The sequence below is a fragment of the Labrys sp. ALF-8 genome (assembly GCF_059699065.1).
The window spans coordinates 1,292,404-1,346,251 of the sequence record NZ_AP048538.1 but is presented as its reverse complement, the minus strand read 5'-3'; the positions used below and the strand labels follow the sequence as shown (position 1 = coordinate 1,346,251).

Sequence of the window (53,848 nt, the reverse complement as noted above, 5' to 3'; positions counted from 1 at the left end):
CGCCAGTCAGGATCTCCCCGGCCAGTTTGAGCATATAGGTACGTCGGGTCTTGCTCTCAGCGCCATTTCGCCCTGACGCCATAACGGTATCGAACTCAGAGGCCGTAGGAATGCCCATGCGGGCCCGCAGCCATTCTTCCGTTCCCTGCTCGCAGCGGATGACCTCAACCATGTTGGCCATCCTTCGCCTTGGCCTTCTCACTCCGCGCCTTGATGATGCTCATCACAGCGTCGAACTTGTCGGCGAAAATCCCCTCAAGTTGAGGCAGGTTGAGATGCTCCAGCAGTTTCTCTTCGCTGGCGCCACTGGCCTTAAGAGCCGAGCGAATGGCAGTGAGTTGAAGTTCGCTCAGGAATTCGCGATCCGTCCGTCCAGCAGCGTTGCCATCATCGTCATCGCGCTTGGTGGCGATGTCGAAGATCATAAGTTTGAGATACCGGCGCCCGTAGCTGATTGTTGAACCGAAAGCATGGGTTGCCGTCTTATTGGCGTTACCCTTCATGCCGGTGCCGTCGATCGGGATATCGGCGTGATACGTCTTCGCGAAGCCCGCCTCGTGAGACAACTCAGCGACGATGCGATAATGGCCGGCGATTGGGCAATCAGCCGTGTCGTAAGTCAGGCCAAAGCCGTACTTGGTCTGGATGGGCGTGATTGCATCTGCGATGGCCTCAAGCGTCGCGTACTTCGACTTCGTTTGATCATTGTCGGCGGTGCGCGCCACCGGCTTCATTTCGGCCTGTGCGGCAGAGAGGGCAGCGAAGAAGGCCTTCTTAGCGGATGCCGCCTCGATCCGCTCGCGCATCTCCAGAAGCTGCATCAGCTTCGTGATGTCAGCGTTGGGATTGAGCGCAACGCGCTCGATCATTTGGATGACGGCGGCGCTTTCCGATGCGGCCGGCGCCAACTGGACGGCGGTCTCTTCCTTGGTAGCGATTGCATTGCTCATCGAACTTCCTCCACGCGAAGATCGCGCTGCTTGCGCCGGCTGGCGGCGACTTCTGATTTGAGTTTGGTGATGACTGCCTCCTGGAGACGGCGCTCCCAAAAGGCGGGGTTCTGGTGACGGGACTTCTTCCAGGCCACCATGTCTTTGAGGTCGGAGATGGTAATCTTGCGCGTCATCAAACGCCCCTTTCCGCATCGCAGACGGGTCGGATCACGGCCTGGCACTCGCCTTCGACGCGATGGTCGCGGATGGCGTGGACGGCCCATGCAAGGCTATCGTCCTCAATGACCGCGTGCTTCGTCAGTAGGTCGGATACACCCTTGAGGCGGTTATCGACGTCGCCACGGATCTTGGCGGGTAGGTAGACGAAAAGCTCGTACCAGCCCTCGATGGAAGCCGGGCGCTGCCGGTTGAGATGCAGTCCAGCCTCTTCAAGCCAAGCCGCATAGCGGGGCGTCGTAACGCGGCGCCGGCCGGCATTGGCGAACAGGTTGTTCAGGGAAGGCGGTATCGGCAGATTGATGACGATGCTGTTCATATCGTCGCCTCCTGCTGGAGACCGGCATAGAACTCAGCGTAGGTGACCTGCTTCGATGTGCCATCTGTCAGACGGATGTGCATCTTGTGGTCTGGCGGGAAACTGTCCGCCTTCAGACCGGTGCCGAATTTCTTAACCATGCCGGCGGCTATCGCCACATTCTCGGCATGGGCTTCTGGAGTGATCATGCCGAGTGCAGCCAGTTCAGCGGACTGCTCAACGTGCTCTGCCATGCTATCGTCCATGCGCTCTTGGCGGGTTGTGCGCCGACGCTCCGGACTGGCATGATCATTGCTACGCGTGGCGCGCGGCGCGCGATCGGAAATTTCCACGAAGATCTCAGCAACGAGTGCATCGTGCTCTTCAATCTCAGTGCCCTTGCCGTCCGCATACTTCTGACGGAGTTTGATCGCAGCCTGCGCAGCCTTGCATTCGGCTTTTCCGTTGGCTTCGCGGTACGCGCTGAACAGTTCGCGCTTGTCGCCCTGCAGTTCTTCAATCTGCCGGTCGATATCGTCTATGGCGGAGGCAAGCTGCTTGCGGTTCATTTCGTACGCTCCTGGAGAAGGCTCTTCATTCTCTCGATTTGCTGCGCCAACGCCGCCATTTCGCCGTCACCAACTCGACGAGTGCTTTCATCAACCAGCGCAAGGGTTGCCTCCAATCGGCCAATCTCGGCTCGCAGTTCATTCGCGACTGCGTTATTCAACCGTGCCCAAAGATCGACCGGGATCGACTTCAGGCGCCCGCGTTTAAGGTTCTGCAGCGTGCCTGTCGTGATGCGCAGTTTGCGCGCGATCACTCCTTCACTGTTTTGGCGGGCCAGCACCTTGATTAGGTCCTGACTCTGCTCGACGTATGCAGCACTCATCATTTTCTCGTGTGGCTGATTTAGCCGGGAAGACTGTATGATCTGTCGGTCCATCTCGTGCTTTCCTTCAGTGAGGAAAGGGGATGGACATGAAGCCGATAGGAGCGCTTGCCTGGAAGATCTTGCAGGACGTCCGGCGAGCGCGAAAAGAATTCGAAGGGGCCGAGCGGCGCGAACCGCCCGGCCAAGTTGCGAGCCCCGGCCTTGTCAAAGGGCAGAGGGTCAAAGTTTCCCGGGAGGGAAAGGAAGGCCGTCATTCAGGCCACCGATAGAGGTGTTCCGTCACCTCGTTCTCGGTTGCGCGGATGAAACGGCAGACTGCGAGCGCGACCAGGCCACTTACGAAATACGTCGCGACAATGCCCAGTAGGATGCCTGCGTAGAAGTGTGGGTCGCTGAACATGCTAGTATCCTCGATCGGAAATCGGCGGGTTCCCTGCAGTCGGCTTGACCGGCACGAAGAACACCGCCGCGAACCAGACGAGGCCGAACAAGATCAGGATGGAGAGGGCGTATTCGGTGAGGGGGCTCATGCGGCGCTCCTGTTGGCGTGGGCCAGAAGTTCACGGGGGCTGATTGAGCCTCCGGACCAATCCACGATCTCGGCGATGATCTCCGGCGACGGCGTGACTATCCGGCGGCGGTACCTACCGATGAGCGTCTGATCGCGCTTGAGCCGGGCTGCGGCTTCAGCGTCTGTGATCTTCTGAGCGGAGAGGAATTCATCGAATGTCATGCTCAGCAATCTGCATGTGATGCATATGCATGTCAAGCAGATTATGCATGAGATGGCATGGACGACTCTTTACCGTGGGGCATGATTGCTGCATGCCTCCTGTTCCCAAACCAAAGCGCCATCGTCAGCCAATCTTCGTGAAAGAGTGGCGGCAGTACCGTGGCAAAACTCAAGCGCAGGTAGCCGAATTCATCGGTATCGACACAACAACCTACGGTCGTACCGAAAACGGGAAGTTGCCCTATGGCCAGGATTTCCTTGAATTGGCCGCTGAATATCTCATGTGCGATCCGGTCGATCTCTTAATCCGCAAGCCGGGATCGGAGTCACCGTGGTCGATTGTCGATAGCTTGAAGAAAGCTCCTCCGCGCAAGCAGGAAGAGATAAAGGCCGTCGTAGAAACGATGCTGAAAACCGGCACGGGTGATTGATGCCCCGCATAACCTACTTCGTCGTCCTTCCCTTCATCCGCACCGAAGACGGCGAGCTGGTGCCGCTCGAGGCGGAGGAAGCGCCATCCCGAAACGTGGCAGAGGTGCGCGCCCAGATGAAAGTCGGGCGAGTGAGGGATGATGAGACGATCGTCGGCGCCATAGCCTTTTCCAGGACCGGCGATCCGCAGTTTGGGGACTTTGACGATGCTGTGGTGCTTGCGAGGTTCGGGGAGACGCCGGAGGGGGTGGAATAAAAAGGGGCAGCCGAAGCCGCCCCTCTCTAAATCAGGCCTTAGCCATAGCCTCTGCTTCCGGGAACTTGTGGCGCTTGACCACTTCGTTCACGCGGCCTGGGTTGACATCCAACAGAGCCGCAATGCGGTTCTGAAACATGCCATCCATGAAGAGCTTCCATATAAGAATGGCGTCAGCCAGGGTGAGCCTGCGGCTCGGGGTACGGCCAATTTTCATGGCGTTGGTTTCCTATAAAAGGGCCCAAGCCAGGGTTGACACCGAGAGCGAATAAGATGATGGTCACCAAGTGATCACACTCCAATTCTGACCCGGTGCCTTCCAAGCTGTGGGTCTGGTTGATAATGGCCCGGGTTGCGTCTCACCGCTTCCCGGGTTTCCTTTGTCGCCACGAATCATTTCGCGCCGACAGCGTTGATCTTGCTGATTCTGTAGAGCTGGAGTCAATTGCGAGGGCGGCTTTCTCTACAGCCGTCAACTCCCCGCTAACAAATATCCAAAGTCATTTTTAACCCGCCCCACCAGGCGGGTTTTTTGTTGCGTGAAAATCAATATGCATGAGATGCAGATAATGCTTGACATGCAATATGCATGTGATGCAGATTGATCCCATCACCACCGGGCAGCGCCCTAACAGGAGATGGAAGATGGCCGCAATCCAGTACGCAGCATACGGCGAGATCGACGCCATGGTCGCTGAAGTCGGCGCACACGTCATGCCCCGCGAATGGCTGGATGAATACGGCTTCAAATATTGCTGCATGCCAGTTGGCGACGAGCCGTACGACACCGAGTTTTTCACAAGCCTTAGCGACGCTCAGCAGTGCGCTTTCGATATCGCGGAGCATTCAGAATGCCCCGTGTCTCGCGTTCGCTGAACCCACACCCTGCGCATTGCGGTGCGCAGCAGTGAGTTCACGCAACCACCGGGCAGCGCCCGAAAATGGATGGGACAGATGGCTACCCCCAAGATCAAGACTTCCGGATTTGCCAGCATCGACGTGACTGCCGGCCGCAAGGCTTTGGCAAAGGTGTTGAAGGGGAAGAACACCTCCGGACCTGCAACAGAAGGCTTCCCGATCCGGATCATTGGCTACGTCACCAGCACGAATAGCCGTGACGATGGCGTCTCAATCGAATTCGGCATCGACATCATCGACTTCAAAATTTCACCGCTTCAGCAAATTCCCTGAAGGAGAGCGTGATGGCCGACCTTACCCAAGCTTTCAGTGATCTTCCCATCATCCATATCGGCGGCATGACAACTGCAACGGTCGACGGCGCTGCGTATATCGACATGCGCTCGTCTCCCCGCGATTGGGAAGTAGTGGAGATCAAGCTAAACACGTGGGTACCGGGTGTGTGCAAGAGCCACTTCGTTACCCTGAAGCCGGATGACCTGTGGTTCTTCGAGATTGCCAACGCGATTGCGATCAATCTCCCTCTTGGCCACGCCATCGAGACCGGCCTTGCCGCCTACTACGGCCGCCCTTCCGCCTACGACGCCGGCCGGCAGCGGCAGGAGGCGGCGTGATGCTTTCTTCCGCCGATATCGATCGTATCACCCTGGCGGTTTACCGCGCTCGTCTGGACGCTCATTGCGCTGGCGACGCAGACAAACAGATCGAGAATGACAAAGACACCGGCCAGAAGCAGGCGCGACGGTCCCTGTCATACCGCCCGGTCGTGATCGAAACGCTGGTCCAGGCAGGCGTCTATGAGCGGCCGGTACAGCTTAATCCGCACGAGCGTAAGAAGCTGAAGGAACTAAGCGCATGACATGCCCCACGACACCAACGGAGCTACCCATGAGCGCTGAGCGGATGACGAAACGGGAAGACGGGTTTTACTGGGTCTGTGTCGACTCCCAAACTTGGGAGACCGCCGAGTTTCGAGACGGCGAATGGGCTGTGTTGAATATCCGTCGACCCGTCACTGACGGTGAACTTTTCGAAATCGGAGATCGGCTTATTCCGCCAGCCTTCCCCGACCGTCAGCAGCTCGACCTCTCCAAAGAAGAGGAGCGCGGCAATGACTGAGACGAAGCGGACGCCAATGCAGCGCCTTCTCTACGCTGCTGGATGGGATGCGGGAAGTATCCGCCACAAGCAGCTTCAGGGTGCTTTAGACGGAACGCAGCTGCAGATCGTTGAGAACCATTCTGAACGCGCAGGATGCGACCCATTTGAAGGAGGCCCAGATCTCTCTGATGACGTTAAGCTTCATCGTGAGCGCATTAAAGATCTCATGAACCAACTCGCCGCGAAGGATGCGGAGATCGAGCGGCTAAGAGTGTCCTTGCTCGATGAAACCATGATGCGCTTGGACGCTGAGGCCCAACTCGCCGCTGCAACCAAGCTGCTGAAACGCTTTGGTGCTGTCGCGGAGTGGGTCGAAGGTGAGGGAGACAGCGTGTTTGTAAGTTGCGCGTCCGGCGGCAAGTTTATGATTGGAGAGAAACCGTTTTCGGAAGTAACCGCCTTCCTCGCCTCCAACCCCACACCGGAGGACGCGGGATGAGCGAATTGTCAGCGTGCAAATGTCATGGCGAAGCTCTCAAATATGAAAGCCACATTAGGATTGATCGCCCAGAATATAGGGTTGGATGTAGTCTGGCCCCTCGATGCCCCGCCTCCACCGCCTGGTACCCCGCGCAAGCCGAGGCCGCAGCGGCGTGGGAGAGGCTACAGGGGACAGGCGGCGAAGCTGACACGGCGGGCCTTGCCGACAGCTTGAATGACATATCGTACAAGGATTTCATGCCGTACGCCTATCGGGGCATCTTGCGTGCGTCGGCCAAGGCTCTCTCTTCCCGCCCCGCAGATGGGGCGCAAGCGCGGATCGCTGAGCTTGAGGCTGAAATTGCGAAGCTGAAGCAAGTAGTCCGCGACGGGCGCTCCGCCGTTTCGAAGCCTCCAACCCGCGATGCGTACTTAATTGAACAGCGGGAATTGCGCATCGCTGCTTGGGCAGACGTGGCCCGCTCTGCCCTGTCCGCCGCCAGCGCCGGGAAGGGGGAGTGATGGCTCGCATTGATGATGGTGGATACGCTTTCCCAGGCCAGGGCAGCGACAAGAATGGCTGGGACCCCACTTATGGCATGAGCCTGCGTGACTGGTTCGCGGGGCAGGCTCTGGCGGGGCTGCTAGCGGCGAACGCAACGTACTCTGGCAGGACAGATAACAGAGAGGCTATGGCGACAGACGCCTTCGCGCACGCCGACGCCATGCTGAAGGCTAGCGCCGCCCAGAAGGAGCAAGCCCGTGAAGATTGATGAGAAGGCGCTGGCTGAACGCCTAGCTGCAGAAATTCCAGTGGCTGAGAAGGTAGTACCCGATGGAGGGCGCATACTTGTGCCAATTTCTATCGACGAGCTTCGGATGTGCATCGCCTGCCTCGAAGCCGCCAAGCCCCAGCCAGCCGCGCCGGAGGTGGTGGCGTGGGAATGGCGCTGGCGCGACATACTCGACCGCGCACCATGGCTCCCCGTCAAAGAAGGGGAAACGCAGCGCATCGAGTTTCGCCGCTCCCGCGCCGCACTCTCAGGAGCCACCCATGACCACTGAGACCGAGCCGAGACGCCAAATGACAGTGCGAGAAAGGGCATGGTGGAAGGAATTGCGGTCCGTGCTTCGCCGCATGCCAAAGAACGTCGAGGTACAGGCCAGGATTGGTGAGATCGGTATTGCGCCAGTTGGATCGCGAGAGAAGTGCTTCGATCGTGATGGCGAGACTGACAACTTAGACCAGTACGAGTGGGACAGTTTTTCTGTTGCTCGTTTCGATGGAAGGGACAACCATCTATGAGCGCCGCTGAGACCGAGAAGGCGAAGATACCGGCTGAGATTGTGGCGGAAGGAGAGTGGTGCGAACTCGACGACTGCCCCGAGGGGTTGTTTGTGACTGAGCGAGGATACTACGGCTTTATGACGGAGTATTCGACTGTGGTGCGCAACGGCACCTTCATGCAGCGAGACGCCTACGTTGTCGAAAGCGGGGAGTATTTCTGGGGAGGCACAAGCGATCCTCTGGAGCGTGCAAAACTGAGAGTGCGACCTGTAGCCATCGCCCAAGCCCTATCCGCCCCGCCCGCCAGACCGTCGCAGATAGACCCTGACTGGCGCAAGCGCTGCAAGGAACTCTGGCAGAAATTGAGCCGAGACCAGATGATGCGGCAGAACGACCCTGTCGAGACGATCATGGAGTTCTACGACACCGTTTGGATGGAAGGATGGCAGGAAGGAGACCGCACACCGGTCCCGACGATGGCAGAGTTGCACCCGGAAGACGCCCCGCCCGCCGCCAGCGTGGGGGAGGTCGAGAAGGCGGTAGAGGCGGTGCAAGCGCTAGATGAGTGTTTAGATGACTACAAAAACGACATACCGCCAAGGCTGTTGTCAGCGCTTACGAATAAGGCCAAAGACATTCGCGCCAGGCTCGCCGCCATGCTCCGCGCCTACGCTGGGAGGGGTGAATGATGGACTGGGCAGAACAACAGGCCCGTGAAGTGGCTCATTCCATGCCGCTTAGCGATATCGGTTCAACGCTTGCGATAAAGGCCGTCGCTGACCTGCTCCGTCATGCCCACGCCACCGGCCACCGCGAGGGGCAAGAGCGCATGCGGGTAGCACTGGAGGCAATGCGCGAAAGCTTGGACGAATGCTATCCGAAAGCACGTGATCATCTGCGTGCTCTGTACGGCGATGAGAAACCGTTTGGTGAGTATCGGCGCTACAACGCAGCAATGGAGGCTTACCGCGCCGCCCTCACGCCGGAAGAACCTGACACGGAGCGGAAGGGATGACAGCGCTTGAGGAGATAGAAGAAGCGTACGAATTGTATCGCGAAAACACAAACTCCCCCGTCTCGAAGAAGACATTCGTTCAGATCATAGAAGCGTGGCTCACAGTAAGTGGTGACTCATACTACGAAGAGTGGAAAAAACAACACTTCGCGTCAGCCCCGGAAGACCCTGACGGGCGGGGAGGTGGAGATTGACCCGGCGCGCTCGCTTTACAAAGTCGGAGATGGATCGACTGTTCAGCGCTGCCAAGCGCAACGGCGTCCATGTGCGGATCGTGCCGACGAAGGACAGTTTCATTGCGGAGATGATTGAGCCAGACCATAGGATAGCGGGCAAAAACCGGGACGAGCCAATTGTCAAGGATGAGGAAATCATTCTTTGATAGACGACATGCCCAGGCCGCGACCGCCATATCTTCAGAAGCATCTTCGTGCAGACGGTTCGACTGTCTGGTACGTACGTCGTGGGAAGGGACCGCGCATTCGCATCCATGGCGCTTATGGCTCTCCGGAATTCACCGCGGAGTACCACGCTGCTGTCGCCGGCCATGAAGCCCCCAAAAAGGGGGTAGCGCCATCTGGAACTCTTTCCTGGCTCGTGAAGCGCTATCATGATTCAGGCGCGTGGGCTTCACTGTCGCTGGCTACTAGGCGCAAGTACGAGCTTATCCTTAAGCAGGTGACGGACAAATCCGGCGACAAGCCCTATGTCGCGATCAATCGCAAGCACATCGTTGAAGGACGAGAACGCCGAAAGGCCACGCCATTCCAAGCTAACAATTTCCTGAAAGCCATGCGCGGTCTGTTCAAGTGGGCCGTTGATGCCGATCTGGTGAAGGCCGATCCGACACAGGGCGTTTCAAGCCTTCGCGTCAAGACCGAGGGTTTCCATGCATGGACTGAGTATGAGGTAGAAAAGTACGAGGCCAAGTGGAAGATCGGGACGCGCGAACGTCTCGCCTTCGATATCCTAATCTATACCGGCCTTCGCCGCGGAGATGCTGTGCGCCTTGGCCGGCAGCATATCCGCAACGGCGTCTTTTCGATCAAGAGCGAGAAGACAGGTGAATGGATCATTGCGCCAGTTCTAGCGAGCCTTCAGGCCAGTATCGATGCCGGCCCAACGGGTGAGCTAACATTTATCGTTGGCGAGCACGGCCGACCGATGACGAAGGCAGGCTTCGGCAACTGGTTCAGCAAGGTCTGCGACGATACAGGCGTGCTTGGTTCTGCCCACGGCCTACGAAAGGCAGGCGCGACAAGGGCCGCGAACAACGGTGCCACAGTCGCCCAGCTCGAAGCCATATTTGGTTGGAAGGGCGGCGGCATGGCGTCGTTGTATACCCGGAAAGCTAACCGGGAAAAGCTTGCCAGGGAAGCCATGTCGAAGCTTGAGAGCGAACAGGAAGTGAACCGCTATGCCCCACAAGGGGAACCGGATGCCCACAAAGCCGAAAAATGATAGGAAAATCAAATGCGAATTGTTTCGATGGTGGGCGCACTAGGGCTCGAACCTAGGACCCGCTGATTAAGAGTCAGCTGCTCTACCAACTGAGCTATGCGCCCATCGAAACAATCAGAGCGCGGAAGGTTGCCGCGCTCGACGGGGGGCGATGTAGCAAAGCTCTTTCCGCGTGTCTAGCGTGTGACGACAATTTTCTTTGGGTTTTTTGAAATCCTGTGGGAGCGTGCTATTCGACAGACATATTCCAACCCCGATGCTTCCAACCAAATCATTGCCGGAGGACGTTGATGCCGCCCACTAAATTTGGCGTAGGTCAGGCTGTGCGCCGCAAGGAGGACCACGCCTTCATCACCGGTACCGGACGCTATGTCGACGACGAATCCCGCGATGGCGTGCTGCGGGCCTACGTCCTGCGCTCGCCTCACGCCCATGCCCGCTTCAGCATCGGCGATCTCACCGACGCCAGGTCCATGCCCGGCGTGAAGTTGATTCTCACGGCGAGCGACATCGAAAAGCTGGGCGACCTGCCATGCCAGGCACTCATGAAGAATTCGGACGGCAAGAATCAGAAGCCGCTGCCCTATCCGCTGCTGGCGCGCGACGTGGTGCGCCATGTCGGCGATGCAGTGGCCTTCGTCGTGGCCGATTCGCTGACAGAAGCCCGCGATGCGGCCGAGGCGATCCCCGTGGACTACGAGCCGCTGGAGGCCATCGTCGGTTCGATCGCCGCTCTCGAATCCGGAGCGCCTCTGGTCTGGCCGGAGCACGGCTCGAACCTTGCGTATGATGCTCAGATCGGAAACCAGAAGAAGGTCGCCAGGGCATTCGAGAAGGCGTCGCGGGTCGTCTCCCTCGAGGTGGTGAACAACCGCCTCGTGGCGAACTACATGGAACCCAGAGGCTGTCTCGCCGAATGGGACGGCAGCCGCTTCACGCTCACCGTGGGCAGCCAGGGCGTGCACAGCATGCGGGATACGCTGGCCAAATCCATCTTCAAGGTGAAGCCGGATCGTGTCCACGTGAAGACCGGCGATGTCGGCGGCGGTTTCGGCACCAAGGCCTTCATGTACCGCGAATATCCCCTGTCGCTTGAGGCCGCTCGCAGGCTCGGCAGGCCGGTGAAGTGGTTCGCCGACCGTGGCGAGCATTTTCTCGCCGATACGCAGGGCCGCGACAATGTCAGCCGCATCGAGGCGGCGCTCGACAGGCGCTCGAAAATCCTCGCGGTCAAGATCGACATCATCGGCGATCTCGGCGCCTATCTGTCGCAATATGCGCCCTTCATTCCCTGGCTCGGCGCCCTGATGGCAACCGGCGCCTATGCCATCGGCGCCATGGACGTGCGCGTGCGCGGCGTCCTCACCAACACACTCCCGGTGGACGCCTATCGCGGCGCAGGTCGTCCGGAAGCCGCCTATCTGATCGAGCGGCTGATGGACGCGATCGCGTTCGAGACCGGGCTTTCCGTCGATACCGTCCGTGCACGCAACTTCGTCACGCCCGGGCAGATGCCTTTCAAGGCGCCGACCGGGCGTACCTATGATTCGGGTGAGTTCGAAGGCCACATGCGCAAGGCCATGGAAGTTGCCGGCTGGGGCAGCTTCAAGGCGCGCTGGCAGGCCTCAAGGAAGGCCGGCAAGTTCCTCGGCATAGGTATGTCGACCTATATCGAGGCCTGCGCCGACGGACCCAAGGAAGCGGCCAGCGTGAAGCTGGAGAAGGACGGCACGGCTACCGTGCTGATCGGGACGCAGACCAACGGGCAGGGCCACCTCACGGCCTATGCCCAGTTCGTGTCGCAGTATCTCGACCTGCCGCTCGACAGGATAAACGTCATTCAGGGCGACTCCGACCTTATCAAGACGGGCGGCGGCACGGGGGGCTCCCGCTCAATCCCGGTGGGCGGCGCTTCGGTCGCGCGCGCCAGCCAGACGCTGGCTGACAGGCTCAAGCAACTCGCCTCCGAGGAACTCGAGGCGGGCATCGCCGATCTCGAGATCGTGGACGGCCGCATCCGGGTGGTAGGCACCGACAAGGCGATCGATTTCGCTTCGATCGCCCGCCTGCCGAAGGCGACGCCGGATCTTCTCACCGCGGAGAATGATTATCAGCCGGGCGAGGCGACCTATCCGAACGGCACGCATGTCTGCGAGGTCGAAGTCGACCCGCTGACCGGCGTCACGGACATCCTCGCTTATACCATCGTGGACGACTTCGGCATGGTGGTGAACCCGCTGCTCCTCGAAGGCCAGGTCCACGGCGGTGTGGTGCAGGGAATCGGCCAGGCACTTCTGGAGCGCACCGTCTACAGCGACGACGGCCAACTCCTGACCGCCTCGCTCACGGACTATGCGTTGCCGCGCGCCGATGACCTGCCCTTCATCCACTTCGAGACGCGCAACGTGCCGTGCAAGAACAATCCGCTTGGCGTCAAGGGAGCAGGGGAAGCCGGCACGATCGGCGCCGCCCCAGCGGTGATGAACGCACTGATCGACGCACTCCGGCGCGGCGTCGGCGTTACCAGGCTCGATATGCCTGCGACGCCCGAAGTCGTCTGGCGGACGATCCAGGAGGCCTCCAGCCGGAAGCAGGCCGCCGAATGATGCCATGGTGTGCGGCAGATTGCCGAATTCGAGGCGGCGGTGAAGCTCGCTCCTCGGATTCGGCAATCTGCCGCATGCCCGGATGATCCCTCTCGCAACGTAAAAACACTTTCCTCGTTTGTGGTTCCGCCGTATTGTCCGGTGGAACAAACGATTGTTCGTCATAACAAACGAAGGCAAGTATGAGCGGACTGGACAAGCGGAGCGAACTCGATGCCGGCGCCGTGGCGCTGTCGGGCCAGCTCGGCAAGACGGTTCAGCGCCTGCGCAAGGCCTACAATCTGTCCCTGTCGGAATTGGCGGAGCAGTCTGGCGTCGCCAAGTCGATCATCAGCCAGATCGAACGCAACGAAACCAATCCGACTCTCGCCACCATCTGGCGCCTGTCGCAGGCGCTCGACGTCTCGATCGAGCGTGTGCTCGGCAGCGTCGAGGACGAACCGTTCATCGAGAAGACGACACGTGTCGATACGCCCGTCATCATTTCGGACGACGGCAAGTGCCGTCTGGCCGTGGTTGGCTGGCTGAAGACCGTCGAATGGCTGCAGTGGTATGATTTCCAGGCCGAACCGGGCGGTGTGCTGGAGAGCGACGCCCATCAGCGGGGATCGGTGGAATGCCTGTCGATCCTCACCGGCGAGGTCGAGGTGGAAGTGGCCGGCGCGATCGAAACGGCAGGCCCCGGCGAAACGTTGCGCTATCGCTGCGACCGGCACCACGCCATTCGCGTGCTCGGCGACAAGGCCGTGCATGCAACGATGGTCTGCTTCATGAAGGCGGCGCTGATGGAGTAGGGGGACGCTACCGAAGGGCGCTCCTCGCGAATCTCCGCTGATGAGAACGAGCGCTTGCTATTCAGTCTCCAGACCCAGTTCGAGTTGCTGATCGTCCGCGCTCTGGCCGCTCTCGAAGCCAGACATCGTCACGCCCAGCAGCCTGATGCCCTTGGCCGGCGGCAAGACGCTGCGCACCAGTTCGATACTGATGGACCCCAGGAGTTGGTGTGAATGCACCGGCACCGAGAGCGTGCGGCTGCGCGTCGCCTGCTGGAAATCGGCATATTTGATCTTCACCGTCACGGTCCGGCCGAAAGCCCGGGCTTTCTCGCACCAGGCCCAGACCTCGTCTGCCATCGCCAGGACGCCGGCCTCGATGTCGGCCGGTTCGGTAAGGTCTTCCGAGAAGGTGGTTTCCGATCCGGACGATTTGCGGGGACGATCCGGCTGTACCGCTCGGTCATCCTCGCCGCGGGCGATGGCGTGGTACCAGGCGCCGGCCTTGCCGAAGTGCCGTCGCAGGAACTCGGGGGATTGGTCCCGCAGATCGGCGCCCGTGAAGATGCCGAGCTGGTTCATCTTCGCTGCCGTCACGGGCCCGATGCCATGAAACCGGCCTACCGGCAGCCGTTCCACGAAGGCGGCGCCCATGGCGGGCGTGATCGTGTATTGCCCATTGGGCTTGTGGTGGTCGGAAGCAAGCTTGGCGAGGAATTTGTTGTAGGAGATTCCCGCAGATGCCGTCAGGCCCGTTTCCTCGAAGATCCGGGAGCGGATCTTGCCTGCCGTTCCGGAAGCCGTGGCGAGGCCCCGCAGGTTCTCGGTAACGTCGAGATAGGCCTCGTCGAGCGAGAGCGGCTCGATCAGCGTAGTGAACTCGGCGAAGATCGCATGGATCTGGCGTGATACTGCGCGATACATCTCGAATCGGGGCGGCACGAAGATCAATTCCGGGCATTGGCGCAAGGCGGTCGAAGACGGCATGGCCGACCTCACCCCGAATGCTCGCGCTTCGTAGCTCGCCGCCGCCACGACACCGCGCTTGGCGGCATATCCCACCGCAACCGGCCTGCCGCGCAAAGCAGAATCGTCGCGCTGTTCGACGGACGCGTAGAAGGCATCCATGTCGATATGGATGATTTTGCGGATGGGCGGAGAGGACATGGCGTTGCGATTGTAGCAGGCGTCAATGCCCAATGGTGTCAGCTGACTCGATGACACCAATGAAATCTTCGGCGGCCGGATCCGCGATCGAGAAATCTCGGACGGCGCCGGTAGCCACGCTTGCGTGCTGTTGGGAGACGGCCGTCGTGCCTTCCTGACGCTGGTGTCCAGAGTGGCGCCGCCAGCCGCTCGGTCGAGGGACGGGGGGCGGCCATTTCGGCACTCCCTCCGCCCCAATGGATCGGCAGGCCTCCCCGGTGCGTGCGAACTCCTGTTTGGCACGTAGCAAAAATCGAGCTTTTCTGTTCTTTTCATGCGATTGGATCGGGCGTGTTCGTATAAGTGACTGTGCGCTTGATCAAATTCGGATTCGATTTGAATGGATTAGGCTATATTCTTCCGTCGACCGTCCTCTTGGATTGAGTGTGATCGATCGGCGATTTCAAGATTCACGAAACATCCTGACGGGGGTTCAAAAAGGGGGGGCGACGAACAGCCCGAGTTGAAGATTCAGTACCCTCTTTATTTGGCAAAATTCCGAAGACGATGAGAAGATGGTAGCCAGAAGTCTCCCTTTGATCGGAAAGGTGTTCGTTCTTGCGTTCGTGCTGATCGCAACGGTCGTTTGGGCACATGGCGCAAAGTCTCAAGGTGTAGACAAGCCTGCGGATCCATCCGCCGCGAGCGGCCGGGAAATCATCGTCGGCACCCGGCAAGTTCCCCCATTCGCTATGAAGTCGGAGGACGGAACCTGGACGGGGCTGAGCATCGAGCTCTGGCAGAAGACTGCAGCGCAGTTGAACCTGCACTATCGCTTCGCCGAGGCGCCGACCGTTCAGGATCTGCTGGATGGCGTCAAGGCAGGAAAATTCGACGCGGCGATAGGGGCCATCACGGTGACGGCCGATCGGGAGAAGGTCGTCGATTTTTCGCAGTCATTCTACGTCTCCGGCCTCGGAATCGCGACACCGCTCAATCGGGAGGCGAACTGGCGTCCGATCATGCGTTCGCTGACCTCTTTCGGATTTCTCCAGGCGGTAATTGCGCTTGTCGTCATTTCCCTGGTGGTCGGCCTGCTGATCTGGATGTTCGAACGCCGCCACAATGACGATTTTGGTGGCCATCCTGCCAAGGGGCTGGCGTCGAGCTTCTGGTGGTCGACGATTGCGATGACGCAGGCCAGCACCGGGGATTTCGGCCCCCGAACCCTGCCGGGCCGAATACTCGCAATCGTATGGATGATCGCATCGATCATAGCCCTCGCCATTTTTACCGCCGGCGTGACCTCGGTCCTGACCACGGCGCAACTGGAAGGGCTCGTCCACGGGCCCGACGATCTGTCATCCGTCCGGGTCGGAAACGTCTCCATGTCCTCCACCGAGGCCTATCTCGACGGAGCGCGTATAGCCCATCGGGGCTATCCCACGTTGCGGGACGGCTTGAGGGCGCTGGAAGCGGGCAATCTCGACGCTTTCGTCTATGATCGGCCCCTGATGCAATGGGCCGTTTCGCAGAACTTCGCCAATACGCTGCAGGTGTTGGACGTGACGTTCGACAACCAGAATTATGCGATCGTTCTGCCAAACGGCAGTCCCCTTCGAAAGCAGATCGATATCGTCATGCTCGAGACGCTCGAGACGGACTGGTGGAAGCAGACCTCCTTCCGATATCTTGGCGAAAAATAGGGACCTCGCTCCCGAACGGCGGCCGTTGCGGTATCCTCCGAACATTGAATGCCGGCTTCCCGCCGGCTCATCCTCGTACGGGATGGATCTGTCCATCCGGCGCCGGATCCGAGGAACGTCCCCCTTGGGCCGGTTCTTCGCTAAAATCCGATATGCCGTGTCGGACCGGCGCGGCGTCGTTCGTCCTGGGAACATGGATCGCCGATGCAGGTGGCATGGATCACGCGCAGGCGTGATTGCGTCATGCGGATGGCATCGAACGCCGCTCGGATCGCGATCCGCATATGAGAGGAAACCGCATGAGCACGAACGACACCTACCTCGCCGTCTTTCTCGGCAGCAAGAGCAGCCCGCGCATGAAGGCTTGGATGGCGCTTCCTGAAGCCGAGAGACGTACCAGGGAGCAGGAGGGCATTGCCGCCTGGAAGGCCTGGATCGAGAGGAATCCCGCGGCGGTTGCCGCCATGGGCGGGCCGCTCGGCAAGACCAAGAGGGTCAACGAACGGCGCGTCGAGGACGTAAGCAACGAGATGGGGGCCTTCATGGTCGTCCGGGCTGAATCGCATGAGGCTGCTGCAAGGCTGTTCGAAAATCATCCCCATTTCACGATCTTTCCAGGCGAGTGCGTGGAGATCATGCCGGTCCTGCCCATACCAGGAGCTTGATCGGCGTCGCTGTTCCCCCATCACTTCGAGAGGATAGAGAGCATGCCCAGTACCGTACGATTGCACCGTGTTCTGCCGACCAGCCCCGAAAAAGTCTATCGTGCATTCCTCGAAGCGGACGCACTCGCCAAATGGCTTCCACCGAACGGCTTCACCTGCACCGTGCATCATCTCGAACCAAGAGCCGGCGGCACGTTCAGGATGTCGTTCCGGAACTTCACGACGGGCGATAGCCATGCCTTCGGCGGCGAATATGTCGAACTCGTTCCTGGAGAGCGAGTTCGCTATACGGACAAGTTCGATGACCCCAACCTGCCGGGTGAAATGCAGGTGACGGTCGAGATCAGGAAGGTCTCGGTCGGCTCGGAACTGGAAATCGTGCAGGCCGGCATACCGGACGCCATTCCGGTGGAAGCCTGTTATCTCGGCTGGCAGGAGTCGCTACGCAACCTGGCGAGGCTCGTCGAGCCCGAGATCAACCAGTAGTCACCCGACATCGAGCCGGACAGCCCATGAGGAGCCGTCCGGCCGCAATGCACACCAGGGGACCCGCGGCATCTTTCAGATCCTGGAATAGAGGCTCTCCGCCTGTTCGTTCTCGTTGAGCACAAGCCTGTGCTCGGCAGGAGGATGCGCCCTCTGTCCGCAGTCGAGCCTCGGACAGATACGGCAGCCGACGCCGATCGGCACAGCCTGGGCCGGGTTGGAGACGTCGATGCCGTCGGAATAGACCATGTCCTGGGCGTGCGAGACATGGCAGCCGAGGCCGATGGAGAGATAGCGGCGCGGTGCATTGTGGCGGTGGCCGCCCTTGGTCAGAGATTTTGCAATGCAGAAATAGCGCTGGCCCTCGGGCATCTGGCTGACCTGCACGTTGATCTGTCCCGGGTGGAGGAAGGCGGCGTAGACATTCCATCGCGGGCAGGCGCCCGAGTGGCGAGGGATGTGGATGCCTGAGAGCGAGAAGCGCTTGGAAATGTTGCCGGCGATATCCGTCCTGATGAGGTGAAGGGGAATGCCCGCCCGCCCTGGGCGCTGCAGCGTCGTCATGCGATGGCAGACCTGCTCGAAGCTGGCGTTGAAGCGCCGTGCGATGCGATCGATGTCGTAGCGCGTCTCACGGCAGGCCTTGAGGAAGGGCTCATAGGGCATGACGAGCGCTCCGGCGAAATAGGCGGCCAGGGCGTGGCGGGCGAGGGCGGGCGCGTCGGAGGGCAGGGTGGCTTCTTCGATGAGGCGATCGATCTCCCGCGCCGCCGCGATGAGGCCGAGGCGATGGGCGGCCGCGAAGACGGCGGTCTCCGGCGGCAGCACGTCGGCGGTCTCGAAAGTCTCATGGTCGCCGCTGAGGCGCCCCGCCAGCCCCTGGGGCAGAGCACCGGAGCGCCAGTTCAAGCCGAAGACATTGGTGAGGTAAAGTTTCAACCCCTGCTCGAAGGAGTCCGAGAGTTGGTCTATCTCGGCTCGGATACGCTCGGCCTGTGCCTCCAGCGCCGGAAAATGGTTGCTGTTCGTCTGCAGGAAATCCGAAACGGCATCCGTGGCGACGTGATAGCCCGCTTCGGCCGCCGAAGTCGCACCGGTGTCGGCGCTTCTGAGCGCCCGGAAGCGATCGAACAGGTGCACGATCGCCCGCCCGATCTGCGGATTGGAGGTGGCGAGGTCTCGCACGTCCTGATTTGTGACGTCACTGTCGGCAAAGAGATCGTCGCCGAAGAGTTCCATCAGATCACCTGCAAGGCGTGAATCATCATTCTCGGCGAGTTCGCCCGCATCGACGCCGAAATAGGCGGCCGTCTTGAGCAGCAGCGGCACGGTCATGCGGCGACGATTGTGCTCGATCAGATTCAGATAGCTCGCCGAGATGCCGAGCGAGCCGGCCAATTGTGCCTGCGAGATCCGCCCCTGCCGGCGCAGCCGCTGGATCTTGCCGCCGATACGAGGGTCCGCTTCCTGCATAACTCTCTCTCCCACCCCGCCGATCTTGACAGGGTTTACACAATTACAACATTTTATTTACAAGTGTTTTCTAGTTAACGCCTTGATTTATCAATATATCTTGCCTTACCGCGCTGCAATGTCAATCATTGACACATCCAGAACTAAGGAGAGTGTCATGGACCAGATGAGACAGAGCAGCGAGTGCGACGAATTCATCACCATCATCGGCGCCAACATGGCCGAGATTAATGCCGAGTTCCGTGCCCAGGGTCTCGCCGATCGAGAGTTTTCGATCGTCCACAGGATCGGCCGCCATCGCTTCACCCGGGTGAGCAGCGGTGCCGCCGAGGAGATGTTCGAGGGGCAGCCGATGATCGCCGCCACCTTCGTGCGGATGCAGAGGTAAGCCGCTGCTGCGCGAACAACCTGTCCGCGCTCGAAGGCGTACGGCTCGAAGGGAAGCGGACATCTTGTCCCCGCATCCCCCCATAGTGCCTTCCGCCAACCGTTCAATTCACTGCCAGAAGACCAGCCAGGAACGACCGTCATGCTCGATACCGTGAAGAACCCTCAGCCCGCAGCCTTCTCCGCGCCCGAATGGGCACCTGACCGTTGGCGCAACATCCGCCGCCTCTTCAGCCGCCGCGATGTAGAGCGCCTCGCCGGTTCGCTCCCTGTGCGCCACACCCTGGCCGAGCACGGTGCGCGGCGGCTCTGGGAATTGCTGCACACGGAGGAATTCGTGCCCACCCTCGGCACCTTCACCGGAAACCAGGCCGTGCAGCAGGTCAAGGCCGGCCTCAAGGCGATCTACCTTTCCGGTTGGCAGGTGGCCGCGGACGCCAACTCCTCCGGCAACATGTATCCGGACCAGAGCCTCTATCCGGTCGACAGCGTGCCTTCCGTCGTGCGCCGGATCAACAAGGCCCTGCAGCGTGCGGACCAGATTCAGACGCTCGAGCGTCTGGACGGCAAGAGCGGGCCTCAGCTCGACTATTTCGTGCCGATCATCGCTGATGCCGAGGCCGGTTTCGGTGGCCAGCTCAACGCTTTCGAATTGATGAAGGCGATGATCGAGGCGGGAGCCGCCGCTGTGCATTTCGAGGACCAGCTGGCGTCCGAGAAGAAATGCGGCCATCTGGGCGGCAAGGTGCTGGTGCCGACGCGGACCTTCATCAAGACGCTGAACGCGGCGCGTCTCGCGGCTGATGTCATGGGCGTGCCCACGCTGATCATGGCCCGCACGGATGCCGAGGCGGCCCGCCTGATCACCTCGGACATCGACGAGCAGGACAGGCCGTTCATCACCGGCGAACGCACGGCCGAAGGCTTCTACGTGCTGAAGGGCGGTTTCGAGGCGGCGATCGCGCGCGGCATCGCCTATGCGCCTTATGCCGACCTCGTCTGGTGCGAGACCTCGACACCAAGCCTCGCTGATGCCAGGCGTTTCGCCGAGGCGGTGCGCAAGGTCCATCCCGACCAGATGCTGGCCTATAACTGTTCGCCGTCCTTCAATTGGGCCAAGCACATGGATGCGGCTGCCATGAAGGCCTTCCAGCGCGAGATCGCAGCCATGGGATACAAGTACCAGTTCATCACGCTGGCCGGCTTCCACAACCTCAGCTTCACCACCTTCGATCTTGCCCGCCGTTACAAGCAGGACGGGATGGCCGCCTATTCCGAGCTGCAGCAGGCCGAATTTGCCGGCGAGGCTCATGGCTTTACCGCAACCCGGCATCAGCGCGAAGTCGGCACGGGCTACTTCGATGCGGTGGCGACGATCCTCGGCGAGGGGCAAAGCTCGACCGCCGCCATGGCTGGATCGACGGAAGTGGCGCAATTCTGACACGAGCGTGCCACCGGGGAGCGCGCAGGTCCGCGCTCCCCGTCGCTACGCCTCGAAGCTCGAACGATTGATGCCGTAACGCTGCAGCTTGTCGTAGAAGGTCTTGCGGGGAATCCCGAGCGCCTGCAGCGTGGCGCGGACATCGCCCTTGTGATGCGTAAGCGCGTCGCGGATGAGCTGGGCTTCATAGGTCTCCAGGCGTTCGGGCAACGTGGCTCCGGCGGGGGAGGCCGCGGGCAGGGCGTCGACCTCTGCCAGTCCGAGTGCGACACGCTCGGCGAAATGAACGAGTTCACGCACGTTGCCCGGCCACTCATGGGTGGCGAGGTGGCGATGGATGGCATCGGACAGCGCAGGCACGTCCCGCTGAAAGCGCCGGCTCGCCTGCCCCAGGAAATAGGTGAAGAGCAGCGGGATGTCCCCGCGCCTTTCCCGCAAGGGCGGTATGCGCAGCGTCACGACATTGAGGCGGTGGAACAGATCCTCGCGAAAGGCGAGCCGATGCTGTGGATCGCCAAGATCGCTCTTGGAGGCCGCCACCACGCGCAAGTCCACCGAATGGGCCGTGTTGCTGCCGAGCGGCGTCACCTCCCGCTGCTCCAGCACGCGCAGGAGCCGCGCCTGTGCACCGGGCGACATGCTCTCGATTTCGTCGAGGAACAGGGTGCCGCCGCTCGAATGCTCGATCAGTCCCACGCGCTTCTTGAGCGCTCCGGTGAAGGCACCGCTCTCATGGCCGAACAGTTCGCTCTCGAGCACGGTTTCGGGCAGCGCGCCGCAATTGAGGGCGACGAAATGGCCACTGCGGCGTCGCCCCAGGCGATGCAACTGGTCGGCGACCAGTTCCTTTCCGGTGCCGGTCTCCCCGATGACCAGGACGTCCACATCCGCGTCGGCGATGGCCTTGAGCGTGTCGCGCAGGCGCTGCATGGCCGGGGCTTCGCCCATCAGGGGGGAAGTCGTCTGCGCCGCGGCGGCCGCCACACGCAGGCGTCGGTTCTCCATCACCAGCCTGCGCTTCTCGGCAGCCCGGCGCACGCTCTGGATAAGCCTGTCGGACGCGAAGGGCTTGGCAAGGAAGTCGTAGGCGCCTTCGCGCATGGCTTCGACGGCAGTGGCGATATCGCCATGACCGGTGATCAGGATCACCGGCAGGTCCTCGTCGCGACCGCGCAGCGTGCGGAACAGTTCCATGCCGTCGATGCCCGGCATGCGCAGGTCTGTGACGACGATACCCTCGAAGGTTTCGTCGAGCGTCTGCAGCGCCGAGACGGCGGAGTCGAACAGGAGCGGTTCGAAGCCTGCCAGGCGCAGGGTCTGCTCGTTCGCCTCGCGCAGATCCTTGTCGTCATCCACGAAGGCGATGGGCAGGGGAGGCGGCCCGTTCATTCCGCACCTCGCAAGGTTATGACGAATCGGCAGCCCTGCCCGGGTTCGCTCGAGACCTCCAGCCGGCCGCCGAATTCCTCGACGATGTCACGCGAAATCACCAGCCCCAAACCGACGCCGCGTGGCTTGGTCGTGAGGAAGGGTGTGAAGAGGTTGGCCATCACCTCCGGTGCGACGCCCGGGCCATTGTCGGCGACTGCAAGCCGGACGATGCCGTCTTCGGTCAGTAGATCGATGCGGATGGCCTGGCCCTCGCGCCCTTCCATGGCTTCGAGCGCATTCTGCAGCAGATTGACGAGGACCTGTTCGAGCCGCACGCGGTTGGCCATCACCTTCAGCGTGGCCGCCACTTTGGGCACGGCCAACGCGGCGTTCTGGCGCCGAGCCCGGATGCCGACGAGCAGGAGAGCCCCGTCCAGGACCTCCTTCACCGAAACGGGCCCGAACTCGCCGGTCGCCTTGCGCGAGAAACGGCGCAACTGCGCGATGATGTCGGCGATCTTGTCGGTCAGTCCGGCGATGGTGGCCATGTTCTTGCGAGCCTGGTCAGGGTCGCTGCGCTCCAGGAAAGTGACGGCGTTGTCGGCGAAACTCCGGATGGCGGCGACGGGCTGGTTGACCTCATGCGCCAGGCCGGCGGTGACCTGGCCGAGCATGGCGAGGCGATTGGCCTGCGCCAGTTCGTCCCGCGCGACCTGGAGCTTCGCCTCGACCTTCTGGCGCTCGTCGATCTCGGCCGAGAGGCGGGTGTTGATCAGGCGCAGATCCTGCGTGCGTTCCGCGACGCGCTGTTCCAGCTCGGTCTGTGACTCCGTCAGTCCGGCCGTGCGCTCGATCGCGCGCTGGCGGCGCAGCAGGAGGATGCCTAGCAGCACGAGGGCAGAACCGACGATGCCGAAGGTGCTGGCCCGCATCGTCGCGGCACCGGCCGAAAGGGCGTCGCCCGCGGGTTCGAGGAGATGCAGTCGCCAGTCTGTCGTGGGCACGTCGCTCTCGCTGGCCAGGTGCACGCCCTTGCCCGCCACGGTCACGAAATCGGTGCCCGGTATGGCCTGATCGCTGCGAGACAGCGGAATGGGCGTCAGCGGCGCATCGCCGAACTGCAGGGAAGCGCGGATCTTGTCTTTGTCTCCCGGTGGGATGGGTGCCTGCGCCAGGAAGCGCCAGTCCGGCACGCTGGTCAGAAGCACGATGCCGCGCGGGTCGGTGACGTAGACGGCGGCACCGGATTGGCGCCAGTCGGCCTCCACATTGAAGAACTCGACCTTGATGACGATCACCCCCAGAAATCCGCGGGGGCCTTCGACTCGGCGGGCGACATAGAGGCCGGGCCGCTGGCTCACCGTGCCCAGGGCGTAATGGTCGGCCTGCCCTTCCGATGCGGCGACGGTGAAATAGGGCCGGAACAGGTAATTGGTGCCGACGAAGCTGGTCGACTCCCGCCAATTGCTGGAGGAGATGGCCGTCGCGGATTTGTCGATCAGATAGATCACCGCAGAGCGTGTGCCCGCATTGAGCGTCTCCAGCTTGGCGTTCATCGCGGCCAGATGGGCAGGATCCGGCGTATCGAGCGTCCCGATGACATCAGGATCGCGAGAAAGCACGAAGGCGAGGATGCGCTGCTTGTCCAGTTCGCTGCGGAGCACCGCGACGTCGAGGGTAACCCGCCCATTGGCGCGGGCGCGCAAGCCATCGGCGGCTGCCTGAACCCCGTAGCCGCCCGCGAGCCAGGTGGAAGCAAGCAGGCTCGCCAGCGCAAACCCGATGAAAATCAGCCACTCCAGGCGCCGTCGCCGCCGTCGCTGTTCAGCACCGTTCATGCGTCCTCCCGAGGTCACAGAATGTGTGGAAAATCGCACTTAGGCAATATCGTTGTGTGGATTTTCGCCCACATCAGTGTGCTGAGGCGCCCCCTTTGGAAATATTTCTATATATATCAATACTTTATGAGTTTGGCATTGTTCTTGCGGGGGAGTTGATCAGCCGCAAACAGAAGGCGGCGTCGAGGAAACCCTTTCGGGCCAGGCATGGGATGCCGGTGCCCCATGGAGGAAAGCATGATCTCCGCCAGCGATATCGCGGCACCGCAGCCGCCGCGCCGGAAGCCGATTTACGCCAGTCTCTATTTCCAGGTCATCGTCGCCATCGCGATCGGGATCCTGCTCGGCCATTTCTACCCCAGTTGGGGAGCGGCGATGAAGCCGCTGGGCGATGCGTTCATCAAGATCGTCAAGATGGTGATCACGCCGGTGATCTGCCTAACCGTCATCACCGGCATCGCCGGCATGCATGACCTGAAGAAGTTGGGCCGTGTCGTAGGCAAGGCATTCATCTACTTCCTCACCTTTTCCACATTTGCGCTGATCGTCGGCCTGATCGTCGGCAACGTCATCCGTCCGGGCGCCGGCCTCAATGTCGATCCGGCGACGCTCGATCCCAAGGCGGTGGCCGACTATGCCGCCAAGGCGCATGACCAGACGATCGTCGGCTTCCTGATGAACATCATCCCCAACAATCCGATCAGTGCGCTGGCGGGCGGGGATGTGCTGCAGGTCCTGTTCTTCTCAGTGTTGTTCGGTATTGCCCTGGCTCTCGTCGGTGAGCGTGGCGCCCCTCTGATGACGGTGCTGAACTCCCTGTCGGCGGCGATGTTTCGCATGGTCGCCATCCTGATGAAGGCCGCCCCGATCGGCGCGTTCGGCGCCATGGCCTTCACCATAGGGGCCTTCGGTATCGGCTCGGTCGCCAACCTTCTCATGCTGATAGGCACCTTCTACCTCACTTCGCTGCTCTTCGTGCTGGTCGTGCTCGGTGCCGTCTGTTGGTACAACGGCTTCTCGATCATCGCTCTGATCCGCTACATCAAGGAGGAACTGCTGCTCGTTCTCGGCACCTCGTCGTCCGAGGCCGCACTTCCCACGCTGATGGACAAGATGGAGCGGGCCGGATGCCGCAAGTCGGTTGTGGGTATCGTCATCCCGACCGGCTATTCCTTCAATCTCGACGGCACCAACATCTATATGACGCTGGCGGCCCTGTTCATCGCCCAGGCTACCGGCATAGAACTCAGCCTCTGGCAGCAGATAGGGCTGCTGTTGGTCGCGATGATCAGTTCCAAGGGGGCGGCCGGTATCACGGGCGCGGGCTTCATTACCCTGGCGGCTACGCTTGCCGTCGTCCCCGCCGTGCCGGTTGCCGGCATGGCCCTGATCCTCGGTATCGATCGCTTCATGTCGGAATGCCGCGCGTTGACCAACCTCGTCGGCAATGCCGTCGCGACCATCGTCGTCGCGCGCTGGGAGGGGGAACTCGACACCGAACGGCTCGCCGCGGCCCTCAGCGGCGCCGAACTTCCGGCTGAAGAGGGCGCCGTGCTGCAGCCGGCGGAATAAGGCTGCAATGCAGAGGGGTAGAGGCGGATCACGCCTCTACCCGATTTCCAGATCGGCGGTCGCGGGAGCAGCGTCTTCGCGACCCGCCGTCGCCTCGTAGCCCCGGACCCGCAGGCTTCCGAGTTTCGGATTGGCCTCGACGGCGATGCGGGTGATCCCGTTTCGGATTGGAGGCTCGACCCAGGCGAAGGGCAGCATCGACTGGCCTGCATGGGGCATGATGCTGGCCCGGCGAGCGGCGCTGCCGCTCTGCGACTCCTCTTCTTCGCCCCAACGCTTGGCAGAAAGGCCGTAGTCCCAGGTATTCGCGGCGGCGCTCACACCCAAATGCGTGACATGGTCCTCCGGCTTGCGTTCGATGACGCAGGTCTCGTCGGAGGCGATGCCCACCAGCGTGAAGATCGTGTCGGCCGCAATCGGCGTACGTTCGAGCAGTGCCTGGGCCTCCGGGAAATCAGGCGCCGTTTCGAACACATGCCGCAACAGATGCATGGATGGCAGCATTCCCAGTCGCAGCGCCGCCAGATTGGGAATGCCGGAATTGTCGCTGCCATCGGCGGGGGAAGGGCCCTTGTTGATCGAGGCAGCGAAGCGGCCCGGCGCCATGGCGGTGAGCGCCCCCACGGCCCCCGGCCAAGTCACATTCCAATAATCGCCGGCGGCTCCTCGCTGATGCGCGACCTCGACATGGCGTCCGAGCCCGTCGAAATCCCAGTCCAATGTTCTCAGGAGGCGCGCGCTGCTTCCGTCGGGAGCCGGTGCGGCAAGCGTCGTACAACCCCATTCATAGGCGGCATTGAGGAGATACACGCCCTTCTCGGAGAGCAGAGCGGCAATTGCATCCATTTCGCCGACATAGGCCGAGCCACTGGCAATGAGCCAGCGATGGGCAGCGGCATCGAGCCCGTCGACACCCCATTGCATGGCGGCTGGCAGGGAGCCGAGGCAGGCTTTCAAAAGGGCGCTCATCACGGGTACGCGTGCTCGCGCATGCGCGACAGGTCCGCCGTCGCGCGCATCGAAGATCGGGATGGGCGGCAATGTGGTCATGGCTTGTCCCGTGACGGAGGAAACGCCGGCCAGGCCGAATCCTGCAGCAAGTCCGGCCTTGAGGAGGCTGCGGCGGGGAAGGTTCAAATTGCTCATGACAATCACGCCTCCTGCTCCTGCTGTCCAGGGGAAGGACTCTGGCGGGAATTTGCGGCGTTTTTCTCGTCGGAAACTTCGCATGCAAGGCGGGGTATCGAGTCCTGGCGAACGCCGCTCGATACCCCGGCCGCTCGATCACGCGCTCCAGGCGACGAAGGTCTGCTTCTGCGAGCCGAGCTTTTCGATGCCCAGGGTCACTACATTGCCCGGGACGAGGTAGCGGGGAGGTTTCATGCCCATGCCGACGCCGGGCGGAGTTCCCGTCGTGATGACGTCGCCCGGCTCCATGATCATGAACTGCGAGATGTAGTGCACGATATGGGCGACGGCGAAGATCATGGTCTTGGTCGAGCCGGTCTGCATGCGCGTGCCGTCGACGTCGAGCCACATGTCGAGATTCTGGACGTCTCCGACCTCATCGGGGGTGACCAGCCAGGGTCCAAGGGGGCCGAAGGTGGGACAGCCCTTGCCCTTCATCCACTGGCCCGTGCCTTCCGTCTGGTAGGCGCGTTCGGAGACGTCGTTGCACACCGCGTAGCCGGCGACATAGGAAAGGGCATCCTTTTCCTCGACATAGGAAGCACGCTTGCCGATGACGATGGCAAGTTCGACCTCCCAGTCCGTCTTCTGCGAGCCGCGCGGAATGACGACATCGTCATTGGGGCCGACCATGCAGGACGGAGCCTTGTTGAAGAGCACCGGTTCGCGCGGGATCGGCAGGCCACTTTCGGCGGCATGGTCGGCATAGTTCAGGCCGACTGCGATGAAATTGCCGGGCTGGGCGACGCAGGAGCCGAGGCGGGGATTGCCCGTAACCTCCGGCAGCGACGCGTGCGGCAGCGCGGCGATCCTGGCCAGGGATTCGGGCGAGAGGGCATCACCCTTCAGATCGGCAATATGAGCCGACAAATCGCGAATCTTGCCGTCCGCATCGATCAGGCCGGGCTTCTCCGAGCCTGGCTTGCCATACCGTACCAACTTCATAATGAGGTCCTTTGGGCGAGAAATGCAGCCCTTCGGGGCTGTCTTCAAATCATTGATCCTGAACCAAGTGTCGCGGGCGCTGTGCAGCCCGTCGCTCGGCGGGGGGGATCATGCCCAACGGAGGGAAGGGCTGCAAGTATTGTCTGAGAAATCGCGGATCGCGAGCGGAGAAGGGGACATCACGAGAACGCAGCAAGTCCTTGCCTGCGACACACTTGCTTCGGCTACAGGTTTGGCATCGATGCCGGCCAGACGATGCGGCACGCCGTGGCATGGCCTTGGTCTTCCGTGCCGCCTGTCCAATAAATTGCCCGCGCAGCGGCTGCTGCGCGGGCCTTATTCACTTCGGATTCCAGGTACTGTCCGTTCTCAGCCGTGTGCGCCATCGCCGTTGTTACGGGCGGCATTGCGCTCGGCCATGAAGCGGTCGAACTCTTCCTTGTCGCGAGCGCGACGCAGATTCGCGACGAATTCGGAGAACGCGCGACCCTCTTCCTCGATACGGCGGCGCTCCTCTTCCAGGCGGCGCAGCGTCTCGCGGCGATAGTCGTCGAAGGCGGCATTGCCCGTGCCGGACCAACTCTGGCCGGCAAAGCCATAGCCGCGCTGATCCCGGCCAAATCCGGTGAACTCCGCTTTGGCCCGTTCGAATCCCTCACGCACCCTTTCCCTAGGGAAGCGATCGCCCCAGATGAAATAGGCCAGCGCCGCCAGGCCAAGCGGCCACCAGATTAGAAAGCCGGCAATCACCGCAACGACATGAAGCGGATGCCAACGGCCACGCGTAGAACAAGAGGTCATTATCCTCTCCTATGTTGCAACCCAGCACCCGAGCAATTGGGGGTCGTAAGGAAAGGCTTCAAGGGCAGTTACGAAAGCCTTATCCAATTTAATCTTCGTCATTTCGATGCTTTTCTAAGGATGAACTAATTCTGCTGCCCCAAAGCCGCCTTGATTGCACGCTCTGTGTGCGGTGCAGCAAGGAGTCTCGAGTGGGAGCAGGATACCGATGAGTGGTGCATGTACCGAAGGGGTGGATACTGGATTTGTGGCCCTGGGCGCTGCCAAGGTGGCGATCCTGGGCGTGGTGCAGGGCATTACCGAGTTGATGCCGATCTCCTCCACCGCTCACATGCGCTTGGTGCCGGCCGTGTTGGGCTGGCAGGATCCGGGATCGGCCTTCTCGGCCACGATGCAGCTTGCCGCCCTCAGTGCCGTCGTCTGCTATTTCTGGTCCGATGTCCGCGCCATGGCTGGTGGGTCGCTGGCGGCCCTTCGCACGAGGGACTTCTCCTCCCCCTATTTCCGCCTGGCCGTCGGCGTGGTGCTGGGCACCATTCCGATCGTGATCGCGGGCCTGCTCCTGTCGCCGCTTCTGAACCGCTGCGACAGCCCGCTGCGCGGGCTGCCCGTAATCGGCGTCGCCTGCCTTGTCATGGGTGCGCTGCTGGCCGTGGCGGAACTGGTGGCGCGCCACGTTCGCAAGGTTGAGGACATGCGGCTGCGCGATGCGATCGTCGTCGGCGTGGCGCAGGTGGGCGCTCTCATCCCCGGTGTCTCCCGCTCCGGCTCGACGCTGACGGCTTCCCTGTTCCAGGGCTTCAAACGGGAGGAAGCCGCTCGGTTTTCCTTCCTGCTCGGCATTCCCGCCATCGCCCTGGCTGGCCTGCATGAGGTTGTCACGCTCGTCCATGCGCATCTTGACGGGCAGGGCTGGTTCATCCTGCTGGTGGGGCTCGTTGTCGGTACCCTTTCGTCTTTCGCTGCCCTTTGGGGGCTGATGCGGATCCTGGAGCGCTTCTCCACCTGGCCCTTCACGCTCTATCGCATCCTCCTCGGAGCGGTCGTCCTATGGATTTCCTTCCGCTGACCGACGAAAGCCGGCCACTGTCATAAAACCATGAAGTGAATCGTGTTTGTGACGGCGCAAGACGCGCCGTCGGTTTCGTTCATCTCCCGGGCAAACCTGACTGACGACACGCCATTGGGCCACAGTCGAGGATGGTGCCATGGACAACGACAGCGAAGGCACGCGCTACAGGGCGCTTTTCATTTCCGACGTACATTTGGGAACGCGCGGCTGCCAGGCGGGCATGCTGCTGGACTTCCTCCGCGTCTACGATGCCGAGACGATTTACCTCGTCGGCGACATCGTCGATGCCTGGCAGCTCAAAAGCGGCTGGTATTGGCCCCAGACCCACAATGACGTCGTTCAGAAGTTGCTGCGCAAGGCCCGCAAGGGCGCGCGCATGATCTACATACCTGGCAACCACGACGAGTTCCTGCGCGATTTCCCCGGCCACCATTTCGGCGGCATCGAGGTCATCGAGCAGACGGTGCATGTCGCCGCCGATGGCAAGCGCTATCTGGTGATACATGGCGACGCCTTCGACGTGGTCGTGCGTCATGCCAAGTGGCTGGCCTTCCTCGGTGACTGGGCCTATGTCACCGCGCTCGGCATCAACACCTGGCTGAACGTCGTCCGCCGGCGCCTGGGCCTGTCGTACTGGTCGTTGTCGGCGTGGGCGAAGCTCAAGGTAAAGAATGCCGTGAGCTTCATTGGCCACTTTGAAGAGACGTTGGCCAGGGAGGCAAAGCGCCTTAATTGCGATGGCGTGATCTGCGGCCATATCCACCACGCTACGCTCCGCGATCTCGAAGGGGTCACCTATATCAATTCAGGTGACTGGGTGGAAAGCTGCACTGCCATCATCGAGCATTTCGACGGGCGTTTCGAGATCGTGCGCTGGAGTGACCTCGTTCGCGAACGGAATAGCAAGTCCGAGTCGAAAAATCCCGACGGCAGTGAAGCCGGCAAGAGCGGCGCCCTGATTCCCCAACGCGCGGCTTGAGGTCCGACCCTGGTGAAGATCCTCATCGCCACCGACGCCTGGCGGCCCCAAGTCAACGGGGTGGTGCGATCGCTTGAGCAGACGGCGGCCGCGGCAGCAAAACTGGGGGTGGAGTTCAGCTTCCTGGCCCCGGACCGATTCTGGTCGGTGCCAATGCCATCCTATCCCGAGATCCGGCTGGCGCTGCCGCCGCCGGGAGCGATCGAACGGCATATCCAGGCAGTGAATCCCGACTTCATTCACATTGCCACCGAAGGCCCGATCGGCCTTTTGACGCGACGCGCGTGCCTGCGCGTCAAGCGCCCTTTCACGACCAGCTATCACACGCGCTTTCCCGAGTATCTCGCTGCCCGGGCACCGGTGCCGCTCGATTGGAGCTATCGCTGGATTCGACGCTTCCACAATGCGGGAGCCGGGATCATGGTTTCGACGCCGGCCCTGGAGCGGGAATTGGCGGGCAGGGGCTTCAAGCGGCTGATGCGCTGGTCCCGCGGGGTCAACCCGGAGCTCTTCCATCCGCGGGCCGAACGCATCTTCGATCTGCCCGGTCCGATCTTCCTCTATGTCGGACGCGTGGCGGTGGAGAAGAACATCGAAGCCTTCCTCGACCTCGATCTGCCGGGCTCAAAGGTGGTGGTGGGCGCTGGACCGGCGCTCGAATTGCTCCGCGTGCGTTATCCCCGGGTGCATTTTGCCGGCATGCGGAGCGGTGAGGACCTGGCGCGAGCCTATGCCTCGGCCGATGTCTTCGTCTTTCCGAGCCTGACGGATACCTTCGGCATCGTCCTTCTCGAAGCCATGGCGAGTGGCCTGCCGGTTGCCGCCTTTCCGGTAACCGGTCCGATCGACGTCATCGGGGGGACGAGGGCCGGCGTGCTCGATCAGGATCTGTGCAAGGCGGCGCTGGCCTGCCTGGCGCTCGATCCCGCCGATTGCAGGGCCGAGGCACTGAACTATTCATGGGATGCCTGCGCCCGTCAGTTCGTCGGGAACATCATGCAGGCTGCTGGCCGCGTGCCGGTGGAGGCTCCTGAAAAGCAGGTGTTGCTCAAGAGTGAGCGAACGAGGATGCCCGCCTGACCTAGCGCCCCGGGCGGCGATCCCGCTCGCTAGAGCAAAGCGCGGTTAGGTAGAAACGCCGCTTTTTTCCAGCTCTTTGTTTTTCGACGCGTCTTTGCATTTTGCCGTTTCCGTCAAAATACAAAACGCTCTAGGCTGTAGTGACAATTTAAGGGCTTTGGGATTCCCAGGAGAGCGCAAATCAGATTCAAAGCTATCTTTTGGAGGAGAGCTTTGGAAGGCGAGGTTTTGCGAGACGATCAATGGGAGCGGATCCGGCCCTTTGTTCCCGGCGGACGCAGGGGCAAGCGTGGCCCGCGCAGCGATGGTCGCCGTTTCTTCGATGCTCTTTTGTGGCTAGCGCGGTCAGGTGGGCGTTGGCGTGATCTGCCGGAGCGGTTCGGTCCGTATCAGAGGGCTAAGCGGCGCTATTATCGTTGGATCGAGGCAGGTGTCTTCGATCGCTTGTTTGAAGCCGCGGCCGAATATCCTGACCTGGAGTGGGTGGCTATCGATGCCACCGTTATCCGGGCGCAGGCCCAGGCCGCTGGTGCGCGGCGTAAAAGGGGGGATCTGAAGCCCAGGCTCTCGGCCGCTCGCGAGGGGGGGTTGGCACCAAACTCCATGTTGTCGTAGATGCACTGGGACTGCCCGTGCGCTTCGAGATCGGCCCTGGCCAGCAGAATGACATGGCGCCAGCCTGCGACTTGATCCAGGGCCTGCCGGCAAGTCAGGTGATCGCCGACCGGGCCTATGATGCCGATCGGCTGCACGACATTATTCTCGACCAGGGCGGCGAGCCTGTCATTCCGCCCCGCCGCCACCGCAAGTACCAGCACCGCTACGACAAGATTGCCTATAAGAACCGCTGGGGCATTGAAGGCTTCTTCGCCAAACTCAAACAATGGCGGCGCATTGCAACCCGATACGACAAACGGGCCGAAAACTTCCTCGGCTTCGTCAAAATCGCCAGCATCATGCTATGGCTCAAATGATTAATTTGTCACCACAGCCTACTAGAGTCGTGTCATCAGGAGCCGGATGCTGGCCACGCCGAAGAACAGGGCCAGCATCGCCTCGATCCAGCGGCGGCTCCTCTGATAGAGCCGCACCATGAGATCGGTCGAGAAGAGCAGGGCATAGCCGCCGAAGATCGTGATGCCGAGCAGGGCGCAGCCGAGGATGATGGCGAGGATCGTGTGACCCGGCGCATCTGCCTGCAGGCCCAGCGACATGATGGCGATCCAGGAGAGAATGGACTTCGGATTGGTCAGGTGCAGCATGAGGCCGCGGCGATAGAGCCTTCCATAGTCGACGGGACCGGGAGCGGGGCTGCGGTCGAGCGGCGCGGGATGCAAGGCGGAACGAGCGGACTTCCAGCCGAGAAACAGCAGGTAGAGGCCGCCGCCGATCTTTATCGCGAAGATGGCATTGGCGAAGGCGGCGAGCAGAGTGGATATGCCGGTCGCAGCGAGTAGGGCCCAGGTTATCGACCCCGTCATCACCCCGGCCGTGAAGGCGAGGGCGGGCAGGCGTCCCTGGCGCATGGCGATGCCCATGATCGCCATGTTGCTCGGGCCTGGACTGGCCGTGGCGACCACATAGAGCGCGTAGACCACGATGAGGGCATGGGATTGTTGGGCGAAGTCCACGGCAGGATTCCTCGGAGCGGCAATCCCGGCAATCTAGCTGCGCCGGTTGCGATCTCAAGCTGCGTTTTTGCCCGGAGGCGACGATCGGGCTTCGGAGCCGCTCGATGATCGGCGGCGGATGCTGCGTTACTCCGCGCGCCGGCCTCGACGCTAGGGCAAAAAAAAGGCCCCGGTCTTGCCGGGGCCTCGTTCGTTTGCCTAGGCGAGCTTGCCTGCCGCGTGGGCGAGTATGGTGTAGACCTTGCCTGAATCGGCAGTGAGGTAGGTCTTTGCCATGGTGCCGCTGCGGTCTTCGCGATCTACCTCCGCGATCAACTGCTCGAACTCCTGGATGTACCGATCGACCGTGGCCTGGAACTCCGGATCGCGGCGGTAGCGCCGGCGGATTTCCTCAAAGGCCTGCTGCCCCTGCAATGTGTAGAGGCGACGCGAGAAGACGTTGCGCTCGCCGCGGCGATAGCGGTCCCACACCTCGGCAACCGTGTCGTGTTCGATCATCTTGGCAATGTCGACGGCCAGCGTGTCGAGCGAGGAGGCAGTCACGGCCGGCGCGCCTGTTGGCGGCGCCTGCTCCGGCTCCTCGCGGGATGCGCGGGCCAGGACCTCCGAAAGCCAGCCGCGGCCGCGACGCTCGCTGCCGCGATTCTCCGGGGCCGGAGCGGCGGTAGCGACGACGGCGCCACGGGCGGGAGCCGCGGGCTTCGGTTCCGGAGTGGGCTCCGGAGCCGGGCGCGCAGGCGTCGCGGGCAGCTGGGCCGCTCGCGGCATTTCGGGACGACGCGCCGGTGTAGTATCGCCCACGACTTCGCGTTCGCGGTCGCGCTCACGCAGACGCAGCGGAGCGGGCACGGGACGGTCCGGCTCCGTGATGTCGAGCGACCGGCCAGACCGGCTGACGATGTCGGCGAGGTCGTTGAGGGCCTGGATCTGCTCGGCCACCACCCGGCGCATGGTTGCGGTGGAGTCCGAAGTTTCCTTCGGGATCTCCAGCAAGCCGCGCTTTAGCTCGGAGCGGGTGGCTTCAAGTTCCTGCTTCACGGTCTGCGTCATGCCGCGCATCTCCTCGGCAACCTGTGAGAAGCGCTCCGTCGCACCGCCGAAGAGACTGGAGATCTCTTCGACCGCCTGCTCGTAGGCGGACTTGAGGGCAGTCGAGGTGCGATCGCGTTCCTTGCCGGTGGTGGCACGGATGAGCTCGAACTGATCGGCGATCGCCTGGGCCGTCGTGTTGGCGTTGTCGGCCAGCAGGCCGCTGGTCTGGCGCGCCTTGCTCTCGGCATTGGCGAGCTTTTCCTCGATCACGTTGCCGAAGGACTTCATCATCTCGTCCATCGCCTCGATCTTGCCGCCCACGGAGGCGACCAGGGTTTCCAGCGTGGAACGGCGGTCGTCGAGAGCCTGGTCGACACGCGCCTGCGTCTCGTTCAGCACCGAGGCGGCGCTGGTGAGATGGCTGCTCTGCTCTTCCAGGCGCGAGGCCATGGCGCCCACATCGTTGATGAGGCTGGCCGCGAGGTCGCGCAGCGTCGAGACCTGATCGCCGACTCGGTCGGTGGCGCCGTTGGTCTGGTCGGCCAGGCCCAGCATGGTGGACTGGAAGTCGCGCAGGCGGTCGGCAAGGCCCCCCTCGATCGAGTCGAGTGTCTTGGCCGATGTGTCGAGCGCCTCCTGCAGCGTGGTGTTGGTCCCCGAGACGCGATCGAGCAGCGCGGCGATTTCATCCCGCACGCGCAGATGCAGCGCGCCGAGATCGTTGATGGCCCGGCCCGAGCGGCTCTCGATGGCCGAGGAAAGCGCCTCGGAGGAGAGGGCCAGGGCATCGCTGAGCTCAGCCCGCTTGCTGGAAAGGGCGTCGACGAGGTCGGTGCCCTTCTGGCCGAGCAGGTCGGCGAGCTGGCTTGCACGCTCGTCGAGTGCCTGCGCAACGGTCTGGGCAATGTCCCCCAGTTCGGTCGACAGGTTCGTACTGCGGTTCGCCAGAGTGTCGGCCAGGAAGCGGCCGCGCTCGTCGAGAATGTTGGCGATCTCGGTGGAGCGTGTGCCGAGAAGGGCGTTGATGGCGCTCGTCTTGTCGCGGAGCTGCGAAGCAACATCAGCCGAAATCTGGTTCAGCGTGTCGATCAGATGCTGGCCGCGCTCGTTGAGCAGGCCGGCCATCTCGTTGGCGCGCGTGTCGAGCAGGGCGTTGATCTCGTCCGCCCGCTCGCCGAGCTTGGCACCGACGTCGCCGGAGAGGCGGCTGAGCGTGGCGTCCGCCGCGGCGACGTTCTGCAAGAGGTCGACCGAGACGTGCTGCACCTTCTCGCTGAGTGTATCGGCGATATGCAGCCCGCGCGAGTCGAGGGCATCCGCGAGATCCGACAGACGGCCGAGGATGTCCTGCTCGAAACGGGTGATGCGGCTGTCGAGCGCGTGCGCGATCTCGTCGGCGCGCGAACCGAGGGTCTGGTCGATTTCGCCGACCCTGCCGGCCAACGTGTCCACGATCGCCGTGGTCTTGCTGTCGAAATGCGCCGCAATCTCCGAAGCGCGCGACGACAGGTCGTTGCTCATCAGCGAAGAGCGGTTGTCGAGATGCGAAGTGAGATCCTCGGCGCGGGCGCTGAGTGTCTCGGTGAGATCGGCGCCCTTGGTGCCGAGGACGGCAGCGATGTCGTCCGCACGGCGCGACAGCGTATCGGCGATCGCCGCAGAACGGCCGTCGATGAGAGACGTGATCTCGCTCGTGCGGCCATCCAGGATGCCGGTGATCGCACTGGCACGTCCATCAAGGATATTGGCGATGTCGGTGGTGCGGCCGTCCAGGATGCCGGTGATCGTGCTGGCACGTCCATCAAGGATATTGGCGATGTCGGTGGCGCGGCCATCGAGGATATTGGTGATATCGCTGGCACGCCCGTCGAGGAGATTGGCGATCGCGCTCGCACGTCCATCCAGGGCATCGCCGATTGCTGCTGAGCGGCCATCGATGATGCCTGTGATCTCGTTTGCACGGCCGCTGAGGATGTCGCTGATCGCCGCGGCGCGGCTGTCGAGCACATTGCCGATGGTCGCGGCCTTGTCGTCGAGCAGGCCGGAAACCTCGCGCACCTTATCGTCGAGAGCGGCGGTGACGCCCTTGCCGCCGTCGCCGAGGGTCTTGGCAAGTTCCAGCGTCCGGGTGGCCAGGGTCTCGTTGAGAGACCGGGCGCGGGCGTCGAGACCTTGGTCGATACGGGCAAAGCGACCGTCGATCGCCATGGCGACGTCGCCGGCCTTGCTCGCGATGCGTTCATCGAGATTGGCGATCTTCTCGTCGAGCGAGGCCAGTTTGTCGTCAAGCGTCTGCGCGACGGATGCCGTATGCGAGCCGAAGCGGGAGTCGAAGGCCTCGAGCTTGCCGCCGAGCAGGTCGGCCGCATTGGTCGTGTGATCCTGCACCTGGTCTGCGAGGCGCGTGCCGTGCAAGCGGATCGAGCTCTCGAAACCAAGCAGCTTCTGGGAGAGGTCGTCGCTCAGCGCGCGGGTGTCGTCGCCGATCCGCGCGGCGAGGGCGGGACCGCGATTGCTGACGATGTCGTCGAGCGCCGCGATCTGGCGTTCGAGGGACTGCGTCACGAGATTGATGCGGTTGTTGAGGCTCTCCTCGAAGGCCCTGAGCTGGTCTTCGATGGTGGCATGCACCGTCGTCGCACTGGACTGGAACTTCGTCTCGAACGCACTCAGCTTGTCGGCGATGGCACCCTGGACGACATCGGTGTTCGCCGCGACATGCGCCTGCATCGTGAGGAGGCGCTGGTCGAGTGCATCCTGCAGTGCCGAGGAGTTGTTGATGAAATGCGTCTCGAAAGTGCCGAAGCGCTGGTCGAGCGAGGAGCGCACCAAGGCCGTATTGCTGGCGAAGCGCATCTCGAACGCCGCCAGGCTGTCGTCGAGAGCGGCTTGGGTGTTCTGCACGTCGCCGTTGAATCGGGCCTGGAAATCGCCCAGGCGCGAGGCCAGTTCCGCCTGGTTGGCCTGCAGCGTGTCGGTGAAGCCGGTCTGGAAGTCGTTGACGCGGTTCTCGAAATTCGAGGCGGCCGTCGACGTCATCAACTGGAAGCGGCGCTCGAAATCGTTCATGCGGGAATTCAGCAGGGCATGCGCATTGTTGGCGCTGCCGGCGAACTCCTGCTCGAACTGGCTCAGGCGGCTGTCGATCAGCGCATGAGCGTTCTCCGTGCCGACGTCGAACCGCTTCTCGAAATCGCCCAGGCGCTGGTCGAGCACATTGTGGGCATGGCCCGCGCTCGAACCGAAGCGCTCCTCGAAGGCGCCGAGGCGCTGGTCGAGGGCAGTCTGCGCGCTCGCCGCGCTGGTGTTGAAGCGCTCCTCGAAGACGCCGAGGCGCTGCTCGAAGGCGGCCTGGGCCACCTCGGCACTGAAGCCAAAACGGCGCTCGAAGTCGCCGATGCGGCGATCGAGGCCTTCCTGGGCCTGATCCGCCGTGGCGCCGAAGCGGTCCTCGAACTCGCCGAGGCGCTTGTTGAGCGTGGTATGCACTTCTTCCGCGCTGGAGCCGAAGCTCTGCTCGAAATCGCTGAGACGCCTGTCGAGTGCGGCATGAATGCCGCTTGAGCTGGAGCCGAAGCGCTGTTCGAAATCGCCGAGACGCTTGTCGAGCACGGCATCGATGCCGCTTGCACTCGAACCGAAGCGCTCCTCGAAATCGCCGAGGCGCTTGTCGAGGGCGGCGTGAATGCCGTTCGCGCTGGAGCCGAACCGCTGTTCGAATGCACCCAGGCGCTGGTCGAGCGTTGCGTGCGCGTCCTCGGCGCTGGAGCCGAAACGCACCTCGAAATCGCCGAGGCGCTGGTTGAGCGCCGCATGCGTCTGCTCGGCATTGTCGTTGAAGCGCTGCTCGAAGCCGCGGAGCGTTTCGTCGAGACCCGAACGGTTGTTCTGGATGTTCTCGCCGAAGCGCGCCTCGAAATCGCCGAGGCGGCGGTCGAGATCGGCATGGGCGAGGGTGGACAGAGACTGGAAGCGCTGCTCGAATTCCGACATGCGCGTTTCCAGGCCGCCGTGAAGGGCTGTGGCGCTGTTGGCGAAACGCGCGTCGAAGCCCGACAGCGTGTCGTCGAGAGCGGCATGGACCTTCTGCGCATGGGCAAGGCTGCGCGTCTCGAGGCCGGAGAGGCGCTCGTCGAGCCGCGAATGCAGGTTGTCCGCGATGTGCTGGCTGCGCGCTTCATGGGTGTCGAGGCGTTCGGCGAGAGCCTTGCCGAATGCATCGGTCTGCGTCTTCACCGTATCCTCGAGGCGCGACACGCCGAAATTGATCTGCGAGACGGCGGCGGCGCTGCGCTCGCCGATCACGCGTGTGAGCGTATCGCCGCTGACGGCAAGGATGCCCGATGCATCGCGGGCCGCCGTATTGATGCGGTTGGAGAGCTGGCTGCCTTCCTCGTCGAGGAGGGACTGCAGGCGCTGCGCGGAAGAGGCGACGGTCGCTTCAGCTTCGGCGCTGCGCTTTTCGATGTTGTCGACGATGGCCTGTCCGGTTGCGGCGAGCCGGCGATCGATGTCGCCACCGCCGACCACGATGGACTCATGGATGCGTTCGCCGGTGAGGGTCAGGCGATCCGCAAGATCGCCGCCCCGCGTGGTGATGATCTCGGCGATATGCGTGGCGGTGTTCTCGAGCCGGCCGGCAACGTCCATGCCACGGTTCTGCAGGTCGGCGAGGATCGCGTCACCCGTCGTGCGCAGGGTGCCGTTGACGTCGGCGACGCTGCCGACGATCTGCTCGACCATCCTGGCACCGGTATCGCGGATCGAGGTGGCGACGACGTCCGTGCTTTCTGCAAAGGCATTGCTCAGGCTGGCGCCGGTGCGCACGAGCGTCTCGTTCACCGCCGTGCCGCGTTCCACGATGTCGTCGACGATACGCTGGCTGTTGTTCGTCAAGGTGTCGTTCAGGAGCAGAGCGCGAGAAGAAAGGGTGTCGCTGATCTCGTTGGCGCGGGTTGCGAAGGTTTCGTTCACCTCGTTGGAGGTCTTGGTGAGGTGGTCCGTGATCTCAGCGGCACGCTTGGTCAGATGATCGGTAACGAGCCCGGAGGAACTCGTCAGGGCGGTGTTCACCGCTTCGGCCGTGACCGTCATGCGCTCGATCAGAGAATTGCCGCGATCGGACATGGCCCCGACCATATGATCGCCGACCTTGGCGAGTTCCGAGGTGAGTTGGCCGCCGCGTTCGCCGAAGGAGCGCATCACCTGCAAGCCTGCCTCGGACACCTCCGATGAAATGCGCCCGGCGACGGAGCCGAGCGCAAGTGTCAGGTCGTCATGCGCAACGACGATGGCCGAGCGCACGCGGTCGGCATTGCCGACGATCGCCTCGCGCTGGGTGGAAAGGTCCTCGACCAGGGAGCGGATGCGCTGCTCACTCTCCGTATAGGAGCGCTCGAGCATGGAGACTTCGTTGTGCACCATGATCTCGAGCTCGCTGGCGCGGGCGAGGGCCCGGTCGATGCCGTCTCCCATCGCCGCGACTTCACGGCGGATGGCCTGGCCGACCGAGGTGACGGCCTCGGCCGCCGCGCCCTCGGGCTCGGCAAGGCGCAGGGCGACCTGCGTCATCGAACGGGTCACGAAGCGCATTTCCTGCGAACGCCAGATCAGGGCGGCGACAGCGAAGAAGAAGAAGGGCGGCAGCACGACGGCAAGGAGGCCGAGCGCAAGGCCGGGGTTTGCCTGGTAGGTCGAGGCCTGGAACAGATTGGAGAGCTGGAGGCTGCCGAGCAGGTTGAGCAGCAGGGCGCCGCCGGCAAGCCAGATCGCTGAGAGAGCGAGGGCGGTCCAGTAGGGTGTGCGCGAGGGGCGGCGCTGGAGGGCTTGCAGCAGCTGGCCCACGCTGGCGCGATCGTCATTGGCAGGTGAGCGCGGCTGGGTGAACGGGCGCTCCGCCGGTTTTTCCTCGGCCCGCTCCGGAGACGGCTCGGGGGGCTCCTGCGGCTCGGGCTCGACCTCGAAGTTGAAGCCTTCGTCGACCTTGGGAAGCTGGGCCTGCTCCCGTTCGGACGCGGCGGAGGCGGCCTGGCTCAGGCTGAGCGCTTCCTCTATCGCAGACAGGGCGGCATCCGCCGGATCCTGAACTCTCGATTTATTCGTCGACATAGCCTGCCTCACGCTACTCAATTCACTGCCGCCCACACGCAATTAACGGACGAGCTTGGCGCCGGAGCGCTGCCCGTCTCATTCCGCTTCCTACGAAACGGGGTATGCAATTGGCCCAAATTATCGGGACATTGCCACCAGCATAAAATCCTATCTTGCGCAGTCGGGAATGGAAACCGCCCCGGTGGGGTTTCCTGCAGCATCGTTAACGACTTTTTTACCACGCTGAAACCGCATGGAAATACGGCGGTTTTGGGGTTTTTCAGGGAATTGGGGCCTTGAGGCCAAATAGCTCATGTGGAGCGAGCTTAAAGACGTAATGGCTTTCGCCAGGTGCCGGACTGGAACCTTCCCAAAGCGCTCTGTATAGAATGCCTGTCAGAAAGTTGAGATGGACGATGGTAAAAATCATATTCCGAGATCACACGGGGCACGACAGGGAAGTCGAGGCGGAGCCCGGATCGACGGTGATGGAGGCGGCGATCCGCAACGGCGTGCCGGGTATCCTCGCCGAATGCGGGGGAGCCTGCGCTTGCGCGACCTGCCATGTCTATGTCGAGGAGTCCTTCATGCCATTGGTCGGCGAGCCTGAGCCGATGGAAGAGGACATGCTCGACTTCGCCTTCGACGTCCGTCCCAATTCTCGCCTTTCCTGTCAGATCCGTGTTCGCGACAACCTTGATGGACTGATCGTCAACACGCCCCAGAAGCAGGCCTGAGCATCGGCATGGGCACGCGTCTGTCCGTTTCGGTGGAGCGCTGGCCGCTCGCCAATGTCTTCACAATTGCCCGCGGCTCGAAGACCGAGGCCGTGGTGGTGGTGGCCGAGATCGCCCGCGAGGGAAAAGTCGGCCGGGGTGAATGCGTGCCTTATGCCCGCTATGGCGAGACTGTCGAGGGCGTGGTCGCCGCGATCGAGGCCACACGTCCCGCGCTGGAGGCGGGAGGGAACCGCCAGGAGCTGCAGGCAGCCATGCCGGCCGGAGCGGCCCGCAATGCGCTCGACTGTGCGCTGTGGGATCTCGAGGCCAAGCTTGCCGGGCAACCGGCCTGGCAACTCGCCGGCCTGCCGGCGCCTGGGCCGGTGACGACGGCCTATACGCTCTCGCTGGCCGAGCCCGAGGCAATGGGGGAGGCCGCCGCCAAAGCCGCGCATCGACCCCTCCTTAAGGTCAAGCTCGGCACGGTCGACGATGCCGCCCGTATCGCAGCGGTCCGTCGCAACGCACCGGGGGCACGGCTCATCATCGACGCAAACGAAGGCTGGCGGGCCGACAATCTTGCCGCGAACCTGCGAGCCTGCGCCGATGCCGGCGTGGTTCTGATCGAGCAGCCGCTGCCGTCCTCGGACGACGGCGCCCTGGCCGACGTGGAAAGGCTGGTACCGGTTTGCGCCGACGAGTCTCTGCATGATCGGGCGACGCTGCCCAAGCTTGCAGGCCGTTACGACGCCATCAACATCAAGCTCGACAAGGCCGGAGGCCTGACGGAGGCGATCGCCCTGGCACGGGATGCTCGCGCGCTGGGGCTCGACCTCATGATCGGCTGCATGGTCGGGACGTCCCTTGCCATGGCGCCCGCGCTGCTGCTCGCCGGACAGGCGAAGGTGATCGATCTCGACGGGCCGCTCCTGCTGTCGCGGGACCGCGAGCCCGGGCTGCGCTACGAGGGAAGCCTGGTCTATCCGCCCGATGCCGGGCTCTGGGGCTGATTGCGCCGCTCGATCGTGCCGGCAAGCATGACGAGGCCGGTGCCGGCTGCAGCGATGAAGGCCATGGCGAAATAACCATGTGCCGAGAACAGCGCAAAGAGTTCGCCCGCCAGCACCGTGCCGATGGTGAGGCCCATGCCGATCGAGGACGCCACGATGCCTTGCCGCGCAGAGGGGTTGCGGGTGAAGCGGCTGATCCAGCCCATGGTTGCGAGATGCACGCAGGCAAAGCTGAAACCGTGCAGGGCCTGCAAAGCCGCGACCGCGAGCCCATGGGAAGGGGCCAGGCCGAGAAAACTCCAGCGCAGTACGCCGATGAGCCCGCCGAACAGGACAAGGCGGTAGGGGCCGAGGGCCCCGGCAATATTGCCGCCGAACAGGAAGACGCTTGTCTCGACAACCACGCCTATGGCCCATAATTCGCCGATCTGAAGGCTCGAAAACCCCTGCTCCTGCCAGATCATCGTGCCGAAGCTGTAGAGAAAGGCGTGTGCTCCCTGGATGAAGGAGATACCGGCGACGAATACGGTCATGAGAAGAAGGGGCGGTGCGGTTCCTTCCAGGCTTTGCCGTCTCACCCGGCGATGACCGGGGCTTCTGTCGTCCGGCAGCGCGAGACCGGCAAAGACGGTGAGGGCGGCAAGGATGGCCAGGAGGGGCGGCACGGTGGTAATCGGCAGGTGCTTCAGCACGAGGCCCGCGGCCAGCCCCGATACGAGCCAGGCGAGCGAGCCCCATTGCCGGATCTGGCCGTATTTGTGACCGTACCGGCTGACCCCGGCGAGAACGATCGTGTCGAGCAACGGCGTTGCCGCCGACGAAAAGACGAAGGCAACGGCCAGGCTGGCCGCGACGGCGGCAAAGCTCTTGGCGAAGACGAGGCCGGCATAGCCGAAGGCGGCGCAGCACGCCATGAAGAGAAAGGTGCGGCGAGGACCCAGCGAGCCGTCGCCGACCCAGGTGAAGGGTGCGGATGCCACGCGCATCAGCATCGGTATGGCGAGAAGAAGGCCCATGTCGCGCGCATCGAAGCCGCGTTCCGCCAGCCAGAGCGGAAAGAAGGGCGTGTAGACGCCGGGGCCGGTCAACAACAGGGCGTATGTCACGCTGGCTGCGACGGCAGCCTTGCGTGAGGCGCTCCAATCCTTGAAGGAAATCAGCGACATCGGGGGAAAACGCCGCGCGGGATTGGCTCCTGGCGGCGGCTTTGGCGTATATGGGTTGAGAATCAATCGAATGACGATTCGTGGAACCTCTTACGCCCGCATTCGAAAGTTGACGAGCGCCAATTGATGCAACCTGTTCGGCCGGCACCGCTGCTCAGTGACGAAGACTATGGGGCCATCGAGGCAGCCGTCATGGAGACGGCCCGGGGACGCTGGTTCCTGGCGGAATATGCGCGCCGTAACCGCAATGCCGACACCGACGCCGTGCTCGCCGCCATTCGCCGGCTGGAGCGCCTGGTGCAGAGCGCCGGAAGTTTCGAAGCTCAGGACGAGGTTAAGCGGGGCATGGCGGATATCGCGCAGGCCATTGCGGCGGCGCAGGTCATGCCCGCGATGCCCCGTGGACTTTCCGGGGCCGTCGAGGTGCTGGCCGAGCCGGTCGAGGAGGAGCCCGCGGGCCGGCCCATGCCCGAGGCGGAAGCGCGTGATGGCGATGCCATGGTGCAGGCGGTCGGCGCAGCGCCGGTCGAAGAGATTTCCGGCTCCCTGCACCAGGAAGACGTCCTCAACGACGAGGTGAATGCCGTCTTGCCTTCGACGTCGGCGGACGATGTCGGACCGGAGACCTTCGCGGCGGTTGTTGAGCAGGTGGTTCCTGTCGCCGACGCGGCCCCCGTGAGCTTCGCATCACCGGCGATGCAGCAGGAGAAGGGGGCGACCGTCGAGGCCGCATATGCCGGCATCGAGCCAATGTCGGAGGCGCCGGCGTATCGAGAAGGAGAGGCCGGCGTCGAGCCGCCGCCGCTCCCGGGAAATACGGGCGGGCATGCGGCAGGTACGGATCCTTTTCCCATCATCGAACTGGACGAGGAGGCGACCGAGGCCCTGTTGCAGCGCGATCCGCCGCGTCATGAACTTGTCCTGCCGACCAACCATCTGGCGACGCAGCGCTGGAGCCGCGATCCCGGCCACGAGGCCGCTGGCGTTGCCGCGCCGGCCGAACAGCCTTCCGACGAGCCATTGCGGTCGGGCCTTGTGACGTTCATCGACGAAGAACCCGTGGACGAAAGCGGATCGGTCTTTTCGGCGCCCCTGCGCCTCGAGCCGGAAGACGTATCCGAGACCGAAGGCTCATCCGTTTCCGCGTCGGCGTCCGCATCAACCAGCGCGCCCGTGCCTCCCCCGATTACGATCGGCGAGATCGAGGCGATGTCCTTTGCCCGGAAAGCAGCACTATTCAGCTGAACCCCGCAACCGACCGACTGTATTCAGGAATTTTTTTGTAAACAATATCAGAATATTATAGGATTTTTCTAATATTTAACAAGAGAGCGTCAGACCTTGCTCGTCGTCCAGGCCAGGATGTCGACCAGCACCTTTTTCAGTGCCTGGTCGAGGGCTGACGTTGCCGGTGCGCCGCCGATGCCGGATGCCGGAACGCGCGCAGTGAAGAGGTTCGCGGCGGAGATCCGGCCGGTCTGCTGGCTGACGACACGGGCTGCGATGGTCACCACAGCCGTGGGGCTGCCGCTCGCCTCGATCTGGAAATCACGGATTTCAGTCACGAGCAGGGCATCGGGCGTGAACTTGTCGTCCGGGCGCCCGACCATGCCGATGCGGTGAGCATTCTCGAACGTCTGGATGAGGCGTGCCTGCACCAATACAGGCACACGGTCCGCCCATTGCGCGCCCGGCAGATAGGTGACCTCGCCACTGCCGGGCCGCACGACGATGCGATCCGAATTGATGGCCTGCAGCGCCGTCGGCTCGGCGATCATGATCTGGGCGCGGCCATTGCCACGCGCGCTCACCTGCGTCGGGGCGCTGAGATCATAGGTGGTGGGCGGCGGAGAACTGATGAGTGTCGAGCAGCCGCCCAGCAGCAGAACGCCCGTAAGGGTCAGTGCAGGCAGGACGGGCAAGGAAAAACGAGGATAAGCAAAACGCATACAGACAAATTGCATAATCATTTGCCCTTGTAATCAGGGATATTCGATTTGGGCCCGAAAATCAGCTGCTGCGGATTGCGCTGGAGGCTGTTGAGCGTGCGCTGGATATTCTGCAGGGTCTTCTGCCCATCCACTGCCATCTGTTGATAGTCACGCAGGCCCGAGCCGGTGAACTGATCGAGATTCTTGGACAGAATGGCCGTGCGCGCGTCGAGATTGTTGGCGAGCTGGCGGATCGATTTCGCCGTTTCGGTGATCTCGTTGAACATGCCCTGGCCGCCCTGGCTCGACGTCATGGCGGTGATGTTCTTCATGATGCCGTCGAGCTGGTCCGCAGTGTGGTTGAGCTTGCGGGCGAGATCCGTGGCATCGGCGACGATTTGCTTCACCTGCGTGGTGGAGTCGCCGAGCGATTGGGCAAACTTGTCGAAATTGGTGACGGCGTTGTCGACCTTTGCCGGGTCGATGGCGGCCGCGACCTTGTTGAAGCTGTCCAGCGCCGTGGCGACCTTGGACGTCATGCCCGTAAGGTCGCTGGAAACCTTGTGCGCGTCCTTGATGAAGCCGCTCAATTCATCGGCGTTCTGGCCGAGAGCTGCGGTGAAGTTGGTGACGTTGTCGACCACCTCGTTGATCTTCTTGCTATCGACTGCACCTGTGATCTTGTTGATGTTGTCCAGCCCGGCATCGAGCTTCGGCGCCATCTTGTCGAGCTGTGCCGTGAGGGAGGATGCGTTTGTCGCGAAGTCCTGCAGGGGCACGCGCACATCGGCCAGGGTCTTGGTGAAGCTCGAAATGTTGTCGATCGCCGCCTGCGCCTTGGCGGAATCGAAGGCCTTGGAGAAGGAGGCAAACTGATCGGTAGCCGCCGAGACATTGTCGACGATGTGGTCGATCTTTTCAGGCGAGACCGCCTGGAGCAGCTTCTGGAGGTCGCCCGACATGCCGTTCAGATTGTCCGCGAGGCGCGAGATACTCTGTGCGGCCTGTCCCGCCTGGTGCAGGAACTGGGAGACGTCGCCGGAGTTGTCCGCCAATGCCTTCGTAAAGGTCTGCACGTTCTGGATCGTCTGGGAAATGTTGTCCTGGTTCTGGCTGATCAGCGTGTTGATGTGATCCATCGTGCTGGAAGCCTGGTTCACCGTGTCCCGGGCGCTGTCGAACAGATTCTGAAGTTCGGAACGCTGCGCCTTGATCACCGCAACCTCCTGGCCGGGACTGGGCACGAGGTCTGGCGCGCCGAGCTTGCCGCCGATGAGCTGCACATTGCCGTTGGCGGTGATCGAGGCGAACTCCAGGCGCGCCGAAGTGTCGACATGCACGGGTGTCGACTGCTTGACGCTAATCATCGCCACCACGCCCGAGGGGTCCTTGGGGTTGATGTCCAGCGTCTCGACCTGACCGACGCGGATACCGTTGAAGGTGACGGCGGAGCCGACAGAGAGCCCGCTGACGGAGCCGGGGAAGTCGACTTCGTAGCGTTTTACGGTCTGGCTGTCCGAAATGCGCGCGAACCACACGACAAAGCCCAGAGCGGCGGCGACCACCGCCAGCGTAAACAGACCGATAAGGGCATTGTGGGCGCGTGTTTCCATTGCTCAGTCAACCCTTGGAGGATGATGCCAGGGCCGCGCGGGCACGAGGGCCATGAAAATAGGCGCGCAGCCAGGGGTGTTCGGAAGCAAGCATCGTCTCCATGGGGCCTTGAGCCAGCACGTGACCCTCGCCGACGGCCACGATGCGATCGCAGATCGCATGGAGGCTGTCGAGGTCATGGGTCACCATATAGACGGTCAGGCCCAGTGTCTGCCTCAGCGTGGCGATAAGCTCGTCGAATTCCCCAGCCCCGATGGGGTCCAGGCCCGATGTCGGCTCGTCGAGGAAGACGAGATCGGGATCGAGCGCCAGCGCACGGGCCAGCGCGGCACGCTTGATCATGCCACCCGAAAGCTCCGAGGGGCGCTTGTCGGCCGCGTCCGGCTTGAGCCCCACCAGCGCGATCTTGAGCATGGCGAGTTCGTCCAGGAGCTTGGGCGAGAGCTTGAGATATTCGCGCATCGGCACCTGAATGTTCTGCTTCACGGTCAGCGAGGAGAACAGCGCGCCCTGCTGGAAAAGCACGCCCCAGCGCCGCGCGACACGCTGCTGGTCGCGAGGGCGAAGGGACAGATAGTCCTGGCCGAAGACATCGATGCGACCGGAATAAAGGGGAGCCAGGCCGATGATGGTGCGCATCAGCACCGACTTGCCTGTGCCGGAGGCGCCGACGACACCGAGAATCTCGCCGCGATAGACGTCGAGGCTCAGCCCGTCGAGGATGAAGCGTGTGCCGAAGGTCACGCGCACGTCGCGCGCCGAAATGATGACTTGCTTCGAGGGGGACGAGGGCTGGTCGGGATCTGGCATGCCGTCGACGGTCCTAGAAGTTTATCGAGGCAAAGAACATGGCGAATATGCCGTCGACGATGATGACGATGAACATCGACTTCACCACCGAGGCCGTGGTCTGGCGGCCGAGCGACTCTGCGGAGCCTTCCACCTTGAAGCCTTCGATGCAGGCGGTGATGCCGATCATCAGTGCCATCACCGGCGCCTTGATCAGACCGACAAGGAAGGTGTGCATGGTCATTGAATCGCGCAGGTTCTGGAGGAAGGTTGTCGGCGTGATGCCGCCATACCCCCAGGCGACCAGCGCACCGCCGAAGATGCCGGCCATTGCGGCGAGAAACGTCAGCATGGGCAGGGCGATGATCAGCGCGAGGATACGGGGGATGACCAGGACTTCCATGGAATCGATGCCCATCACATGCATGGCATCGATTTCCTCGCGCATCTTCATCGAGCCCAGTTCGGCGGTGATCGAAGATCCCGACCGTCCCGCCACCATGATGGCGGCGAGCAGCAGGCCCACCTCGCGAAACATCAGCACGGCCAGGGTATAGACCACGTAGATCTGCGCCCCGTAATTGCTGAGCTGCAGGATGAGCTGCTGGGCGAGGATGGCGCCGACGAGGAAGGAGATCAGGCAGATGATCGGCACGCCGCGCAGGCCGATCAGCTCGATCTGGTTGACCACCGCCGCCCAGCGGAAGCGAGTGCGCACCGTGAGGAGGCGCCCCATCGCCCTGATCGTCTCGCCGAGGAAGACGTTCATGTTGACCGCGTCACGCGCCATTTTGCGCATGCCCACGCCAAGGTCCGCCAGCAACTCGATCAGATGATGGGCTTCGGGCGCCGGTGGCGGGGAGGTGATGTTCTGTGCCGCGATCTCGGCCAGCAGGACGGACTGCGCCTCGGTGGCGTTGACGATGTGCAGCGTGGAGTTCTTGGCGCCGAACGCGGCGCGGATGTTTTCGATGACGACGCCGCCGAGCGTATCGAGCTGCGAGATGCCGGAAAGGTCGAACTCCACCGTGCTGTTTGCCGGCGCGGCGTTCATCATGATGTTCGCAAGCTTTTCCAGATGCCGCGAGTTGCGCGCCACCCAGGCTCCCGTGGGCGCCAGCCTCGCCGGCCCATCGTTCACAAGGTCGCTGTCGTCTATTTCCGGTTCAGACTTCAAGGATCGAAACTGGCTCTTGCGAGGGAATCATTGCTGGCCATACTAGTCAAATGAACATGATCCGCAAAAAGCCTGCGCTCCTTTGCAAAAGATTATGTCTAAACAACATGATAGCGCATATCTCCTTCGTCCGGAAGGATGACGTGCGCCCCATTGGTTTTGAACGGGCCCCGCCGGCATGCAGATCGAGAAACCCTATTTGATGTTCATCGGCGATGTCGCCGACCAACTCGCCGCCAAGACGGCGGCCGGTATCGTGGACTGGAGACGCGACTGGTGCGTCGGCCAGCTCAGGCTGCCGGGCTGCAAGGCCGATCTCGGACTGGAGGACGTCGATATCACGGAGGGTGTGCGGCGGGGAGCCCGCACGATGGTGATCGGCGTGGTCAACGCGGGCGGGGTTCTGCCCGCACACTGGATCCGCATCATCGTGGAGGCTCTCGATGCGGGTCTCGATATCGCCTCCGGCCTGCACAAGCGTCTGGAGGAGGTGCCGGAGATCGTGGAGGCGGCAAAACGCAGCGGGCGGCAACTGCACAATGTGCGTCTCTCCAGTCAGACCTTCGCCACCGGCAAGGGCACCAAGCGCAGCGGCCTGCGGCTGCTGACGGTCGGCACCGATTGCTCCATCGGCAAGAAATACACCGCCCTGGCGCTGGAAAGGGAAATGCGGGCGCAGGGCTTCGACGCCGATTTCCGCGCTACGGGTCAGACCGGGATCTTCATCTCCGGCCGTGGCGTCGCGGTTGACGCCGTGGTGGCTGATTTCATCTCCGGCGCAGCCGAATGGCTCACGCCGGACGCAGCCCCGAGCCATTGGGACGTGGTAGAGGGGCAGGGCAGCCTGTTCCACCCCTCCTTCGCCGGCGTTACCCTCGGCCTGCTGCACGGATCGCAGCCGGACGCCTTCGTGGTCTGCCACGAACCGACACGCACCACCATGCGCGGGGTACCGGCAAGGCTGCCGACCATCCGCCAGGTGATCGACGCCACCGTCGCCAATGGCCGGCTCACGAACCCGCGCATCCAGTGCGTCGGAATCGCCGTCAATACGCAGGCGCTGGACGAGGAGGCGGCCAAGGCCTGCCTTGCCGAGATCGCCGAGGCGGAGGGGCTGCCCACCACCGATCCGGTTCGCTTCGGCGTCGCCGAGATCGTCAAGCGGATGAAGGCGCTATATGCCTGAGGGAAGGCGCGGACCAGCCGTCCGCGATCCAGGAGCACCCATGCAATATGTGATCGACCCGCCGCCGCGGGCCTTCGTCCCGGTCGCGGGCGAGACTTCCGTCTTTCCCGTGCGCCGTATCTGGTGCGTGGGCCGCAACTATGCCGACCATGCCCGCGAGATGGGCGCCGATCCCACCCGCGAGCCGCCATTCTTCTTTTCGAAGCCGGGCGACGCCGTGAACACGGGCGGTTCCTTGCCCTTTCCGGTCCAGACCGCCGACCTGCATCATGAGATCGAGCTGGTCGTCGCCATCGGCAGGGGCGGCCACGATATCCCGGTCGAGGATGCCCTTGGCCACGTCTATGGTTATGCCGTCGGCCTTGACATGACGCGTCGCGACATTCAGGCGGAAGCGAAGAAGCTGGCCCGGCCCTGGGATCTGGCCAAGGGTTTCGACCAGTCCTGTCCCATTAGTCCCATCGTGCCGGCGGCCAGGATCGGCCATCCGAGCGAGGGCCGGATCGAAGTCGCCGTCAACGGCAAGGTGCAGCAATCGGGCGACCTCGCGCAGATGATCTGGTCGATCCCCGAGGCGATCGCCTATCTTTCTCGCTTCGTGGCGCTGGCGCCGGGCGATCTTCTCATGACGGGGACGCCGGCCGGCGTGAGTTCGGTGAAACCCGGTGATACGCTGCGCGGGACCTGCGAGGGGGTAGGCGAGATCGTGATGACCTACGGCGCGTGACCTCCAGCAAAAGCGGTCTTTCTTCCAGCAGGGATGCAAGCAGCGATGTACAACCTGTCCCTAGATGCCTTGCCGGATGTCCAGAGGGGCATCCGCGCGAAACCGCTCTTCGTCATGCATCTCGACGTGAGGGGCCCGTTCGGTTTCGGTCCGACGCCGGAGGGCGAGCGCCGCGTGAGCGTCGTCACCGGCGGTCGTTTCGAGGGCGAGCGCCTTTCCGGCGAGGTGCTCGACGGGGGTAGCGACTGGCAGGTCGCCCGGATCGATGGCTCGACCACCCTGGATGTGCGCCTGATACTGAAGACCACGGAGGGTGCCCTGATCGGCATGTCCTATCGCGGTATTCGCTTCGGGCCGCCTTCCGTGATGGCAGAGCTTGCAAGAGGCGCGCGGGTGGATCCCGCCGACTATTACTTTCGCATCAATCCGATGTTCGAGACCGCTTCTCCGGATCATGGCTGGCTCAACCGCATCCTGGCCATCGGCGTCGGAGACCGGCGCGCGGACGGGCCGGTCTACAGCATCTTCGAGGTGCTCTGAGCAGCCTTGGGTCTCATGCCAGGGGCAGATGCACGGCCGTCAACCATTCGGAGGGCGGCAGCAGGCGGGGATTGTTGAGATATTCCTCGAAACATGGGGCTTCACCGGGCTGGCGGCCGGCCTGCGGCAGCCAGACGTGGTAGAGATAGGCGTAGGCCACATCCAGGTCCGCATAGGGACCTTTGTGGATCAGCTTCGCTACCGGGCCACCGCCGACGAAGCGCCACTGCATATCGGCTTCGATGGCGGTTCCGTCCGGCAGGGTGAGCCCGGCTTCCGATCGCAGTTCGCCGAGTGCCTTGGCGGACGGATCGTCGTAATAGATACCGATCGTCCTGGTGTCGGCGCCGATCATCCCTCGAGCCCCAGCCCAATTGGAGAGCCGCTCGAAGGCGGTGCCGATCTTCTGGTAGTCCCCGACATGGGGAAGGGTGGCGAGCTTCAGCCGCGGGAAATCCTCGATCGCCACGTCATAGCTGACGGAAGTGCGCAGTGCCGGTGAGTGTGTCATGGTCTTCATTCCTGCTTTGGGTGGAGCGGGGCGAAGATCCTGGCCGAGACGACGATAGGTCGCGGGCGGCGTGCCGTGGGCAGTTGAGAAAGCCCGGGTGAAGGCCGCCACCGATCCGTAGCCGGCCTGCGCCGCGATGCGCGACATCGGGCGCCGTGAGCGGTTGAGCTCGACGGCAGCACGGTGGAGGCGCAGCCGCCTTACCGCCTCGGCCACCGTTTCCCCCGTCACCGCCACGAAGATGCGGTGGAAGTGGAAGGGCGAGAAGCAGGCGATGGCGGCGAGATCGTCGAGGTCGAGCCGATCGTCGAGATGATCCGCGATGTGGCTCAGGACTCGTTCGATCCTGGCGGCGTAGGAGAGGCTGGTTTCGTGTCTGGTCATGAACTTGCTCCGACGGCCTCACCCTACCGATCCCGCTTTGATAGCAATTGCGCAGTTGACGGCGGGTCGTGCTTCGTTGTCTTTGGACAGCCTTCCTGCCTTTTCGAGCGTCTATCGGACAGATCATGACTGAGATTATCAAAACCGACGTTCTCATTGTCGGCGCTGGGCCCGTGGGCCTGTTTTCCGTATTCGAACTCGGTCTCCTCGATATCAAGGCACATGTCGTCGACATTCTCGACAAGATTGGCGGTCAGTGCGCGGAGCTCTATCCGGAAAAGCCGATCTACGACATTCCGGGCTTTCCGATCGTCACGGGGCAGGAACTCGTGGACAACCTGTTGAAGCAGATCGAGCCCTTTTCGCCGGTTTTCCACCTCTCCCGCATGATCTCGACGATCGAGCGGATAGGCGATCCGCTGTTCCGCGTCACCACCGACGCTGGCGACGTCTTCGAGACCAAGTTGGTGGTCATCGCCGCGGGCGGTGGTTCATTCCAGCCGAAGAAACCGCCGATCGAGGGCATCGACGCCTATGAGGGCAAGTCTGTCTTCTATGCCGTACGGCAGATGGAGGCCTTTCGCGACCGTTCCGTGCTGATCGTCGGCGGCGGCGATTCCGCGCTCGACTGGGCCTTGAACCTGCAGCCGATCGCCCGGCGGGTGACCCTGCTGCATCGCCGCGACGCATTCCGTGCGGCGCCCCATTCGGTTGAAAAGATGCGCTCCCTGGCCTCTGCCGGCGCGATGGACCTGAAATTCGGTCAGGTCGTGGGCCTGGAGGGGGAAAATGGGGAACTCTCGGGCGCGGTGATCCGGGAGGATTCCGGCAGTACCTACACGCTGCCCGTGGATCGCTTGCTGCCCTTCTTCGGTCTCACCATGAAGCTCGGCCCGGTGTCCAGCTGGGGGCTCGACCTGCATGACGAGGAATTGGTGCTGGTATCCACCGAGACCTTCGAGACGTCGCAACCGGGCATCTTCGCCATCGGCGACATCAACTGGTATCCGGGCAAGTTGAAGCTGATCCTGTCGGGCTTCCACGAGGGGGCGCTGATGGCCCAGAAGGCCCATCGCTATATCTATCCCGACAAGCGCTTGACCTTCCAGTACACGACCTCATCCTCCTCGCTGCAAAAAAAGCTCGGCGTGCTCTGAACTTTCCTGCATCTCGTGGGTTTCCACTTCGTCAGGAGGCTCCTTGTCGTTTTGGGAGTCCGTCTCTGCGAGGCGGTCCGGGGCTCCTGGAACTGAAATGGACGGCCGCAGTCGTATTCGACGGGCGGTTCATGCTCGGCTAACAGGAGTAGAACCATGTTCAAGTCGATCATTGTTCCAGTCGATGTCGCAGATCTCCGTCTTGCCGCGCTCGCAATCACCAGCGCGGTGAAGCTGGCCGACAACGGTGGTGCGACGCTCACGCTCGTGCATGTCGTGCCGATCATGCCCCTCATGATGCTCGATACAGTGCCGGTGAGCTTCGAAGGGGAAGTGGCCGAGAAGGCCAAGGGACAGCTGGCCGAACTGGCCGCTACCGTCAACCTGCCGGCCGGCAAGGTACAGAGCGCGGTACGCATCGGCGGCATCTATCACGAGGTGCTGGCGATTGCCGAGGAGCAGCGCGCCGACCTTGTGGTCGTCGGTTCGCATCAGCCGAGCGTGGCCACTTATCTGCTCGGTTCGAACGCCAGCGCCATCGTGCGTCATGCCAGCTGTTCGGTGATGGTGGTTCGCGAGGAAAAGCAACTGGCGAAGGTGGACGAGACC

At 62.6% G+C, this 53,848-nt stretch carries 60 protein-coding genes and 1 tRNA gene (2 of these 61 running past the window's edge); 35 read left to right on the top strand and 26 right to left on the bottom strand.

Features of this window, described 5'->3' with window-relative positions; translation table 11 throughout:
- From AC6H34_RS26245 to AC6H34_RS26205, 9 genes are all read right to left on the bottom strand, one after another.
- Positions 1-172, bottom strand: the 5' portion of a protein-coding gene (locus AC6H34_RS26245) for a lambda exonuclease family protein (protein WP_497540743.1). The gene continues 488 nt to the left of window position 1, outside the view; 172 of the gene's 660 nt are visible here — the first part of the coding sequence; the start codon lies at positions 170-172; the stop codon falls past the left edge of the window.
- Positions 165-950 (bottom strand): ERF family protein, encoded by a 786-nt coding sequence (locus AC6H34_RS26240; protein ID WP_497540742.1) that lies wholly within the window; start codon positions 948-950, stop codon positions 165-167. The genes AC6H34_RS26245 and AC6H34_RS26240 overlap by 8 nt, the downstream gene beginning before the upstream one ends.
- Positions 947-1,126, bottom strand: a complete 180-nt coding sequence (locus AC6H34_RS26235) for a hypothetical protein (RefSeq protein WP_497540741.1) — start codon at positions 1,124-1,126, stop codon at positions 947-949. The genes AC6H34_RS26240 and AC6H34_RS26235 overlap by 4 nt, the downstream gene beginning before the upstream one ends.
- Positions 1,126-1,488 carry a RusA family crossover junction endodeoxyribonuclease gene (locus AC6H34_RS26230; protein WP_497540740.1) on the bottom strand — a complete coding sequence of 121 codons (363 nt, stop codon included), beginning with the start codon at positions 1,486-1,488 and terminating at the stop codon, positions 1,126-1,128. Before AC6H34_RS26230 ends, AC6H34_RS26235 begins: the two co-directional genes overlap by 1 nt.
- Positions 1,485-2,036, bottom strand: coding sequence for a hypothetical protein (locus AC6H34_RS26225; RefSeq protein WP_497540739.1), 552 nt, complete (start codon positions 2,034-2,036; stop codon positions 1,485-1,487). The genes AC6H34_RS26230 and AC6H34_RS26225 overlap by 4 nt, the downstream gene beginning before the upstream one ends.
- On the bottom strand, positions 2,033-2,413 hold the full coding sequence (locus tag AC6H34_RS26220; protein ID WP_497540738.1) for a hypothetical protein: 381 nt from the start codon (positions 2,411-2,413) through the stop codon (positions 2,033-2,035). Before AC6H34_RS26220 ends, AC6H34_RS26225 begins: the two co-directional genes overlap by 4 nt.
- A 199-nt stretch (positions 2,414-2,612) precedes the next feature.
- Complete coding sequence (locus AC6H34_RS26215) at positions 2,613-2,762, bottom strand: hypothetical protein (protein ID WP_497540737.1); 150 nt, start codon at positions 2,760-2,762, stop codon at positions 2,613-2,615.
- 1 nt (position 2,763) lies between these two features.
- On the bottom strand, positions 2,764-2,892 hold the full coding sequence (locus AC6H34_RS26210; protein ID WP_497540736.1) for a hypothetical protein: 129 nt from the start codon (positions 2,890-2,892) through the stop codon (positions 2,764-2,766).
- On the bottom strand, positions 2,889-3,095 hold the full coding sequence (locus tag AC6H34_RS26205) for a hypothetical protein (RefSeq protein WP_497540735.1): 207 nt from the start codon (positions 3,093-3,095) through the stop codon (positions 2,889-2,891). Before AC6H34_RS26205 ends, AC6H34_RS26210 begins: the two co-directional genes overlap by 4 nt.
- 92 nt (positions 3,096-3,187) lie before the next feature.
- On the opposite strand from AC6H34_RS26205, the gene AC6H34_RS26200 reads away from it, so the two are divergent.
- Both AC6H34_RS26200 and AC6H34_RS26195 read left to right on the top strand, forming a co-directional pair.
- On the top strand, positions 3,188-3,526 hold the full coding sequence (locus AC6H34_RS26200; protein ID WP_497540734.1) for a helix-turn-helix domain-containing protein: 339 nt from the start codon (positions 3,188-3,190) through the stop codon (positions 3,524-3,526).
- The gene (locus tag AC6H34_RS26195) at positions 3,526-3,783 is read left to right on the top strand and encodes a hypothetical protein (RefSeq protein ID WP_497540733.1); all 258 of its coding nucleotides are present in this window, start codon (positions 3,526-3,528) and stop codon (positions 3,781-3,783) included. The genes AC6H34_RS26200 and AC6H34_RS26195 overlap by 1 nt, the downstream gene beginning before the upstream one ends.
- A 31-nt stretch (positions 3,784-3,814) precedes the next feature.
- Here the strand turns inward: AC6H34_RS26195 and AC6H34_RS26190 are convergent, their stop codons facing one another.
- A complete protein-coding gene (locus AC6H34_RS26190) occupies positions 3,815-4,000 on the bottom strand; it encodes a hypothetical protein (RefSeq protein ID WP_497540732.1) in 186 nt (61 codons plus the stop codon).
- Positions 4,001-4,428: 428 nt separating this feature from the next.
- Between AC6H34_RS26190 and AC6H34_RS26185 the strand changes: the two genes are divergently transcribed.
- The 13 genes from AC6H34_RS26185 (at position 4,429) to AC6H34_RS26125 (ending at position 10,046) form a co-directional block, all read left to right on the top strand.
- Positions 4,429-4,659 carry a hypothetical protein gene (locus AC6H34_RS26185; RefSeq protein WP_497540731.1) on the top strand — a complete coding sequence of 77 codons (231 nt, stop codon included), beginning with the start codon at positions 4,429-4,431 and terminating at the stop codon, positions 4,657-4,659.
- A 78-nt stretch (positions 4,660-4,737) separates the two neighbouring features.
- On the top strand, positions 4,738-4,974 hold the full coding sequence (locus tag AC6H34_RS26180) for a hypothetical protein (RefSeq protein WP_497540730.1): 237 nt from the start codon (positions 4,738-4,740) through the stop codon (positions 4,972-4,974).
- Positions 4,975-4,985: 11 nt separating this feature from the next.
- Positions 4,986-5,315 carry a hypothetical protein gene (locus AC6H34_RS26175; protein WP_497540729.1) on the top strand — a complete coding sequence of 110 codons (330 nt, stop codon included), beginning with the start codon at positions 4,986-4,988 and terminating at the stop codon, positions 5,313-5,315.
- Complete coding sequence (locus tag AC6H34_RS26170) at positions 5,315-5,560, top strand: hypothetical protein (RefSeq protein ID WP_497540728.1); 246 nt, start codon at positions 5,315-5,317, stop codon at positions 5,558-5,560. Before AC6H34_RS26175 ends, AC6H34_RS26170 begins: the two co-directional genes overlap by 1 nt.
- A gap of 29 nt (positions 5,561-5,589) precedes the next feature.
- Complete coding sequence (locus tag AC6H34_RS26165) at positions 5,590-5,820, top strand: hypothetical protein (protein ID WP_497540727.1); 231 nt, start codon at positions 5,590-5,592, stop codon at positions 5,818-5,820.
- Positions 5,813-6,301, top strand: a complete 489-nt coding sequence (locus tag AC6H34_RS26160; protein ID WP_497540726.1) for a hypothetical protein — start codon at positions 5,813-5,815, stop codon at positions 6,299-6,301. The genes AC6H34_RS26165 and AC6H34_RS26160 overlap by 8 nt, the downstream gene beginning before the upstream one ends.
- A 502-nt stretch (positions 6,302-6,803) precedes the next feature.
- Positions 6,804-7,055, top strand: a complete 252-nt coding sequence (locus AC6H34_RS26155) for a hypothetical protein (RefSeq protein WP_497540725.1) — start codon at positions 6,804-6,806, stop codon at positions 7,053-7,055.
- Positions 7,045-7,347, top strand: a complete 303-nt coding sequence (locus AC6H34_RS26150) for a hypothetical protein (protein ID WP_497540724.1) — start codon at positions 7,045-7,047, stop codon at positions 7,345-7,347. Before AC6H34_RS26155 ends, AC6H34_RS26150 begins: the two co-directional genes overlap by 11 nt.
- On the top strand, positions 7,337-7,588 hold the full coding sequence (locus AC6H34_RS26145; protein WP_497540723.1) for a hypothetical protein: 252 nt from the start codon (positions 7,337-7,339) through the stop codon (positions 7,586-7,588). Before AC6H34_RS26150 ends, AC6H34_RS26145 begins: the two co-directional genes overlap by 11 nt.
- Positions 7,585-8,259: a hypothetical protein gene (locus AC6H34_RS26140; protein WP_497540722.1), complete on the top strand. Its 675-nt coding sequence runs from the start codon at positions 7,585-7,587 to the stop codon at positions 8,257-8,259. The genes AC6H34_RS26145 and AC6H34_RS26140 overlap by 4 nt, the downstream gene beginning before the upstream one ends.
- Positions 8,256-8,585 (top strand): hypothetical protein, encoded by a 330-nt coding sequence (locus tag AC6H34_RS26135; RefSeq protein ID WP_497540721.1) that lies wholly within the window; start codon positions 8,256-8,258, stop codon positions 8,583-8,585. The genes AC6H34_RS26140 and AC6H34_RS26135 overlap by 4 nt, the downstream gene beginning before the upstream one ends.
- Before the next feature lie 190 nt (positions 8,586-8,775).
- A complete protein-coding gene (locus AC6H34_RS26130; protein WP_497540720.1) occupies positions 8,776-8,967 on the top strand; it encodes a hypothetical protein in 192 nt (63 codons plus the stop codon).
- Between the two features lie 215 nt (positions 8,968-9,182).
- Positions 9,183-10,046 carry a tyrosine-type recombinase/integrase gene (locus tag AC6H34_RS26125; RefSeq protein ID WP_497540719.1) on the top strand — a complete coding sequence of 288 codons (864 nt, stop codon included), beginning with the start codon at positions 9,183-9,185 and terminating at the stop codon, positions 10,044-10,046.
- Positions 10,047-10,074: 28 nt separating this feature from the next.
- On the opposite strand, the gene AC6H34_RS26120 is transcribed toward AC6H34_RS26125, so the two are convergent.
- Positions 10,075-10,150, bottom strand: a tRNA-Lys gene (locus AC6H34_RS26120).
- Positions 10,151-10,336: 186 nt separating this feature from the next.
- On the opposite strand from AC6H34_RS26120, the gene AC6H34_RS26115 reads away from it, so the two are divergent.
- Positions 10,337-12,652 carry a xanthine dehydrogenase family protein molybdopterin-binding subunit gene (locus AC6H34_RS26115; RefSeq protein ID WP_497540718.1) on the top strand — a complete coding sequence of 772 codons (2,316 nt, stop codon included), beginning with the start codon at positions 10,337-10,339 and terminating at the stop codon, positions 12,650-12,652.
- 182 nt (positions 12,653-12,834) lie between these two features.
- Positions 12,835-13,446, top strand: coding sequence for a helix-turn-helix domain-containing protein (locus AC6H34_RS26110; protein WP_448147849.1), 612 nt, complete (start codon positions 12,835-12,837; stop codon positions 13,444-13,446).
- A gap of 57 nt (positions 13,447-13,503) precedes the next feature.
- On the opposite strand, the gene dinB is transcribed toward AC6H34_RS26110, so the two are convergent.
- Entirely contained in the window at positions 13,504-14,592 is a 1,089-nt protein-coding gene (gene dinB, locus AC6H34_RS26105) for a DNA polymerase IV (protein ID WP_497541283.1), read from the bottom strand.
- A gap of 587 nt (positions 14,593-15,179) precedes the next feature.
- Between dinB and AC6H34_RS26100 the strand changes: the two genes are divergently transcribed.
- The 3 genes from AC6H34_RS26100 to AC6H34_RS26090 all read left to right on the top strand — a co-directional run bounded on the left by AC6H34_RS26100 (position 15,180) and on the right by AC6H34_RS26090 (position 17,428).
- Complete coding sequence (locus AC6H34_RS26100) at positions 15,180-16,277, top strand: transporter substrate-binding domain-containing protein (protein WP_497540717.1); 1,098 nt, start codon at positions 15,180-15,182, stop codon at positions 16,275-16,277.
- Between the two features lie 299 nt (positions 16,278-16,576).
- A complete protein-coding gene (locus AC6H34_RS26095; RefSeq protein WP_448147847.1) occupies positions 16,577-16,942 on the top strand; it encodes a hypothetical protein in 366 nt (121 codons plus the stop codon).
- A gap of 42 nt (positions 16,943-16,984) precedes the next feature.
- Complete coding sequence (locus AC6H34_RS26090; protein ID WP_497540716.1) at positions 16,985-17,428, top strand: SRPBCC family protein; 444 nt, start codon at positions 16,985-16,987, stop codon at positions 17,426-17,428.
- Between the two features lie 75 nt (positions 17,429-17,503).
- Here AC6H34_RS26090 and AC6H34_RS26085 read toward each other — a convergent pair whose 3' ends face one another.
- A complete protein-coding gene (locus AC6H34_RS26085; protein ID WP_497540715.1) occupies positions 17,504-18,901 on the bottom strand; it encodes a helix-turn-helix domain-containing protein in 1,398 nt (465 codons plus the stop codon).
- A 157-nt stretch (positions 18,902-19,058) separates the two neighbouring features.
- On the opposite strand from AC6H34_RS26085, the gene AC6H34_RS26080 reads away from it, so the two are divergent.
- Both AC6H34_RS26080 and aceA read left to right on the top strand, forming a co-directional pair.
- Positions 19,059-19,289 (top strand): hypothetical protein, encoded by a 231-nt coding sequence (locus AC6H34_RS26080; RefSeq protein ID WP_448147844.1) that lies wholly within the window; start codon positions 19,059-19,061, stop codon positions 19,287-19,289.
- 141 nt (positions 19,290-19,430) lie between these two features.
- Positions 19,431-20,729, top strand: coding sequence for an isocitrate lyase (aceA, locus tag AC6H34_RS26075; RefSeq protein ID WP_497540714.1), 1,299 nt, complete (start codon positions 19,431-19,433; stop codon positions 20,727-20,729).
- A 45-nt stretch (positions 20,730-20,774) separates the two neighbouring features.
- Here aceA and AC6H34_RS26070 read toward each other — a convergent pair whose 3' ends face one another.
- On the bottom strand, positions 20,775-22,118 hold the full coding sequence (locus AC6H34_RS26070; protein WP_497540713.1) for a sigma-54-dependent transcriptional regulator: 1,344 nt from the start codon (positions 22,116-22,118) through the stop codon (positions 20,775-20,777).
- Positions 22,115-23,938, bottom strand: coding sequence for a sensor histidine kinase (locus AC6H34_RS26065; protein WP_497540711.1), 1,824 nt, complete (start codon positions 23,936-23,938; stop codon positions 22,115-22,117). Before AC6H34_RS26065 ends, AC6H34_RS26070 begins: the two co-directional genes overlap by 4 nt.
- 237 nt (positions 23,939-24,175) lie before the next feature.
- Here AC6H34_RS26065 and AC6H34_RS26060 point away from each other — a divergent pair, with 237 nt between their 5' ends.
- Positions 24,176-25,510, top strand: coding sequence for a dicarboxylate/amino acid:cation symporter (locus AC6H34_RS26060; protein ID WP_448147840.1), 1,335 nt, complete (start codon positions 24,176-24,178; stop codon positions 25,508-25,510).
- Positions 25,511-25,546: 36 nt separating this feature from the next.
- Here AC6H34_RS26060 and AC6H34_RS26055 read toward each other — a convergent pair whose 3' ends face one another.
- The 3 genes from AC6H34_RS26055 to AC6H34_RS26045 form a co-directional block, all read right to left on the bottom strand.
- Positions 25,547-26,656 (bottom strand): Ntn hydrolase family protein, encoded by a 1,110-nt coding sequence (locus tag AC6H34_RS26055; protein ID WP_448147839.1) that lies wholly within the window; start codon positions 26,654-26,656, stop codon positions 25,547-25,549.
- 138 nt (positions 26,657-26,794) lie between these two features.
- Entirely contained in the window at positions 26,795-27,643 is an 849-nt protein-coding gene (locus AC6H34_RS26050; protein ID WP_448147838.1) for a fumarylacetoacetate hydrolase family protein, read from the bottom strand.
- A 369-nt stretch (positions 27,644-28,012) separates the two neighbouring features.
- Complete coding sequence (locus AC6H34_RS26045) at positions 28,013-28,444, bottom strand: DUF2852 domain-containing protein (protein ID WP_448147837.1); 432 nt, start codon at positions 28,442-28,444, stop codon at positions 28,013-28,015.
- Positions 28,445-28,652: 208 nt separating this feature from the next.
- On the opposite strand from AC6H34_RS26045, the gene uppP reads away from it, so the two are divergent.
- The 4 genes from uppP to AC6H34_RS26025 all read left to right on the top strand — a co-directional run bounded on the left by uppP (position 28,653) and on the right by AC6H34_RS26025 (position 32,549).
- Positions 28,653-29,513 carry an undecaprenyl-diphosphatase UppP gene (gene uppP / locus AC6H34_RS26040; RefSeq protein WP_448147836.1) on the top strand — a complete coding sequence of 287 codons (861 nt, stop codon included), beginning with the start codon at positions 28,653-28,655 and terminating at the stop codon, positions 29,511-29,513.
- Between the two features lie 139 nt (positions 29,514-29,652).
- The gene (locus AC6H34_RS26035; RefSeq protein WP_497540710.1) at positions 29,653-30,495 is read left to right on the top strand and encodes a UDP-2,3-diacylglucosamine diphosphatase; all 843 of its coding nucleotides are present in this window, start codon (positions 29,653-29,655) and stop codon (positions 30,493-30,495) included.
- 12 nt (positions 30,496-30,507) lie between these two features.
- Positions 30,508-31,575 carry a glycosyltransferase family 4 protein gene (locus tag AC6H34_RS26030; RefSeq protein ID WP_497540709.1) on the top strand — a complete coding sequence of 356 codons (1,068 nt, stop codon included), beginning with the start codon at positions 30,508-30,510 and terminating at the stop codon, positions 31,573-31,575.
- Between the two features lie 213 nt (positions 31,576-31,788).
- Positions 31,789-32,549, top strand: a protein-coding gene (locus AC6H34_RS26025; RefSeq protein ID WP_497538130.1) for an IS5 family transposase whose coding sequence is annotated in 2 segments (ribosomal slippage) — positions 31,789-32,116 and positions 32,116-32,549 — 762 coding nt in all. Because the reading frame shifts where the segments join, the coding sequence is not laid out codon by codon here.
- Between the two features lie 21 nt (positions 32,550-32,570).
- Here AC6H34_RS26025 and AC6H34_RS26020 read toward each other — a convergent pair.
- Together AC6H34_RS26020 and AC6H34_RS26015 are read right to left on the bottom strand one after the other, a co-directional pair.
- Complete coding sequence (locus AC6H34_RS26020; protein ID WP_497540708.1) at positions 32,571-33,206, bottom strand: LysE family translocator; 636 nt, start codon at positions 33,204-33,206, stop codon at positions 32,571-32,573.
- Positions 33,207-33,404: 198 nt separating this feature from the next.
- Positions 33,405-40,346: an apolipoprotein A-IV repeat region-like domain-containing protein gene (locus tag AC6H34_RS26015; protein ID WP_497540707.1), complete on the bottom strand. Its 6,942-nt coding sequence runs from the start codon at positions 40,344-40,346 to the stop codon at positions 33,405-33,407.
- Positions 40,347-40,744: 398 nt separating this feature from the next.
- Between AC6H34_RS26015 and AC6H34_RS26010 the strand changes: the two genes are divergently transcribed.
- Complete coding sequence (locus AC6H34_RS26010) at positions 40,745-41,065, top strand: 2Fe-2S iron-sulfur cluster-binding protein (protein ID WP_448147831.1); 321 nt, start codon at positions 40,745-40,747, stop codon at positions 41,063-41,065.
- Positions 41,066-41,073: 8 nt separating this feature from the next.
- Positions 41,074-42,057, top strand: a complete 984-nt coding sequence (gene dgcA, locus AC6H34_RS26005; RefSeq protein ID WP_497540706.1) for an N-acetyl-D-Glu racemase DgcA — start codon at positions 41,074-41,076, stop codon at positions 42,055-42,057.
- Here the strand turns inward: dgcA and AC6H34_RS26000 are convergent.
- On the bottom strand, positions 42,027-43,223 hold the full coding sequence (locus AC6H34_RS26000; protein ID WP_497540705.1) for an MFS transporter: 1,197 nt from the start codon (positions 43,221-43,223) through the stop codon (positions 42,027-42,029). The two genes, dgcA and AC6H34_RS26000, sit on opposite strands and share 31 nt — an antisense overlap.
- Before the next feature lie 126 nt (positions 43,224-43,349).
- On the opposite strand from AC6H34_RS26000, the gene AC6H34_RS25995 reads away from it, so the two are divergent.
- On the top strand, positions 43,350-44,468 hold the full coding sequence (locus AC6H34_RS25995; RefSeq protein WP_497540704.1) for a hypothetical protein: 1,119 nt from the start codon (positions 43,350-43,352) through the stop codon (positions 44,466-44,468).
- An 89-nt stretch (positions 44,469-44,557) separates the two neighbouring features.
- Here AC6H34_RS25995 and AC6H34_RS25990 read toward each other — a convergent pair whose 3' ends face one another.
- The 4 genes from AC6H34_RS25990 to AC6H34_RS25975 are packed head-to-tail and all read right to left on the bottom strand — an operon-like array spanning position 44,558 to position 48,734.
- Positions 44,558-45,145 carry an ABC-type transport auxiliary lipoprotein family protein gene (locus AC6H34_RS25990; RefSeq protein ID WP_448147827.1) on the bottom strand — a complete coding sequence of 196 codons (588 nt, stop codon included), beginning with the start codon at positions 45,143-45,145 and terminating at the stop codon, positions 44,558-44,560.
- Between the two features lie 44 nt (positions 45,146-45,189).
- Positions 45,190-46,767, bottom strand: a complete 1,578-nt coding sequence (locus tag AC6H34_RS25985; RefSeq protein WP_497540703.1) for an MlaD family protein — start codon at positions 46,765-46,767, stop codon at positions 45,190-45,192.
- Between the two features lie 7 nt (positions 46,768-46,774).
- Positions 46,775-47,578 (bottom strand): ABC transporter ATP-binding protein, encoded by an 804-nt coding sequence (locus AC6H34_RS25980; protein ID WP_448147825.1) that lies wholly within the window; start codon positions 47,576-47,578, stop codon positions 46,775-46,777.
- Positions 47,579-47,591: 13 nt separating this feature from the next.
- The gene (locus tag AC6H34_RS25975; RefSeq protein ID WP_497540702.1) at positions 47,592-48,734 is read right to left on the bottom strand and encodes an MlaE family ABC transporter permease; all 1,143 of its coding nucleotides are present in this window, start codon (positions 48,732-48,734) and stop codon (positions 47,592-47,594) included.
- A gap of 178 nt (positions 48,735-48,912) precedes the next feature.
- Here AC6H34_RS25975 and dgcN point away from each other — a divergent pair, with 178 nt between their 5' ends.
- From dgcN to AC6H34_RS25960, 3 genes are read left to right on the top strand one after another with little or no spacing between them, the layout of a single operon-like run.
- Positions 48,913-49,920, top strand: coding sequence for an N-acetyltransferase DgcN (dgcN, locus tag AC6H34_RS25970; RefSeq protein WP_448147823.1), 1,008 nt, complete (start codon positions 48,913-48,915; stop codon positions 49,918-49,920).
- A 40-nt stretch (positions 49,921-49,960) separates the two neighbouring features.
- Entirely contained in the window at positions 49,961-50,647 is a 687-nt protein-coding gene (locus tag AC6H34_RS25965; protein ID WP_497540701.1) for a fumarylacetoacetate hydrolase family protein, read from the top strand.
- Positions 50,648-50,692: 45 nt separating this feature from the next.
- Positions 50,693-51,187, top strand: coding sequence for a DUF3237 domain-containing protein (locus tag AC6H34_RS25960; RefSeq protein WP_448147821.1), 495 nt, complete (start codon positions 50,693-50,695; stop codon positions 51,185-51,187).
- Between the two features lie 13 nt (positions 51,188-51,200).
- On the opposite strand, the gene AC6H34_RS25955 is transcribed toward AC6H34_RS25960, so the two are convergent.
- On the bottom strand, positions 51,201-52,082 hold the full coding sequence (locus AC6H34_RS25955) for an AraC family transcriptional regulator (RefSeq protein ID WP_448147820.1): 882 nt from the start codon (positions 52,080-52,082) through the stop codon (positions 51,201-51,203).
- 125 nt (positions 52,083-52,207) lie between these two features.
- Between AC6H34_RS25955 and AC6H34_RS25950 the strand changes: the two genes are divergently transcribed.
- The gene (locus AC6H34_RS25950) at positions 52,208-53,239 is read left to right on the top strand and encodes an NAD(P)/FAD-dependent oxidoreductase (protein ID WP_497540700.1); all 1,032 of its coding nucleotides are present in this window, start codon (positions 52,208-52,210) and stop codon (positions 53,237-53,239) included.
- 156 nt (positions 53,240-53,395) lie between these two features.
- Positions 53,396-53,848, top strand: partial view of a universal stress protein gene (locus tag AC6H34_RS25945; RefSeq protein WP_448147818.1) — the 5' portion only. 90 nt of this gene lie beyond the right edge of the window; 453 of the gene's 543 nt are visible here — the first part of the coding sequence; the start codon lies at positions 53,396-53,398; the stop codon falls past the right edge of the window.

Bases quoted from the DNA above. Each gene is read 5' to 3' on its own strand.
- AC6H34_RS26165 (WP_497540727.1), top strand. From the start codon at position 5,590: ATGAGCGCTGAGCGGATGACGAAACGGGAAGACGGGTTTTACTGGGTC.
- AC6H34_RS26045 (WP_448147837.1), bottom strand. From the start codon at position 28,444: ATGACCTCTTGTTCTACGCGTGGCCGTTGGCATCCGCTTCATGTCGTT.
- AC6H34_RS26210 (WP_497540736.1), bottom strand. From the start codon at position 2,892: ATGAGCCCCCTCACCGAATACGCCCTCTCCATCCTGATCTTGTTCGGC.
- AC6H34_RS26145 (WP_497540723.1), top strand. From the start codon at position 7,337: ATGACCACTGAGACCGAGCCGAGACGCCAAATGACAGTGCGAGAAAGG.
- AC6H34_RS26055 (WP_448147839.1), bottom strand. From the start codon at position 26,656: ATGAGCAATTTGAACCTTCCCCGCCGCAGCCTCCTCAAGGCCGGACTT.
- AC6H34_RS26170 (WP_497540728.1), top strand. From the start codon at position 5,315: ATGCTTTCTTCCGCCGATATCGATCGTATCACCCTGGCGGTTTACCGC.
- AC6H34_RS26160 (WP_497540726.1), top strand. From the start codon at position 5,813: ATGACTGAGACGAAGCGGACGCCAATGCAGCGCCTTCTCTACGCTGCT.
- AC6H34_RS26050 (WP_448147838.1), bottom strand. From the start codon at position 27,643: ATGAAGTTGGTACGGTATGGCAAGCCAGGCTCGGAGAAGCCCGGCCTG.
- AC6H34_RS26225 (WP_497540739.1), bottom strand. From the start codon at position 2,036: ATGAACCGCAAGCAGCTTGCCTCCGCCATAGACGATATCGACCGGCAG.
- AC6H34_RS26080 (WP_448147844.1), top strand. From the start codon at position 19,059: ATGGACCAGATGAGACAGAGCAGCGAGTGCGACGAATTCATCACCATC.
- AC6H34_RS26115 (WP_497540718.1), top strand. From the start codon at position 10,337: ATGCCGCCCACTAAATTTGGCGTAGGTCAGGCTGTGCGCCGCAAGGAG.
- AC6H34_RS26035 (WP_497540710.1), top strand. From the start codon at position 29,653: ATGGACAACGACAGCGAAGGCACGCGCTACAGGGCGCTTTTCATTTCC.
- AC6H34_RS26090 (WP_497540716.1), top strand. From the start codon at position 16,985: ATGCCCAGTACCGTACGATTGCACCGTGTTCTGCCGACCAGCCCCGAA.
- dgcA (WP_497540706.1), top strand. From the start codon at position 41,074: ATGGGCACGCGTCTGTCCGTTTCGGTGGAGCGCTGGCCGCTCGCCAAT.
- AC6H34_RS26060 (WP_448147840.1), top strand. From the start codon at position 24,176: ATGATCTCCGCCAGCGATATCGCGGCACCGCAGCCGCCGCGCCGGAAG.
- AC6H34_RS25960 (WP_448147821.1), top strand. From the start codon at position 50,693: ATGTACAACCTGTCCCTAGATGCCTTGCCGGATGTCCAGAGGGGCATC.
- AC6H34_RS25955 (WP_448147820.1), bottom strand. From the start codon at position 52,082: ATGACCAGACACGAAACCAGCCTCTCCTACGCCGCCAGGATCGAACGA.
- AC6H34_RS26085 (WP_497540715.1), bottom strand. From the start codon at position 18,901: ATGCAGGAAGCGGACCCTCGTATCGGCGGCAAGATCCAGCGGCTGCGC.
- AC6H34_RS26155 (WP_497540725.1), top strand. From the start codon at position 6,804: ATGGCTCGCATTGATGATGGTGGATACGCTTTCCCAGGCCAGGGCAGC.
- AC6H34_RS26205 (WP_497540735.1), bottom strand. From the start codon at position 3,095: ATGACATTCGATGAATTCCTCTCCGCTCAGAAGATCACAGACGCTGAA.
- AC6H34_RS26095 (WP_448147847.1), top strand. From the start codon at position 16,577: ATGAGCACGAACGACACCTACCTCGCCGTCTTTCTCGGCAGCAAGAGC.
- AC6H34_RS26195 (WP_497540733.1), top strand. From the start codon at position 3,526: ATGCCCCGCATAACCTACTTCGTCGTCCTTCCCTTCATCCGCACCGAA.
- AC6H34_RS26110 (WP_448147849.1), top strand. From the start codon at position 12,835: ATGAGCGGACTGGACAAGCGGAGCGAACTCGATGCCGGCGCCGTGGCG.
- AC6H34_RS26000 (WP_497540705.1), bottom strand. From the start codon at position 43,223: ATGTCGCTGATTTCCTTCAAGGATTGGAGCGCCTCACGCAAGGCTGCC.
- uppP (WP_448147836.1), top strand. From the start codon at position 28,653: ATGAGTGGTGCATGTACCGAAGGGGTGGATACTGGATTTGTGGCCCTG.
- AC6H34_RS26215 (WP_497540737.1), bottom strand. From the start codon at position 2,762: ATGTTCAGCGACCCACACTTCTACGCAGGCATCCTACTGGGCATTGTC.
- AC6H34_RS26140 (WP_497540722.1), top strand. From the start codon at position 7,585: ATGAGCGCCGCTGAGACCGAGAAGGCGAAGATACCGGCTGAGATTGTG.
- AC6H34_RS25950 (WP_497540700.1), top strand. From the start codon at position 52,208: ATGACTGAGATTATCAAAACCGACGTTCTCATTGTCGGCGCTGGGCCC.
- dinB (WP_497541283.1), bottom strand. From the start codon at position 14,592: ATGTCCTCTCCGCCCATCCGCAAAATCATCCATATCGACATGGATGCC.
- AC6H34_RS25995 (WP_497540704.1), top strand. From the start codon at position 43,350: ATGCAACCTGTTCGGCCGGCACCGCTGCTCAGTGACGAAGACTATGGG.
- AC6H34_RS26235 (WP_497540741.1), bottom strand. From the start codon at position 1,126: ATGACGCGCAAGATTACCATCTCCGACCTCAAAGACATGGTGGCCTGG.
- AC6H34_RS26190 (WP_497540732.1), bottom strand. From the start codon at position 4,000: ATGAAAATTGGCCGTACCCCGAGCCGCAGGCTCACCCTGGCTGACGCC.
- AC6H34_RS25965 (WP_497540701.1), top strand. From the start codon at position 49,961: ATGCAATATGTGATCGACCCGCCGCCGCGGGCCTTCGTCCCGGTCGCG.
- AC6H34_RS26230 (WP_497540740.1), bottom strand. From the start codon at position 1,488: ATGAACAGCATCGTCATCAATCTGCCGATACCGCCTTCCCTGAACAAC.
- AC6H34_RS26220 (WP_497540738.1), bottom strand. From the start codon at position 2,413: ATGGACCGACAGATCATACAGTCTTCCCGGCTAAATCAGCCACACGAG.
- AC6H34_RS26200 (WP_497540734.1), top strand. From the start codon at position 3,188: ATGCCTCCTGTTCCCAAACCAAAGCGCCATCGTCAGCCAATCTTCGTG.
- AC6H34_RS26010 (WP_448147831.1), top strand. From the start codon at position 40,745: ATGGTAAAAATCATATTCCGAGATCACACGGGGCACGACAGGGAAGTC.
- AC6H34_RS26135 (WP_497540721.1), top strand. From the start codon at position 8,256: ATGATGGACTGGGCAGAACAACAGGCCCGTGAAGTGGCTCATTCCATG.
- AC6H34_RS25980 (WP_448147825.1), bottom strand. From the start codon at position 47,578: ATGCCAGATCCCGACCAGCCCTCGTCCCCCTCGAAGCAAGTCATCATT.
- AC6H34_RS26015 (WP_497540707.1), bottom strand. From the start codon at position 40,346: ATGTCGACGAATAAATCGAGAGTTCAGGATCCGGCGGATGCCGCCCTG.
- aceA (WP_497540714.1), top strand. From the start codon at position 19,431: ATGCTCGATACCGTGAAGAACCCTCAGCCCGCAGCCTTCTCCGCGCCC.
- AC6H34_RS26175 (WP_497540729.1), top strand. From the start codon at position 4,986: ATGGCCGACCTTACCCAAGCTTTCAGTGATCTTCCCATCATCCATATC.
- AC6H34_RS26065 (WP_497540711.1), bottom strand. From the start codon at position 23,938: ATGAACGGTGCTGAACAGCGACGGCGGCGACGGCGCCTGGAGTGGCTG.
- dgcN (WP_448147823.1), top strand. From the start codon at position 48,913: ATGCAGATCGAGAAACCCTATTTGATGTTCATCGGCGATGTCGCCGAC.
- AC6H34_RS26240 (WP_497540742.1), bottom strand. From the start codon at position 950: ATGAGCAATGCAATCGCTACCAAGGAAGAGACCGCCGTCCAGTTGGCG.
- AC6H34_RS25985 (WP_497540703.1), bottom strand. From the start codon at position 46,767: ATGGAAACACGCGCCCACAATGCCCTTATCGGTCTGTTTACGCTGGCG.
- AC6H34_RS26180 (WP_497540730.1), top strand. From the start codon at position 4,738: ATGGCTACCCCCAAGATCAAGACTTCCGGATTTGCCAGCATCGACGTG.
- AC6H34_RS26070 (WP_497540713.1), bottom strand. From the start codon at position 22,118: ATGAACGGGCCGCCTCCCCTGCCCATCGCCTTCGTGGATGACGACAAG.
- AC6H34_RS26185 (WP_497540731.1), top strand. From the start codon at position 4,429: ATGGCCGCAATCCAGTACGCAGCATACGGCGAGATCGACGCCATGGTC.